This window comes from Microbispora hainanensis (genome assembly GCF_006874475.1).
In the GTDB taxonomy this organism is placed as follows: domain Bacteria; phylum Actinomycetota; class Actinomycetes; order Streptosporangiales; family Streptosporangiaceae; genus Microbispora; species Microbispora hainanensis.
The window spans coordinates 1-57,671 of sequence record NZ_VIRM01000026.1 but is presented as its reverse complement, the minus strand read 5'-3'; the positions used below and the strand labels follow the sequence as shown (position 1 = coordinate 57,671).

Here is a 57,671-nt window from a genome sequence, read left to right as displayed (position 1 = left end):
CTGATCCTCGTGGCGGCCGTGGCCGTCGTGCTGTTCGCGGTCTACGTCTCCTGGCGGGCGGGGCGGCTCGACCGTCTCCACATCCGCCTGGAGACCGCCCAGGCCGCGCTCGACGCCGCGCTGCTGCGCCGCGCCGCGGTCTGCCTGGAGCTCGCCGGCTCGCGCATCCTCGACCCCGCCACGTCGCTGGTGCTCGCCGCGGCCGCCCACGAGGCCCGTACGGCGGGGCCGGACGAGCGCGAGCACGCCGAGAGCGACCTGTCGAGGACGCTGCGGGCGGTGGTCGACCAGGAGCGGTTCCGGGAGAAGCTGGCCGAGCATCCCGCGGGGGCCGCGCTGCTGGAGGAACTGGACACGGCGGTGGCCAAGGTCGTCTACTCGCGCCGGTTCTACAACAACGCCGCCGCCGTCACCCGTACGGCGCAGCGGCGCTGGCTGGCGCGGTCGCTGCGCCTGGCCGGGCACACCGATCCGCCCCGCTTCTTCGACATCGATGACGAACCGCCCGAATCGCTCGCTACTGGATAGTCACTTTTTGTCGGGCATTTCGGTCTAATCCCGGTAAGCTCATGCCGATTCATTGCCATGCTGGTCAACGGGTCCGCGTGGGCCAGGTCCGTCGTGCCTGGTGGCGAGGGCTCTCCATCGGGAGGAGCGGATACGGTGCGGGCAGGGATCGGCTTCACGCTGGCCATGGCGGTCGTCCTGACCGGAGCCGCGTGCTCGGGGGACGACAAGCCCGTCGCCCAGTCCCAGGGGGCCAGCGTCGTGGAGTCCCCGACTCCGACGCCGCCTCCCGAGCATCCGTTCACGGGCCGCCCCATCGCCGCGCGCAAGCCGGTGCTCGCCGTGAAGATCGAGAACACCCACGCGGGCAAGCCGCAGATGGGCCTGCGCAGCGCCGACATCGTCTTCGTCGAGCAGGTCGAAGGCGGGCTCACCCGGCTCATGGCGATCTTCTCCTCGAAGCTGCCCGCCCAGGTGGGGCCGGTCCGCAGCGCCCGCATCTCCGACCTGCACATCCTCCCGATGTTCGGCAAGCCCGCCCTGGCCTACTCCGGCGTGCAGACGAAGATGATCCCCTTTGTCCAGAAGGCCTCGCTGTTCGACGTGTCCGACAGCCGGGTCCCCGCGGCGTACACCCGCGCGGCCGGCCGGGTCGCGCCGTACAACCTGGTCGGCAGTCCCAGGAAGCTGCTCGCCAAGGCGCCGCAGGCGACCAAGGCGCGCGACATCGGCTTCGTCTTCTCCGACGAGCCGCCGGCCGGGGGCACGCCGCAGAAGAGCGTCAGCGTCCGCTATCCCGCGGCCCGCTTCACGTTCACGTGGTCGGCGTCGCAGAAGCGCTGGCTGGTGACGCAGGACGGCGAGAAGGACATGGCGGCCGAGGGCGGCCAGCAGGGCGCCCCCACGATCGTCATCCAGTGGGTGAAGACCGACCGCTCGGAGTTCCACGACTTCACCGGCAGCTACACCCCGCTCGTGCACACGGTGGGAAAGGGCACCGGCGTGGTGCTCAGGGACGGCCAGGCCTACCGGATCAAGTGGTCGCGCTCCTCGGAGAAGAAGGGCACCACCTACACCATGGCCGACGGCACGCCCATGCCGTTCGCCCGCGGCCAGGTCTGGGTCGTGCTCGCCTCCCGCAAGCCAATTGCGCCGTGATGGACAAAAAGCCTGATCGACTCTGACATACGGGTGCGTGAGGTGCGGGATCGGCCACCGCCTACGATGGAGAGGATTCCGTAGGCCCGCCGTCGTGAGGTAGCACCGTGTCCAGCAGCACCCCCGAAGTCAACGAGACCACCGCCGTCGGCACCGCCCGCGTGAAGCGCGGCATGGCCGAGATGCTCAAGGGCGGTGTCATCATGGACGTCGTCACCCCGGAGCAGGCCAAGATCGCCGAGGACGCGGGAGCCGTCGCCGTCATGGCGCTGGAGCGCGTCCCCGCCGACATCCGCGCCCAGGGCGGCGTGTCCCGGATGAGCGACCCCGACATGATCGAGGGCATCATCAACGCCGTCTCCATCCCGGTGATGGCCAAGGCCAGGATCGGCCACTTCGTCGAGGCCCAGGTGCTCCAGGCGCTCGGGGTCGACTACATCGACGAGTCCGAGGTCCTCACCCCGGCCGACTACGCCAACCACATCGACAAGTGGCAGTTCACCGTGCCCTTCGTGTGCGGGGCCACCAACCTCGGCGAGGCGCTGCGCCGCATCACCGAGGGCGCCGCCATGATCCGCTCCAAGGGGGAGGCCGGCACCGGCGACGTCTCCAACGCCACCACCCACATGCGCAAGATCCGCGGCGAGATCAAGCGCCTCACCTCGCTGCCCGAGGACGAGCTGTACGTCGCCGCCAAGGAACTGCAGGCGCCGTACGAGCTGGTGGCCGAGATCGCCAAGACCGGCAAGCTGCCGGTGGTGCTGTTCACCGCGGGCGGCATCGCCACGCCGGCCGACGCCGCGATGATGATGCAGCTCGGCGCCGAGGGCGTGTTCGTCGGCTCGGGCATCTTCAAGTCCGGCGACCCCGCCAAGCGCGCCGCCGCCATCGTCAAGGCCACCACGTTCTACGACGACCCCGACGTGATCGCCAAGGTCTCGCGCGGCCTGGGCGAGGCGATGGTCGGCATCAACGTCGACGACATCCCCGTGCCGCACCGCCTCGCCGAGCGCGGCTGGTAGACCGCGGCTGGTAGACAACAGGGAAGTCAGGGCGCAGACGCCCGGCCGGGACGTCCCGGCCGGGCGTTCTTGCTGTCCGCGGAGCACGACGTCCGCGCCCAAGAGGAGCGGCCCGCCGTCATCGAACGCCGGGACGCCGCCCGCCTCGCCGGCTCCGGCCCGGCCCCCGTTATCGTGGGCTGCCATGACGACCGACGACGCGGCACGGCTCGCCGAGAACCTGTCACGTGAGCTGCGCCATATCGTGATGCTGCTGCGCCGTACGACGGCCGGGCAGCCGGTCACCTCCCAGCAATACTCCGTGCTCGGCTCCCTGGAGGACGGCGCGCGCCGGATGACCGAGCTGGCCGAGGAGCACGGCGTGCAGCTTCCGACGATGAGCGTGCAGGTCAGCCGCCTGGAGGAGGCCGGTCTCGTCGCGCGGGGCACCGACGCATCCGACGCGCGGGTGCGCACCGTCGAGCTGACCGACGAGGGCCGCGACCGCCTCCGGGCCGTACGGCGGGCCAGGATCGCCTACCTGTCCGGCCGGCTGGACGAGCTGACCGCCGAGGAGCGCACGGCCATCGCCCGGGCTCTCCCCGCCCTCGCGAAGCTGGGCCGTGCCTGACAGAACGTGCCGGAACGCGGCTGTCCGTCGTTTTGGGCCCGCAGACCGTGGCCATACGCTGAACAGGTCACCACAGGAAGGAAAACCGTGACGTCCGCACCCAAGATCGGCGTGCTCGCCCTGCAGGGCGACGTGCGCGAGCACATCCGCGCCCTGGAGGAGTCGGGCGCCACCGCCACGCCGGTGCGCAGGCAGGAGGAGCTCGCCGCGGTGGACGCGCTGGTCGTCCCGGGCGGGGAGTCGACCACGATGTGGAAGCTCGCCGTCACCTTCGAGCTGCTCGAACCGCTGCGGCTGCGGATCAAGGAGGGCATGCCCGCCTACGGCTCGTGCGCCGGGATGATCATGCTGGCCGACCGGATCGAGGGGGGCATCGAGGGTCAGGAGACGCTGGGCGGCATCGACATGGTGGTCCGCCGCAACGCCTTCGGCCGCCAGGTCGACTCGTTCGAGGCCGATCTCGACTTCGCCGGGCGGGGGACGATCAGGGCCGTGTTCATCCGCGCGCCCTGGGTCGAGTCCCTGGGGCCCGACGTGGAAGTGCTGGGCCGCACCGAAGCTGGGGATAGGATCGTCGCGGTCCGACAGGGACCGCTGCTCGCGACGTCCTTCCATCCGGAGCTGACAGGCGACGCGCGGGTGCACTCGTATTTTGTCGAAATGGTGAGGGAGCTCTAGGCGATGTCCGGCCACTCCAAATGGGCGACGACGAAGCACAAGAAGGCGGCGCTGGACTCCAAGCGCGGCAAGCTTTTCGCCAAGCTCATCAAGAACATCGAGGTCGCGGCCAGGACCGGCGGGCCCGACCCCGAAGGCAACCCCACGCTGTTCGACGCCATCACCAAGGCCAGGAAGAACTCGGTCCCGATCGACAACATCGAGCGGGCCCGCAAGCGCGGCGGCGGCCTCGAGGCCGGCGGCGCCGACTGGCAGACGATCATGTACGAGGGCTACGCCCCCGGCGGTGTCGCGGTCCTCATCGAGTGCCTCACCGACAACCGCAACCGTGCGGCGTCCGAGGTGCGCGTGGCGCTGACCCGCAACGGCGGCTCGCTCGCCGACCCCGGCTCGGTGTCGTACATGTTCAACCGCAAGGGCGTCGTGATCGTCCCCAAGGGGTCGCTGACCGAGGACGACGTGCTCATGGCCGTCCTCGACGCGGGTGCCGAGGAGGTCAACGACCTCGGTGAGAGCTTCGAGGTGGTCTCCGAGGCCTCCGACCTGATCCCCGTGCGCAAGGCGCTGCAGGACGCCGGCATCGACTACGAGTCGGCCGAGATGAGCTTCGTCCCCACGCTCAACGTCCCCCTCGACGAGGAGGGCGCCCGCAAGGTCTTCAAGCTCATCGACGCGCTCGAGGACAGCGACGACGTGCAGAACGTCTGGGCGAACTTCGACGTGAGCGACGAGGTCATGGAGAAGGTCGGCGCCTGACGCCGGAGGCGGGCACGGGCCCCCGGCCCCCGGCCGGCACGGGCCCCCGGCCCACGTTGGCGCAGGGCCTTCGGCCCGCCATGGACGCAGGGCCTTCGGCCCGCCATGGACGCAGGGCCCGGCCCGGAGCCGCCGCGTGGGCGGAAAACCGGTGGCAGAGGCCGCCGCGGCCCGCATAGCTTGGCCGGTTGTGGAAATCCGTCATCTCACCAGCGACGACCTGGACGCCGTCCTCGACAACCGCAGGCGCGCCTTCGGCCCGCTGTCCGGCGGCGGCGCGGAGACCTGGCGCAAGCTCGTCTCCCCGATGCTGCCCGAGGGCCGTTATCTGGGCGCCTTCGACGGCCCCCGGCTCGTCGGCACGGCCAGGATCAACCCGTACGTCCAGTGGTGGCACGGCCGCCCGCTGTCGATGGGCGGCGTGGCGGGCGTGACCGTGGCGCCGGAGGACCGCGGCAGGGGCGTGGGCCGGGCGCTCACGCACGCGGCCATCGAGCGCTGCGCCGAGCTCGGCCACGCGGTCTCCGCGCTCTACCCGGCCACCACGCCGGTCTACCGGAGCGCGGGCTACGAGCACGCCGGCGTGCTCCAGCGGATCACCGTGCCCGCCGAGGCGCTGCGTACGCTCGGCGGGCCCGGCGGCGCGGCCGGCCCGGGCGGCACGGTCAAGCTGCGCCGGATGGGCCCCGCCGACGCGGCCGAGGTCGTCGCCCTGATCGGCCGGGTGCACGCCGCCGCCCGCGCGAGCGGCCCGCTGAGCTTCGACGAGCGGACCTGGCGGCTGTGGCTGGAGGACGACGACGACTTCTGTTATCTGGCCGAGGACGGGTTCGTCGTCTATCGGTGGAGCGACGGGAACATCGAGGTCGACAACCTGCTCGCGGGGTCGGAGGCGACGGCCAGGGCCCTGTGGTCGATGGTCGGCAGCGCCTCGACCGTCGCGAAGTCGGTGAAGGCGTTCGTGGACCCGGCCGACCCGGTGCTCTGGATGCTGCGGGAGCGGTCGAAGGACGAGGTCAGCCAGACCCGGTGGATGTTCCGGCTGATCGATCTGCCCGCCGCGGTCGAGGGGCGCGGCTTCCCCGCCGGAGTCCGCGCCGAGATCCCCGTCGAGGTGACGGACGCCCTGCGCCCGGGCAACGCGGGCCCGTGGCTGCTGCGGGTGGACGGCGGCGCCGGGTCCGTGACGCGGCGGGACGCGACGGGCGGTGACAGGGCCGGCGGCGACGCGACGCGGCTCACGATCGGCGGGATGTCGGCCCTGTTCGCCGGCGTCCCCACGGCCACCCTCCGCCGCGCCGGCCTGCTGAGCGGCGGCTCTCCCGACACCGACGACGCGCTGGACGCCGCGTTCGGCTGCACCGCGTACATGATCGACTACTTCTGACGCCCCCGCGCGGCCGCTGATCGCGATAGAGTGACCGACCGAACAGATGTTCGGCGCAGCGGCGGCCGCGCCGCCGGGATCAGGGAGGCGTGCCGGTGCGGATGCCCCAACTGCGGGTGATGGGCGTGGACCCGGGGCTGACGCGGTGCGGTCTCGGCGCCGTGGAGGGCCGTCCGGGCGCGCCGCTGAGCCTGCTGTCCGTCGGGGTGGTCCGCACCCCGCCCGACGACGACATCGGGTCCCGGCTGGTCGTCATCGAGGCCGAGATCGAGCGCTGGCTCGACGAGATCAGGCCCGACGCGGTCGCCGTCGAGCGGGTCTTCGCCCAGCACAACGTCCGCACGGTGATGGGGACGGCCCAGGCGTCGGCCGTCGCGATCGTCTGTGCGGCGCGGCGGGGGCTGCCGGTCGCGCTGCACACGCCCAGCGAGGTCAAGGCCGCCATCACCGGCAACGGCAACGCCGACAAGAAGCAGGTCGGCACGATGGTCACCCGGCTGCTGCGGCTCGACGCCATGCCCAGGCCCGCGGACGCGGCCGACGCGCTCGCCCTGGCCATCTGCCACGTCTGGCGCGGCGGGGTGCAGCACCGCCTGGCCGACGCCCTGGCCAGGGCCCGTTCCGGCGGTGCCGGCACCACTGGCACTGGGGGCACTGGGGGCTCTGGTAGGACTGGGAGACCCGGCGAAGTCGCGGCCGGGCGTCAGGACCGGGGAGGGAGCACGCGGTGATCGCATCCGTTGCGGGGCAGGTGGCGGCGATCGGAGCCGACAGCGCCGTGGTCGAGGTGGGCGGCGTGGGGATGCTCGTCCACTGCACCCCGGGCACCCTGGCCGGGCTGCGGGTCGGCGAACCCGCCCGGCTGTCCACCTCGCTCGTCGTCCGCGAGGAGTCCCTCACGCTGTACGGCTTCGCCTCCGACGACGAGCGCACGGTCTTCGAGCTGCTCCAGACGGCCAGCGGGGTCGGGCCGCGCCTGGCCCTGGCCATGCTCGCGGTCCACGCGCCCAACGCGCTGCGGGTCGCGGTGGCGAGCGCCGACATCAAGGCCCTCACGATGGTGCCCGGCATCGGCCAGAAGGGCGCGCAGCGCATCGTGCTCGAACTCAAGGACAAGCTCGGCACCCCGGCGGCGGCCGTCGACGCCGCGATCAACGGCGCGGCGGCCGCGCCCGTCTGGCGCGACCAGGTCCACTCGGGACTGGTCGGGCTCGGCTACTCGTCCAGGGACGCCGACGAGGCGGTCGCGGCGGTCACCGCGGAGGCCGAGGCGGAGCTCGCGGCCGGCCGCGCCCCGCAGGTTGCCGCGCTGCTCAAGTCCGCCCTGCGCGCGCTGAGCGTGCGGTGACCTCGTGGCGGGCCGTGCCTCGCCCGCCGTACGGGGTGGAGGGCGGGCTGATGGGATCATGAAAGTTTCACCGGGAATCGGACGGGTCCCGGCAGGCCGAGCGGATGGTGTCGAGTGAGCTTCGAGCGGGATCTCGTGTCGCCGGAACCGGAGGGCGACGAGCGGGTGATCGAGGCCGCGCTGCGCCCCCGGCGCCTTGACGAGTTCATCGGGCAGGGCCGGGTACGCGAGCAGCTGTCGCTGGTGCTGGAGAGCGCCCTGCGCCGCAACCGCCCGCCCGACCACGTGCTCATGAGCGGTGGCCCGGGGCTCGGCAAGACGACGCTCGCCATGATCATCGCCTCCGAGCTCGGCGCGCCGCTGCGGATGACCTCGGGCCCGGCGCTGGAGCGCGCGGGCGACCTCGCCGCGATCCTGTCCACGCTGACCGAGGGCGAGGTTTTGTTCATCGACGAGATCCACCGGATGGCCCGCCCGGCGGAGGAGATGCTCTACCTCGCCATGGAGGACTTCCGGGTGGACATCGTCGTCGGCAAGGGCCCCGGCGCCACCTCGATCCCCCTCGACATCGCTCCGTTCACGCTGGTCGGGGCCACCACCAGGGCGGGGCTGCTGCCCGCGCCGCTGCGCGACAGGTTCGGCTTCACCGCCCACATGGACTTCTACGACGTGACCGAGCTGGAGCAGGTGCTGCGACGCTCCGCGAAGCTGCTGTCGGTCGAGCTGCCGGACGAGGGCGCCCACGAGATCGCCCGCCGTTCGCGCGGCACGCCCCGCATCGCCAACCGCCTGCTCCGCCGGGTGCGCGACTTCGCCGAGGTCCGCGCGGAGGGCGTGATCGACCGGGAGGTCGCGGCGGCGGCGCTCAACCTCTACGAGGTCGACGCCGAGGGGCTCGACCGGCTCGACCGCGCCGTGCTCGACGCGCTGCTGCGCAAGTTCGGCGGCGGCCCGGTGGGCCTGTCGACGCTCGCGGTGGCCGTGGGGGAGGAGCCGGAGACCGTGGAGGTCGTGGCCGAGCCCTTCCTGGTGCGGCAGGGGCTGCTGGCCCGCACCCCGAGGGGCCGCGTCGCCACCGCCGCCGCCTGGGCGCACCTCGGCATGACCCCGCCTCCTGACGCGGTCGGCTCGGTGGCGGTGCCCTCGCTCTTCGACGACGCCTGAATGACGGGCGCCAACGCGGTAAGCGGAAACCGGGGCAAAGAGGTAACAGACCGATTGCGAAGCCCATGAAACGGGAACTTTCCTGCCCGCCTGCCCGTGGGTTCGTTGCCGGGCTTCTGCGTGCTCGCATACACTGCGTGGCTTGACTGGCCGCACACGCGAGAAGTCGCGGTGGCCCGCGTGTGAAGCGCACAAGACCTCCGGCGTCAGGCCGGTTCATCACGTTACGAAAGGGTGGCCCCCGTGGGTAACAACCCGCTTGGGACGTTCCTGCCACTGATCTTGTTGGTAGTGGTGTTCTACTTCCTCCTGATCCGCCCCCAGCGCAAGCGGCAGCAGGAACAGGTCCAGATGCAGAACTCCCTCACCCCGGGCGCCCGGGTGATGACCACGACGGGGTTGTTCGCGACGGTGGTCGCGCTGCAGGACGACGACGTCGTGCTGGAGATTGCCCCCGGTGTCGAGACCCGCTGGGCCAAGGCGGCGATCGGCCGGGTGATCACCCCCGCTGACGAGGTGACGGAGACCGAGGAGACCGTGACCGAGGGCACCGACACGGGGAACGGCGACGACACGAGCACCAAGCAGTCCTGAGTAGGCTGATCACAACTTTTTCGACGAAAGAACTGACCTCCAGTGGCCCCACCGACCAGTAGCCAGAGCAAGCCGGGACGCACACTCCTGCTGCTCCTTGCGCTCATCATCGTCATGGGCGCGACGGTCGCCCTCCAGAAGGCGTTCGTCCCCAAGTTCGGCCTCGACCTCGCGGGCGGCACGACCGTGACGCTCTCGCCGGTCACGGCGGACGGGAAGGCGCCGTCGCAGGAGAGCCTCGACCGAGCCGTGACGATCATCCGGCAGCGCGTCAACGGCACCGGCATCTCCGACGCCCAGGTCGCGAAGTCGAACGACAACATCGTGATCCAGATCCCGGGCGCGGGCCGTGACGAGGCCCTCAAGCTGGTGTCGACCACCGCCGAACTGCGCATGCGGCAGGTGCTCGCGGTGGCCGCCGCCACGAACCAGCCGGCCGAGGTGCCCACGGCGGCCCCGACGCCCAGCGGCTCGGCCACGGCGACGCCCGCGACCACCGAGGGCACGTCGACGCCGGCCGGTGAGGGCGCCGCCTCCAACGGCAACGCGACGCCCGCCGGGCGCGCCCTGTCGAAGGCGCTGACCGCGCCGTCGCCGGACCCGACCGCCTCGGAGAGGGCCGGGAACCACCGCAAGGCGGGGGCGGGAGCCGCCCGCGCCAACCGGGCGAAGGCGTCGCCCTCGGCGACGGCTCCCAGCCCCACGCCGACGGCCGCGCCGCAGGACACGGGCGACCCACTGGCAGGTCAGGACACCAGCGGCATCGACCCGGCGCTGCTCACCGAGTTCCGCGACATCGACTGCACCGCGAAGAACCGCGGTCAGGGCGCCCCGGACGACCCGAACAAGCAGATCGTCGCCTGCAGCGACGACGGCACGGCCCGTTACATCCTGGACAAGGCCGCGGTGCAGGGCACCGAGATCAGCGGTGCGCAGGCGGGCACCGACCCCACCACCGGTGAGTGGATCGTCCAGGTCGACTTCAAGTCGAAGGGCGCCAGCCAGTTCGCCGACATCACCCGGCGCATCACGACCCTGCCGGCCCCGCGCAACCAGCTCGCCAACGTGCTGGACGGCGTCGTCATCGTCGCTCCGACGATTGAGGAGGCCATCCCCGGCGGCAGCGCCCGGATCTCCGGCAGCTTCACGCAGACGACCGCCACCGAGCTGGCCGACCAGCTCAAGTACGGCGCGCTGCCGCTGAAGTTCCAGCAGAGCTCGGTCGTCTCGGTCTCCTCGACCCTCGGCCAGGACCAGCTCAACGGCGGTCTCATCTCCGGCGCGCTCGGCCTGATCGTCGTCATGATCTACCTGCTGCTCTACTACCGGGGTCTGGGGCTCATCGGCATCGCCAGCCTGTGCGTGGCCACCGTGTTCACCTACCTGACGGTGGACGTGCTGAGCCACAACGCCGGCTTCCGGCTCTCGCTGCCGCACATCATCGGTCTGGTGGTCTCGATCGGCATCACGGCGGACTCGTTCATCGTCTACTTCGAACGGATCCGCGACGAGATCAAGGAGGGCCACCGCACGCTGCGCTCGGCCGTGGAGGTGGCCTGGCGGCGCGCCCGGCGCACCATCCTGGTCGCCGACGCCGTCATGTTCATCGCCGCGGTGGTGCTCTACTTCCTCGCGGTCGGCGACGTGGCCGGCTTCGCGTTCGCGATGGGCCTGACGACGCTCATCGACATCGTGGTGGTGTTCCTGTTCACCAAGCCGCTGATGTCCCTCATGGGGCGGTTGCGGTTCTTCTCCAAGGGCCACAAGCTGTCCGGACTCGACGCGGAGCGCATGGGCCGCACCAGCCCCGCCGAGCAGACCCTGCAGGAGGCGTGATGCCGGGAGTGATCAGCCGCCTCTACCGCGGCGACATCAACATCGACTTCGTCGGCAAGCGCAAGATCTGGTATGGCCTGTCGGTGTTCCTGCTGGCCGTCTCGATCCTCGGCCTGGCGCTGAACGGGCTCAACCTGGGCGTGGAGTTCCGCGGCGGCTCGGTGTTCGACTTCACGCGCACGCCCGGCTCCAGCATCGAGCAGGTCCGCGAGACCGTCTCGGACGCCGGGGTCCACCAGGTCATCGTGCAGGAGGCCGGTCCGAACTGGCGGGTCACCACCGAGAGCCTCAAGGGCGATGAGGTGACCAAGGTCCAGACCACGATCGCCAAGAAGTACGGGATCAAGGAAGACCAGGTCAGCTCCCAGGTCATCGGCGCGACCTGGGGTGGCGAGGTCTCGCAGAAGGCCTGGCTCGGCCTCGCGGTCTTCATGATCGCGATCATGCTGTACCTGTCGGTCGCCTTCGAGTGGCGGATGGCCCTCGCGGCGATCGTCGCCCTCGTCCACGACCTCGTGATCACCGCAGGCGTCTACGCCTGGTCGGGCTTCGAGGTCACCCCGGCGACGATGCTCGGCTTCCTCACGATCCTCGGTTACTCGTTGTACGACGCGGTCGTCGTCTTCGACATGATCAAGGAGGTCACCGGCAAGCTCGGCACGAGCGCGAAGATGACCTACACGCAGGCCGCCAACAACGCGCTCAGCCACACGCTGATCCGGTCGCTGAACACCTCGCTGGTGGCGATCCTGCCGGTGGCGGCGATCCTGTTCATCGGCACCACGCTGCTCGGCGCCGGCACGCTGAAGGACCTGTCGCTGGCCCTGTTCGTCGGCATGATCGTCGGCACCTACTCGTCCCTGTGCGTGGCCACGCCGATCCTGGTCACGCTGAAGGAGCGGGAGCCCAAGTGGCAGGCGCTGGCCCAGCGGGTGCACGCCAAGCAGGTCTCCGCGGCCAAGGCCGCCGCGAAGGAGCCCGTCTCGGCCGGCACGCAGCAGGCCGCCGCCACGGAGAAGCGCAAGAAGCGCTGACCCCGGCACGTCCGACGCAGGCGCCCCCGGAACCCGCCGGTACCGGGGGCGCCTGCGCGTTCCCCTGTCCCGTTAGGCTTGGGCGTCGTGACTGACTGGACGGCTCTCATCAGGGATGTCCCGGACTATCCCAAGCCCGGCATCCTCTTCAAGGACATCACGCCGCTGCTGGCGGACCACGCGGCCTTCACCCAGGTCGTGGACGAGCTCGGAGACGGCCTGACCTTCGACAAGGTGGTCGGCATCGAGGCGCGGGGCTTCATCCTGGCCGCGCCGGTGGCCTACCGCAGTGGCGCGGGGTTCGTCCCAGTACGTAAAAAGGGTAAATTGCCCGCCGATACCTACGCGGCGTCCTACGATCTGGAGTACGGCTCCGCGACGATCGAGGTGCACGCCGACGCCTTCGATCCCGGCGACCGGGTTCTGATCGTGGACGACGTCCTCGCCACGGGCGGCACGGCCGGGGCGGCCGTGGAGCTGGTCAGAAGGACGGGCGCGGAGGTCGTGGCCGCGTCCTTCCTGATGGAGCTGTCCTTCCTCTCCGGCCGCGACCGGCTCCCGGGCCTGGACGTCCGCACCCTGCTCACCGTCTGAGCCGCACGGGCAGGTCAGGGGGCACTCGGCCGAGAGTGCTGTGGCAGCACGGATACACTGTGGAATCTGGACTCGACGTGAGGAGTCTGTGTGCCCCGTGATGTGGTCGTGCCCGACAGCGCGCGGGTCGATCGCGGAGTGATCTCCCGCGACGCCCCCGAGCCCGTCGCAGACGTGCCCCCCGACGCGGCACGCGACCCCGCGGCGGTCCCGGAGGACAAGCCGGCGTCGCCGGCCACGCGACGGAGGCTCGCCCGTTTCGGGGGGCAGTGGGGTGCTATGAATCCGGTGTTGGAACCGCTCTTCAAGACGGTCCGTGCCACCCATCCCAAAGCAGACCTGCGGCTGATCGAGCGGGCGTACGACGTCGCCGCCTATCACCACCGCGATCAGAAGCGAAAGAGCGGCGACCCGTACATCACCCACCCGCTCGCGGTCGCGACGATCCTGGCGGAGCTGGGCACGGACGACGAGACGCTGTGCGCCGCCCTGCTGCACGACACCGTGGAGGACACCGCCTACAGCCTCGACGAGTTACGAGCCGACTTCGGCGACAACATCGCGTTGCTCGTCGACGGCGTGACCAAGCTCGACAAGGTGAAGTTCGGCGACGCGGCGCAGGCCGAGACCGTGCGCAAGATGGTCGTCGCGATGTCGCGCGACATCCGCGTGCTGGTCATCAAGCTGGCCGACCGGCTGCACAACATGCGCACCATGCGCTACATGCCGGAGCACAAGCGGCAGCAGAAGTCCCGCGAGACGCTGGAGATCTTCGCGCCGCTGGCCCACCGGCTCGGCATGAACACCATCAAGTGGGAGCTGGAGGACCTCGCGTTCGCCATGCTCTACCCGAAGCGATACGACGAGATCGCCCGGATGGTGTCGGAGCGCGCGCCGCGCCGCGACCTGTTCCTGCACGAGGTCATCGAGAAGGTCTCCGCCGACCTGCGCGAGGCGAAGATCAAGGCGACCGTGCGGGGCCGTCCCAAGCACTACTACTCGATCTACCAGAAGATGATCGCCAAGGGCGTGGCCTTCGACGACATCTACGACCTTGTGGGCATCCGCGTCCTGGTCGACACGGTCCGCGACTGCTATGCGGCGCTCGGAACGATCCACGCGCAGTGGAAGCCGGTGCCGGGGCGGTTCAAGGACTACATCGCCATGCCCAAGTTCAACATGTACCAGTCGCTGCACACGACGGTCATGGGACCCGAGGGCAAGGCCATCGAGCTCCAGATCCGCACGCGGGCCATGCACAACCGGGCCGAGTACGGCGTGGCCGCGCACTGGAAGTACAAGGAGGAGATGACCGGGGCCGGGGCCGGCAAGGTCAAGCAGGTCAACGACATGGCCTGGTTGCGCCAGCTGCTCGACTGGCAGAAGGAGACCTCCGACCCGGGGGAGTTCCTCGAGTCGCTGCGCTTCGACCTGTCGGTCTCGGAGGTGTTCGTCTTCACCCCGCGCGGCCAGGTGATCGCGCTGCCCGAGGGCGCCACCCCGGTCGACTTCGCGTACGCCGTGCACACCGAGGTCGGCCACCGATGTATCGGCGCGCGGGTCAACGGCAGGCTGGTGCCGCTGGAGTCCCGCCTAGGCAACGGCGACACCGTCGAGATCTTCACGTCGAAGTCGCCGGACGCGGGGCCGTCCAGAGACTGGCTGAAGTTCGTCAAGAGCGGCCGGGCCCGCAACAAGATCCGCCAGTGGTTCACCAAGGAGCGCCGCGAGACCGCCATCGAGGCGGGCAAGGAGGCGATCGGGCGGGCCATGCGCAAGCAGGGCCTGCCGCTGCAGCGGCTCATGTCCGGCGAGGCGCTGCTGGCCCTGGCCAGGGATCTGCGGTACGCCGACGTCTCGGCGTTGTACGCGGCCGTCGGCGAGGGGCACGTCACCGCCCAGTCGGTCGTGGACAAGCTCGTACAGGCCCTGGGAGGCGTCGAGGGGGCCGAGGAGGACATTGCCGAGGCCCAGGTCCCCACGCGGCTCAAGGGCCGTCTGAGGGCCAACTCGAACGCCGGCGTGATGGTCGCGGGCGACCCGGACGTGTGGGTCCGGCTGTCGCGCTGCTGCACCCCGGTGCCGGGCGACGAGATCGTCGGGTTCGTCACGCGGGGGCACGGCGTCTCCGTGCACCGCAGCAACTGCCCCAACGTGGAGCAGCTCAGCGCCCACCCCGACCGGCTGGTGGAGGTCGCCTGGTCGCCCGGGGACGACTCGGTCTTCCTCGTCGCGATCCAGGTGGAGGCGCTCGACCGGCCCCGCCTGCTGTCGGATGTCACGCGGACCCTGTCCGACCAGCACGTGAACATCCTGTCGGCGTCGGTCACGACCAGCCGCGACCGGGTGGCGATCAGCAAGTTCACCTTCGAGATGGGCGACCCCAAGCACCTCGGCCACGTGCTCAAGGCCGTGCGCAGCGTGGCCGGCGTCTACGACGTCTACCGCGTGAACAACTGACGCCTCGCCGGGGGCTCAAGGCCGTACGGCCCTCATACGGGGGGCGGACATGCGAATCCCGGCGTGACACGAGGTCACGCCGGGATTCGTTCGAACCGGTCCAGCGTTCGAAGCCGGTCAGGGGCCGGTCAGGGGCCGGTCAGGAGCCGGTCAAAGAGTGGTCAGGAGAACTCGGCGAGCGTCCGCTCCGCCTCCTGGAGCCAGGAGCGGCGGGCGGCCAGGGCCTCCTCCGCCTCCTTGACGTCCTTGTCGCGGCCGGCCGCCTGGGCCTTGGCCAGCCGCGTCTCCAGCTGGTCGATCGACCTGCGGAGCTGGTTGACCGTGTCCTGGGCGCGCGCCCTGGCCTCGGGGTTGGAGCGCTTCCACTCGTTCTCCTCGGCCCTGCGGACCGCGTCGTCGATCTTGCGCAGCCCGCCCTCCAGGCGGTCGCGCTGGTCGCGCGGCACCGGCCCCGCGGCCTCCCAGCGCTCCAGGATGCTCCGCAGCGCCGTGCGCGCGGCCCGCGCGTCGGTGACCGGCAACAGCTTCTCGGCCTCGGCCAGCAGGCCCTCCTTGACCTCCGCGTTGGCCGCGAAGGAGGCGTCCCGCTCCGCGAACACGGCCGAGCGGGCCTGGAAGAACTGGTCCTGGGCGGCCTTGAAGCGCGCCCACAGCTCGTCCTCGACCTCGCGGGAGGCGCGCCCGGCGGCCTTCCACTCGCGCATCAGCTCGCGGTACGCCGCCGCGGTGGCGTTCCAGTCCGTCGAGCCGGCCAGCGCCTCCGCCTCGCTCACGATGCGCTCCTTGGTGCCGCGCACCGCGTCGCGCTGCTGGTCGAGCGAGGAGAAGTACGCCTTGCGCCGCTTGGCGAAGGCCGTACGCGCCGTGGACAGCCTCTTCCACAGCGTCGCCTCGGTGGCCCGGTCGACCCGCTCGGCGGCCTTCCACTCCTCGACGAGCTGCCGCAGCCGCTCGCCGCCGGACTTCCAGTGCGTCGTCTCCTCGGCGATGCGCTCGGCCTCGGCGACGATGCGTTCCTTCACCTCGCGGGCGTGGGCCCGGGCCTGGTCACGTGCCGCCCGCAGTTCCTCGCGGCGCTTGCCGACCAGCTCGGTGAGCGCCGTCAGCCGGTCCTGCAGGGAGCCCAGATCGCCGACCGCGTGCGCCTCGGCCACCGACTCCCGCAGCTTGGCGATGCTCGCCTCGGCCTGGGCCGGCGCGAGGTCGGTGCCGCGCACCCGCTGCTCCAGGAGCTGCACCTGGCCCGCCAGCTCGTCGAACTTCCGGCGGTAGTAGGCCAGCGCCTCCTCCGGCTCACCGGCCTGCCAGGACCCGACGGCCCGTTCTCCCTCAGCCGTACGCACGTAGACGGTGCCGTCCTCGTCTACCCGGCCCCACGGGTCGGTGCTCACCGTGTCCTCCCGCACTTGAATCAGCCTCCAGGGCTCGATGTGCCCTTGGTTGTATTACGTCAGCTCTTGCTGGTGATTGTCACGTCTTTGATGACCACGGGCTGCTTCGGGGCACCAGTGCCGTCCCCGCCCGGACTGGCGATGACGCCCTTCTTGGCGACCTTGTCCACGATTTCGAGTCCTTTGGTCACCGTACCGAAAGGCGTGTAGTCGGGGCTCAGCCCGGTGTCCCCGAACACGATGAAGAACTGGCTTCCGTTCGTGTTCGGACCGCTGTTCGCCATCGCGAGCACGCCCCGCGTGTACTTCGCGCCCGCCAGGTTCTCGTTGGCGAAGCGGTAGCCGGGGCCGCCCTGGCCGTCGGTCGGGTTCTTGCCGTCCGCCTTGGCGAGCGGGTCGCCGCACTGCAGGATCGGGAAGTCCGTGCCCATCCGGTGGCACTTCGTGTCGTCGAAGTAGTCCTTGGACGCCAGGAACTTGAACGAGTTGACCGTGCAGGGCGCCTTCTCGCTGTCCAGCTTCGCGACGATGTCGCCGAGGTTGGTCTTGATGGTCATGGTCGCCGGGGCGGTGCTCACCTGCTCCGGCGGCATGCCGACGTTCTTGACCTGTCCGCTGCCCTCGTCGGGGACGTAGCCGCAGGTGCCCTTGGCCGGGTCGTACGGCTTGGGGTCGTTCGCGAGGGGCTTGCTGCTCGCCGACGCCGACGCGGCCGCCGTGGCATCGCTGTCGTCGCTGCCGAGCAGGGTCGTCGCCGCGACCACGCCGCCGATCACCACCACCACGGCCGCGGTGGTGCCTATGATCGCGGCGCGCCGCGACTTCTGCTCGCGTTCCACCCGGGCCCGCAGCTGCCGTTCGTAGTGTTCCCGGGCCAGCTGCTTCTGCCGGTCCTTGCCGGTGACCACTTCGACCTCCCGACTCGTCCTGTTTCCCATGGTCGTACGCCCGGACGCGGTCTCGCCGGTGCGTGCCCGCCACACCCGGAGGTGCTCCGGGAACGGCGGCCCGTTCTATAGCATCCGGCTCGACTGCTCCAAGAATGACTATTGAGGTGGGCGAATCGTATCGGCTGACGGGTATTGGTTCGCAGCCTGCCGACCCGCACCGGTACCCTTCGGTTACATTCGCTCGCGCAATCCTTGATTGATCCGTAGAGACGCAGAGGCCGCTTCCGTGCTCGTCGCCGGGTTTCCCGCAGGGTCGTTCCAGACCAACTGTTACATCGTCGCTCCCGCAGCAGGCGAGGAGTGCGTGGTCATCGACCCAGGTCAGGACGCCGTGGAGGACCTCGACGCGCTGCTGCGCGAGCACCGGCTGAAGCCGGTCGCGGTGCTGCTCACCCACGGTCACATCGATCACGTGTGGTCGGTGGCCCCGGTGTGCGGCGCCCGCGACGTGCCCGCGTGGATCCATCCCGAGGATCGCGATCTGCTGTCGGACCCGGCGAAGGCGTTCCCGCCGCAGGCGGGCCAGGTCTTCGGCGGCCTGAAACTTTCCGAGCCCGACGACGTGCGGGAGCTGGCCGACGGGGCCGTGCTGTCGCTGGCCGGGCTGGAGCTCACGGTCGAGCACAGGCCGGGCCATACCAGGGGGTCGGTGACGTTCCGGACGCCCGTCGAGGACACCCAGGTCCTGTTCGCGGGCGACCTGCTGTTCGCCGGCTCCATCGGACGTACCGACCTGCCCGGCGGCGACCACGCCGCCATGCTGCGCAGCCTCGCGAAGACGCTGACGCTGCCGGACGAGACCACGGTCCTGCCCGGCCACGGACCTCAGACGACCATCGGCCGCGAGCGCGCGACCAACCCCTTCCTCAGGGACGTCGCGCCGCCCGCAGGCCCGACCAGGGGATTGTGATGACCTTTCAGGCGCCCAAGGGCACCTTCGACTGGATGCCCCCGCGTTCGGAGTGGGCTCTCGCCGTACGGGACGCCCTGGCCGCACCGGCCCGCCGCGCGGGCTACGGCTACATCGAGACGCCGGCCTTCGAGGACACGGCGCTGTTCTCGCGCGGCGTCGGCGAGTCGACCGACATCGTGACCAAGGAGATGTACACGTTCACGAGCCGGGGCGGCCAGTCGCTGACGCTGCGCCCCGAGGGCACCGCGAGCGTGATGCGGGCCGTGCTCGAACACGGCCTGTACGGCGGGCCGCTGCCGATCAAGCTCTGGTATTCGGGCAGCTACTTCCGCTACGAGCGGGCCCAGGCGGGGCGCTACCGGCACTTCTCGCAGGTGGGGGCGGAGGCCCTGGGGGCCGAGGACCCGGCGCTCGACGCCGAGCTGATCGTGCTGGCGATGGACGGCTACGCCTCGCTGGGCCTGCGCGGCGTGCGGCTGCTGCTGAACTCGCTCGGCTGCAAGGAGTGCCGCCCGGCCTACCGCGCCGCGCTGCAGGACTTCCTGCGCGGCCTGGACCTCGACGAGGCGACCCGCAACCGGATCGAGATCAACCCGCTGCGCGTGCTCGACGACAAGCGTCCCGAGGTGCGCGCGCAGATGGAGAACGCGCCGCTGGTCACCGATCACCTGTGCGGGGCCTGCAAGGCCTACCACGAGGAGGTCAGGGGCCTGCTGACGGCGGCCGGCGTGACGTACGAGGACGACCCCCGGCTCGTGCGCGGCCTGGACTACTACACGCGCACGACCTTCGAGTTCCTGCACGACGGCCTGGGCGCCCAGTCGGCGGTCGGCGGGGGAGGACGCTACGACGGGCTGAGCGAGCAGATCGGCGGCCCGGCGCTGCCCAGCGTGGGCTGGGCCCTCGGGGTGGACCGCACGGTGCTCGCGATGGAGGCCGAGGGCCTGCTGGCCGAGCGGCCCCGCGGCGTCGAGGTGTTCGCCGTGCCGCTTGGCGAGGAGGCCAGGAGGCGCGTGTTCCCGCTCGTGAGCGAGCTGCGCAGGGCCGGCCTCGCCGTCGACATGGCCTTCGGCGGCCGTGGCGTCAAGGGCGCGATGAAGGCCGCCGACCGCAGCGGCGCGCGGTACGCGCTCATCCTCGGCGACCGAGATATCGAGGCGGGCGCCGTGCAAGTGAAGGACCTGACCACAGCCGACCAGACCGCGGTTCCGTTCGCGGAGGTCGTCCAGTTCTTGAAGGGGAAACTCTCGTGATCCGCACCCACGAGGCAGGCACGCTCCGCAAGGAGCACGCGGGCCAGAAGGTGACGCTGGCCGGATGGGTGGCGCGCCGGCGCGACCACGGCGGCGTGGTCTTCATCGACCTGCGCGACGCCTCCGGCTCGGCCCAGGTGGTCTTCCGCGAGGAGGACCACGCCCACGACCTGCGCGCGGAATACTGCGTCAAGGTCACAGGCGAGGTACGCCAGCGTCCGGCCGGCAACGAGAACCCCGATCTGCCCACGGGCGAGATCGAGGTCGTCGCCTCCGAGGTGGAGGTGCTGAGCGAGTCGGCGCCGCTGCCGTTCCCGATCGAGGGCAGCTCCGGCGTGTCGGAGGAGGCGCGGCTGAAGTACCGCTACCTCGACATCCGCCGCCAGAAGATCGCCGACGCGCTGCGGATCCGCTCCCAGGCGACCTACCTCGCCAACGAGGTCATGCGCGAGCGCGGGTTCGTCTACGTCGAGACCCCGAACCTGACCCGCTCGACGCCCGAGGGCGCCCGCGACTTCCTGGTGCCCGTGCGGCTCCAGCCGGGCAACTGGTACGCCCTGCCGCAGTCGCCGCAGTTGTTCAAGCAGCTCCTCATGGTCTCCGGCCTGGAGCGCTACTACCAGCTCGCCCGCTGCTTCCGTGACGAGGACCTGCGGGCCGACCGGCAGCCCGAGTTCACCCAGATCGACATCGAGATGTCGTTCGTCGACCAGGACGACGTCATCGAGCTGGGCGAGGCGCTCATCGGCCGGATCTGGAAGGAGACGATCGGCTACGAGCTGCCGACGCCGCTGCCCCGGATGACGTACGCCGAGGCGATGGCGCGGTATGGGTCTGACAAGCCGGACCTGCGCTTCGGCGTCGAGCTGACCGACCTCACGGACTACTTCTCGGGCACCTCGTTCCGCGTCTTCCAGGCGCCGTACGTGGGCGCGGTCGTGATGCCCGGCGGCGCCTCGCAGACCCGCAGGGAGCTCGACGCCTGGCAGGAGTGGGCCAAGTCCCGCGGCGCGCGCGGCCTGGCGTACGTGCTGGTGCAGGAGGACGGCACGCTGGGCGGCCCGGTGGCCAAGAACCTGTCGGAGGCCGAGCTGGGCGGCCTCGCCGAGGCGACCGGCGCCAAGCCCGGTGACGCGATCTTCTTCGCGGCCGGCGCGCCCGCGGCCTCGCGCGACCTGCTCGGCGCGGCCCGCCTCGAGATCGGCCGCCGCTGCGACCTGATCGACGAGTCGCAGTGGTCGTTCCTGTGGATCGTCGACGCCCCGATGTTCGAGCCTGTGCTTAACGAGACTGGCGGCGAGGGCGGCTGGACCCCGGTCCACCACCCGTTCACCTCTCCCAAGCCGGAGTGGGCCGACAACTTCCAGGACCACCCGGGCGAGGCCCTGGCGTACGCGTACGACATGGTCTGCAACGGCATGGAGATCGGCGGCGGCTCGATCCGTATCCACCGCGCCGAGATGCAGCAGCGCGTGTTCGACGTGCTCGGCATCTCCAAGGAGGAGGCCGAGAACAAGTTCGGCTGGCTGCTCGAGGCGTTCAAGTACGGCCCGCCGCCGCACGGAGGCATCGCCTACGGCTGGGACCGCATCTGCATGCTGCTGGCGGGCGGCGAGTCGATCCGGGACGTCATCGCGTTCCCGAAGACGGCGTCCGGCTATGACCCGCTGAGCGGCGCGCCCACCCCGATCACGCCGGACCAGCGCAAGGAGGCCGGCGTGGACGCCACGCCGAAGGCCGACAAGCCCGAGCCCGCGCAGTAGACGGCAGAAGCAGTAGACGCCAGAAGCTGTAGCCGGCGGAAACGGCAGGCGGCAGAACGCGAGACGGCCCCCGCGACATCGGTCGCGGGGGCCGTCTCGTGTCCGGGGCCGGTCAGACGATGGCCACGTCCTTGATCACGACCCTCTTCTTGGGGGCGTTGGAGCCCTCGCCCCGCACGTCGGCCGTGGGGTCGCCGTTGAACGGGATGATGCCGCCCTTGGCGATCTTGTCGATGATGTCCATGCCCTTGCTCACGACACCGATCATCGTGAAGGCCGCGCCCATGGCGGTCAGCTGGGTGTTCTCGTCCGTGAAGGAGATGAAGAACTGGCTGCCGTTGGAGTTGGCGTCCTCCGTGGCCTGCGCCAGCCCGACCGTGCCGCGGGCGAGCGGCATCCCGCCGAGGTTCTCGTCGTTGAACACGTATCCCGGGCCGCCCGCGCCGTCGTTCTTGTTCTTGCCGTCGCCCTTGGCCAGCGGGTCGCCGCACTGCAGCATGCCGAGGCCGACGGTCTCCACCGTCGCGAGGCGGTGGCAGACGGTGTTGTCGAAGAAGTTCTTCTTGGCCAGGAACGCGAAGGAGTTCACCGCGCACGGCACGTCCCTGGTGGCCAGGTCGATGACGATCCGGCCCTGGTTCGTGGTGATGACCATCTTCTTGGCCGCGATGACCGACCTGCTCAGCTTGCTGGGCGGGAAGCCCACGAACTTCGCCGGGGCGCCCGTGTCGTCCTTGCGATACTCGCAGGTGACCTGACGCAGGCTGGTGGGCTGCGCCGACGGCGTGGGCTGCGTCAGCTCGGTGTGCGTCACCTTGGGGCCCTCGGAGTCGGAGGCCGAGGGCGAGGCCGACGGAGTGGCCTCGGCTGTGCTGGCCGACCCGTCACTGCAGGCCACAAGGCTGCCCGCCAGCGCGAGGAGCCCCAGCCCGGCGCCGAGGGTGCTCCGCAGGCGGCGACGGGGGGTGGTCGCGCGCCCGGTCGTGCTCACGCGCGAAGCCGGTTGCTTCTGCCGATCAGTGTCGGTCACCGCTATGCCTTCCCTTTCCCCTTTTGTTACGACTGAGGCGCCACTCTATCCGTGATCCCGTTGGCTCCGTGTAAATCGGACGTCCCAGGGGTATCACGACGGTTTGCGCTCATCTTGCTCTCAGATCTGCCTGAGAACCTCCTGGCGAGCGAATCCGTACACCGGGGGACGGTTCGCAATCCGCGCCCCGGCCGCCGTCCCAGGAGGCGTTGCAACGATGTTCGACCAGGTCTTCGGACTCCCGGCCCATGCCCTCATCGTCCACGCGGCGGTGATCTTCGTGCCGCTGCTCGCGGCGCTGTCGATCGCGTACGCCGTGCTGCCCCGCCTGCGGCACAAGCTCGACTGGGCCCTGGTGGCGACCGCCGTGGTGGCCCTCGGTGCGGCGTTCGCGGCGAAGGAGAGCGGGGAGGCGCTGGAGCAGCGGCTGTTCCAGGGCCGCCCGTCTCCGGCGATCGATCTCCACAGCGGGTTCGCGGACACCCTCGTGCCGGTGACCGCGGTGCTGACCGTCGCGTCCCTGCTGATGGTGTGGCTCACCCGGGCCCGCCGCGCCCCCGAGGGCGGCGGCTCGCGGGCCGTCACCCTGGTCGTGTCGGCCGCCTCCGTGATCCTCGCCGTGATCGTCGGCTACTACGTCATACGGACCGGGCACACGGGTGCGACGGCCGTGTGGGGCGGCTGACGGTAGTGTCGGCGATGTGGAGAGCCTGTTCGATTCGGCCGCCGAGGAGGCGCATCGGGGCCAGGAGCCGCTGGCCGTGCGGATGCGGCCACGCTCGCTGGAGGAGGTGATCGGCCAGCGGCATCTGCTGGGACCCGGCACGCCGCTGCGCCGGCTGGTGGAGAGCGACGCGCCGATGTCGCTGTTCCTGTGGGGACCCCCGGGCACCGGCAAGACCACGCTGGCCTACGTCGTGGCGGGCGCGACCAAGCGGAGGTTCGTGGAGATCTCGGCCGTCTCCGCCGGGGTCAAGGACGTGCGGGCCGCCATCGACCAGGCCCGCCGCGAGCTCGGCATGACCGGCAGGCAGACCGTGCTGTTCGTGGACGAGGTCCACCGGTTCAACAAGGCGCAGCAGGACGCGCTGCTACCGGCGGTGGAGAACCGCTGGGTCACGTTCATCGGCGCGACCACCGAGAACCCGTTCTTCTCCGTCATCTCCCCGCTGCTGTCCCGCTCGCTGCTGCTCACCCTCGAACCGCTGGCCGAAGACGACATCCGGGGCGTCCTTGAGCGCGCGGTGACCGACCCGCGCGGCCTCGACGGGCGCGTCACGCTGCACCCCGACGCCCTCGACCAGCTCGTACGGCTGGCCGGCGGCGACGCCCGGCGCTCGCTGACCTACCTGGAGGCCGCCGCGATGCTGGCCGACGGGGTCGCCGCCGAGGTCACGGTGGAGGTCGTGGAGAAGGCCGTCGACAAGGCGGCCGTGCGCTACGACCGCCAGGGCGACCAGCACTACGACGTGGTCAGCGCGTTCATCAAGAGCATGCGGGGCTCGGACGCCGACGCGGCGCTGCACTACCTCGCCCGGATGGTGGAGGCGGGGGAGGACCCGCGGTTCATCGCCCGCCGGATCGTGATCTTCGCCAGCGAGGACGTGGGGATGGCCGATCCCACGTGCCTGCAGGTCGCGGTGGCCGCCGCCCACGCCGTGGAGTTCATCGGCCTGCCCGAGGGCAGGATCAACCTCGCCCAGGCCGTCATCCACTGCGCGCTGGCGCCCAAGTCGAACGCGGTGGTGAAGGCGATCGGCGCGGCCTCCGACGACGTGCGGCGCGGGATGGTGGGCCGCATCCCCGACCACCTGCGCGACGCCCACTATCCGGGCGCGAAGAAGCTCGGCCACGGCAAGGGCTACCAATACCCGCACGACTTCGAGCACGGCCTCGTCCGCCAGGACTACGCACCCGAGGAGTTGCGGGAGCGCCGCTACTACGAGCCGACCACGCACGGCGCGGAGGCGCGGTTCGCCGAACGCTGGGCGAAGATCAGGAGCTTCCTGCGCGGCGGCTGAGCCCCCGGCGCGCGGCCGGGCGTGTGCCGCGGAGCAGCCCTTCGGCGTGTGATGCGGAGCAGCCCTTCCGCGTGATGCGGAGCAGTCTTGCGTGTGTGATGCGGAGCAGCCTTACGTGTGTGGTGCGGAACGGCGGGCAGGTCGTTCGCGGTAAGGTCTTGCCATTCCAGCTCCGTTGATCTAGGGAGATCGGCACATGCTTACCGCGGGAGAGCTGGCGGGCCTCGTGGTCGCCATTTTCTGGGTGATCCTGGTCTGCTTCCTGGTCGTCGTGCTGGTCAGGCTGGCCAGACTGCTGACCGAGACCCGCAAGTCGGTGGCCGAGCTGAGCGACCGCATCGCCCCGCTCCTCGACGACATGAGCCAGACCGTCTCCGAGGCCAACCGGCGGCTGGCCGCCGCCGAGGAGATCACGGACAACATGCGTGACGTCAGCGGCAACATGGTCAAGATCACCGGGGTGGCGTCCACGCTGCTCGCCGGCCCTGTGCTCAAGATCTCCGCTTTCAGGGACGGCTTCCGTGTGGCGCTGGCCCGGCGCGCCTCCCGCAGGGTTCCGGCCCGGCGGGTCGCCCGCGGCGGTCCCCGCACCGGCCCCCGGACGGCGGACAGGATCGGCGAGCGGCACGCGGCCGAGCGAGCCGTGGAGCGCCGGGCCATCGGGAGGGGACGCTGATGATCCGGCGGCTCTTCTACATGTCCCTGGGCGCGTTCCTCACGGTCTGGACCATGCGTAAGCTTCAGTCGTTGCGGCCTGACCACGTGGCCAGGCGAACGGCCGACCGCGCGGTGACCCTCGCGGATCAGCTCAGGGACTTCGCCGGCGAGGTGCGCCGGGAGTCGGCGAGCAGGGAAACCGAGTTGCGCGCGGAGTTCGGGCTCGACACGGTTGATAGCAGCACCACAGGCAAGAACAAAATCTACGACGTAAAGGACGGCCGCTGAAATGGAGTCGGCAGAGATCGCGCGCCGCTTCCTGCGCTTCTTCGAGGAGCGCGGGCACACAGTCGTGCCCTCGGCCAGCCTGGTCGCCGAGGACCCGACACTGCTTCTCGTGAACGCGGGGATGGTCCCGTTCAAGCCCTACTTCCTGGCGCAGCAGACGCCGCCCTACCGGCGGGCGACCAGCGCCCAGAAGGTCATGCGCACCCTCGACATCGACGAGGTCGGCAAGACCACCCGCCACGCCAGCTTCTTCCAGATGCTCGGCAACTTCTCCTTCGGCGACTACTTCAAGGAGCAGGCGATCCCGTTCGCCTGGGAGCTGCTGACGCGGCCCGAGTCCGAGGGGGGCTTCGGCTTCCCCGAGGAGCGCCTGTGGGCGACCGTCTATCTGGACGACGACGAGGCCCAGGACATCTGGCACCGCAAGGTGGGCCTGCCGCTCGACCGCATCCAGCGCCGTGACCTCGCCGACAACTACTGGCACATGGGCGTGCCCGGGCCCGGCGGGCCGTGCTCGGAGATCTACTACGACCGCGGCCCCGAGTATGGCCGCGAGGGCGGGCCGATCGCCGACGAGAACCGCTACCTCGAGGTGTGGAACCTCGTCTTCATGCAGTTCCAGCTCAGCCAGGTGCGCAGCAAGATCGACTTTGACGTCGCGGGCGAGCTGCCGGCGAAGAACATCGACACCGGCATGGGCCTGGAGCGAATGGCGGCCATCCTCCAGGGCGTCGACAACATCTACGAGATCGACACCACGTACAAGATCCTCGACACGGCGGCCGAGCTGACCCGGTCGCGCTACGGGCGCGACAAGCGCGCCGACGTGTCGCTGCGGGTGATCGCCGACCACATGCGGGCGGGCGTCATGCTCGTCGGCGACGGCGTGCTGCCGTCCAACGAGGGCCGCGGCTACGTGCTGCGCCGCATGCTGCGCCGCGCGATCCGCAACCTCCGCCTGCTCGGCGCGGGCGAGGAGCGGCACATGCACGCGCTCACCGCCGTCACCATCGACGTGATGGGTGAGCAGTATCCCGAGCTCAAGGCCGACGCCGCCAACATCCACACGGTCATCGACGCCGAGGAGGCGTCGTTCCTCGGCACGCTCCGCACCGGTACGGCCATCTTCGACGTCGCGGTGGAGGAGACCAAGCGCAAGGGTGTCTCGACGCTCAGCGGCGACCAGGCGTTCCAGCTCCACGACACCTACGGCTTCCCGATCGATCTCACCCTGGAGATGGCGGCCGAGCAGGGCCTCCAGGTGGACGAGGAGGGCTTCCGCCGGCTCATGAAGGAGCAGCGGGACCGCGCCAAGGCCGACGCCGCGGCGAAGAAGACCGGCAACGCCGACATCTCGGTGTTCACCGGCATCCTGGAGAAGTCCGGGAAGGTCGACTTCCTCGGCTACGACCACACCACCGCCGAGGCCAACGTCATCGGCCTGCTCGTCGACGGCGCGTCGGTTCCGGCGGCGGGCGCGGGGACCACGCTGGAGGTCGTGCTCGACCGCACCCCGTTCTACGCGGAGGGCGGTGGCCAGCTCTCCGACCAGGGCCTGATCCGCACCGGCGGCGCGGAGATCGAGATCGTCGACGTCCAGTCGCCGGTGGCCGGCCTCATCGTGCACCGCGGCAAGGTGCGCACGGGCGAGGTGCGGGTCGGCGACCAGGCACAGGCCGACATCGACCTGGAGCGGCGCCGCGCGATCTCCCGCAGCCACACCGCGACCCACCTGGTCCACCGGGGCTTCCGCAACGCCCTGGGCGAGTCGGCGGCCCAGGCGGGCTCGGAGAACTCCCCGGGCCGCTTCCGCTTCGACTTCACCGCGGCCGGGGCGGTCTCCCCGTCCATGCTGCGCGACGTCGAAGACGAGGTGAACGCCGTCCTGATCAACGACCTCAAGGTCAACGCGTTCTACACCAGCCAGGCGCAGGCCCGCGCGATGGGCGCGCTCGCGCTGTTCGGCGAGAAGTACGGCGACGAGGTCCGCGTGGTCGAGGTCGGCGACTACTCCCGCGAGCTGTGCGGGGGCACGCACGTCGCCAGCTCCGGCCAGCTCGGTCTCGTGAAGGTGCTGGGCGAGTCGTCCATCGGCGCAGGCGTGCGCCGTGTGGAGGCGCTCGTCGGCCTCGACGCGTTCCGGTTCCTGGCCCGCGAGAGCGTGCTGGTCGCGCAGCTCAGCGAGCAGCTCAAGACCCGCCGCGAGGAGCTGCCCGAGCGCATCGAGGGCATCGTCACCCGCCTGCGCACGGCCGAGAAGGAGCTGGAGAAGCTGCGCTCGGCCCAGGTGCTCGCGGTCGCCGGCGAGCTCGCCGCGCAGGCCCGCGACGTGCACGGCGTCTCCGTGGTGACGCACCGCGCGCCTGATGGCACCACCCCCGACGACCTGCGTAAACTCGCCCTCGATGTGCGCGGCAGGTTCCCTGGCGACCGCGCCGCGGTCGTCGTCGTCTCCGGCGTCCCCTCCGACCGGCCGGTCGTCGTCGCCGCGGTCAATGAGGCGGGACGCGAGCGCGGCCTGAAGGCGGGCCGGCTCGTCGGCGTCGCCGCCAAGGCACTCGGGGGTGGCGGTGGCGGCAAGGACGACGTGGCCCAGGGCGGCGGCACGCGGCCGGAGGCGATCGGCGACGCGCTTCGCGCGGTCGAGGAGGCCATCTCCTCCACGGTGGCGTGAGCGGCCGATGAGGCACGGCGTCAGGATCGGAGTCGACGTCGGCTCCGTCCGCATCGGCGTGGCCCGCAGCGACCCGTCGGGTCTGCTGGCCACGCCGGTGGAGACCGTCCGGCGCGGCCGGGGCGACCTCGCGAGGATCGCCGAGATCACGGCCGAGCACGAGGCGATCGAGATCGTGGTCGGGCTGCCCACGTCGCTGTCGGGCAGGGAGAGCCACGCCGCCGGGGCGGCGCGCGAGTTCGCCGCGCGGCTGGCCCCGCGGGTGGCTCCGGTCCCGATCCGGCTGGTGGACGAGCGGCTCACCACCGTCAGCGCCCAGCAGGGTCTGCGTTCCAGCGGCGTGAAGGCCCGCAACCAGCGTGACGTGATCGACCAGGCGGCGGCCGTCGTGCTGCTGCAGGCTGCGCTCGACGGCGAGCGGGCCACCGGCAATCCCCCCGGCAGACCTCTCGAACCACCGCGGCCCGGCGCCGGGCCCGGTGAGGAAGCGAGCGGCGGGACCGCACGGTGAAGCGGACCGTGGCCGCCGTGGCCGGGGGGCTCGCCCTGGTCGCGGCGGCGGTGACGTACGGCGTGCACCAGGTGGTCGGGCAGTCCGACGAGGCCCCCGACTTCTCCGGCGACGGCACGGGGACGGTCACGATCGAGATCAGGCCGGGGGCGAGCGCCGCCGAGATCGGCAAGACGCTGGAGCGGGCCGGTGTGGTGGCCAGCGCCCAGTCGTTCGTCGAGCAGGTCATCATGCGGTCCAAGGAGAGCGGCCTGCACCCGGGTCGTTACACGATGCGGCGGCGCATGGCCGCCGCCGGCGCCCTCGACCTGCTGCTCGCGCCCGCGAGCAGAATCGTGCGCACGGTCACCGTGCCCGAGGGGCTGCGCACGAGCGAGGTGCTGCGCATCCTCGCGGAGCGCACCGGCATCCCGCTGAAGGACTTCACCACCGCCGTCGCCGAGCCCCGGAGCCTGCGTCTGCCCGCGTACGCCGAGGGGGAGACCGAGGGGTTCCTGTTCCCCGCGACGTACGAGATCGAGCCGGAGATGACCGCCGTCGACCTGCTCAGGAAGATGGTGGCCCGGTTCCGCGTCGCGGCCGAGAAGGTGCGGCTCAAGGAGCTGGCGCCGCGGGTGAAGCTCACGCCCAGACAGGCGGTGACGGTCGCCAGCATCGTGCAGGCCGAGGGGGGTGTCCCGGCCGACTACCCCAAGATCGCCAGAGTGGTGTACAACCGTCTCGCGCGGGGCGCGAAGCTGGAGATGGACAGCACCATCAACTACGCGCTGGACCGCCACACCCTCAAGGTCAGCATCGAGGACACGCGGGTCGACTCGCCCTACAACACCTACGCGCGTCCCGGGCTGCCGCCCGGGCCCATCGGCAACCCGGGGGAGAGCGCGCTCACCGCCGCCCTCCACCCCGCCGAGGGCACGTGGTACTGGTTCGTGACCACAGATCCTCGTCGTAAAATCACCAAATTCACTGACAAAGAGGTGGAGTTCCGGAAATATCGGGAGGAGCTGAACAGGTATCTCGGGACGAACTGATCGCCTCCCGGGGCATCCGCGCGGCTCCGCCTCGCGGGTTCCCTATTGCGCTCGGTGCGTCCGCACGGCCCCGCCACCCCCGGGCGGGGCTCCATATATCGGGAACGCCCCCCGCGGAACCCCCTGTCCCGAACCCCCTCGGTTTGGCACACTCGCTTGACGGGAGGCCTCTCGTACCGAGAGATTGGCCAGCGCACTATGAATGATCTGGACATGGACTTCCTGCTCGGCGCCGAGGACGACGACGGTCCTCCCCGGCGCCGGCCCCCTGGCAGCCGGACCCAGCAGCGGCGCAGCCGCAAACGCCGCAAGAAGCAGCGGCGCAAGGGCAGGGTCGCCACGCTTTTCGCCATTGTGATCATCGTCGGGGTCCTCGGGGGCCTCGGCTATTTCGGATTCACCTGGGCACGCAGCGTGATGATCCCCAAGGACTTCACCGGGGAGGGACGCGGCGAGGTCGTCGTCGAGATCGAGGAGGGCGCGAGCGCCACCGACGTCGCCCAGATGCTGGAGGACGAGGGCGTGGTGGCCAGCGCGCGGGCGTTCATCAACGCCATCGGCGCGGCAGGGAAGAGCTCCTCGCTCCAGCCGGGCCAGTATGAGATGCGCAAGGGTATGTCCTCAGAGTCGGCCCTGGCCCTGCTCGACCCCAAGAACCGGGTGCTCAACCGGCTGACCATCCGCGAGGGGCTGCGGCTCAGCAAGATCTACGAGGAGCTGTCCACCGCCACCGGCAGGCCCGTCGACGACTTCAAGAAGGCCGCCCGCGCCGACATCGGACTTCCCTCGTACGCCAAGGGCCGTCTTGAGGGCTTCGCGTTCCCCGCGACGTACGAGATCAGCAGCAAGCTCACCCCGCAGCAGATCCTCACCAAGATGGTCGACCGGTTCAACCAGACCGCGGACCGGGTCGACCTGGAGGGCCAGGCGAAGCAGCTGGGCTTCACCCCCAAGCAGATCATCACCATCGCCAGCATCGTGCAGGCGGAGTCCGGCAGCGCCGAGGACATGCCGAAGGTCGCCCGGGTCATCTACAACCGGCTGACCTCCAACCCCCAGATGAAGCTGGGCATGGACAGCACGGTCATGTACGGCCTGAACAAGTACGGCATCGCGGCCTCGCACGCCGACCTGGAGAGCACGTCGCGGTACAACACCTACAAGTACTTCGGCCTGCCGCCCGGCCCGATCAGCAACCCCGGCGACCACGCGATCGAGGCCGCGCTGCACCCGGCGGACGGCAACTGGCTCTACTTCGTGACGGTCGACCCCAAGCGGGGCATCACCAAGTTCACCGACAAGGAGTCGGAGTTCTGGAAGCTCCGCGACGAGTTCAACAGGAACAACAAATGACCGTGACCGGCCAGGGGACCGGGCAGGGGACCGGCCAGGGGATCGGCCGCCGCGCCGCCGTGCTGGGCTCCCCGATCGCGCACTCGCTCTCCCCGGTCCTGCACCGGGCGGCGTACGCGGCGATGGGCCTGCACGACTGGCGCTACGACGCGATCGAGTGCGCCGAGGACGGACTGGCGGGCCTTATCGGCGGGTTCGGCCCGGAGTGGGCCGGTCTGTCGCTCACGATGCCGCTCAAGCGCGTCGTGCTGCCGCTGCTCGACACCGTCTCCGACCTCGCGCTGGCGGTCGGGGGCGCCAACACGGTGGTGTTCCGCGACGGCGCGCGGCACGGCGAGAACACCGACGTCTACGGCATCGTCCAGGCGCTCGCGGAGGCGGGCGTGTCCGCGCCGGCCTCCGCGGTCGTCCTCGGCGGCGGCGCCACGGCGGCCTCGGCCGTCGCCGCCCTGCGGGAGACGGGCCTCGCGGAGGTCACGCTGGTCGTGCGCGATCCGGGCCGCGCGGAGGAGACCCTGCGGGTCGCCGAGCGGCTCGGCACGACCGTGACCGTGCGGTCCTTCGACGACCTCGATCCCGAGGCCGATCTGGTGGTCTCCACGCTGCCGTCCGGCGCCGCCGACGCGCTCGCCGAGCGGGTCGCGGCTGGCCTGCCCGAGAAGGCGGCGCTGTTCGACGTCGTCTACGCGCCCTGGCCGACGCCGCTGGCGACGGCGGTGGAGGCGCGGGGGCGCACCGTGATCGGCGGCCTCCCGATGCTGCTGCACCAGGCCGTGCGGCAGGTCGAGCTGATGACCGGCCGTTCGAACGTGCCGGTGGAGGCAATGCGCGCCGCCGGCGAGGCCGAGATCGCCCGCCGCGCGGCCTCCTGAGCAGCACCATGACCTCCTGAGCGGCACCATGACCTCCTGAGCGGCACCATGACCTCCTGAGCGGCACCATGAGCGGAGCCTGGGGCACCCCACGGGGGCCCCAGGAATACGTCGGGGAAGCTTCGGGTTTGTGGTAGCGTAGGAACTCGATCGGTCCGGCATGAGCTGGACGCGCAAGCGGAGGTCCTCCTCCCACCTGCTCCGCCGAAAGGCGGACGGGTCAAGGATCACACCGGAGTTTTCGGCAGGAGAGCTCAGTGACCCCGCATGCGTGACGTGCGGGGTTTTGTTTTTATACTCCGCACGGTCGAGACAAGCGGAAGTCTTTTGGAGGTCCCATCAGCACCGAGCCCCGCATCAACGACCGTATTCGCGTGCCCGAGGTGCGCCTCGTCGGCCCGAACGGCGAACAGGTCGGCATCGTCTCCATTGGCGACGCACTGAAGCTGGCGCAGGAGAGCGATCTCGACCTGGTGGAGGTCGCGGCCACGGCCCGCCCGCCCGTCTGCAAGCTCATGGACTACGGCAAGTTCAAGTACGAGTCGGCCATGAAGGCACGCGAGGCCCGCCGCAACCAGGCGCACACGATCATCAAGGAGATCAAGCTCCGGCCGAAGATCGACCCGCACGACTACGAGACCAAGAAGGGTCACGTCGTGCGCTTCCTGAAGGCGGGAGACAAGGTCAAGGTCACGATCATGTTCCGGGGCCGCGAGCAGTCCCGGCCAGAGCTGGGCTTCCGGCTCCTGCAGCGCCTCGCAGAGGATGTCACCGACCTGGGGTTCGTCGAGTCGCAGCCGAAGCAGGACGGTCGCAACATGATCATGGTGATCGGGCCGCACAAGAAGAAGGCCGAGGCGAAGGCCGAGAAGGCCGCCGCCAAGGCCCGCGGCACCGGCCAGCAGGACGCGGAGCCCGCCGAGGAGCAGGCCGCGCAGCCGCAGTGACGCCCGCCTGAACCACCAGGCGGGGCGCCGCAGACATTCACGGAAACCGAGACCGGGACGGTCTCGCGGAGTAAGCAGGCCGTCGGCCCGGGTTACCGGCCCGGGCCGTCGGCACGGACGAAAGAGGAGAGACGGCTGAGATGCCGAAGATGAAGACGCACAGCGGTGCGAAGAAGCGGTTCCGGCTCACCGGATCCGGCAAGGTTGTCCGCCGCCGCGCCAACCGGCAGCACCTGTTCGAGCACAAGCCGTCCACTCGCACGCGCCGTCTCGAGGGCGTCGTCGTCTTGTCCGACGCCGACACCAAGAAGATCAAGAAGCTGCTCGCGAAGTAACGACCCGGGGAGATAGAACAACATGGCACGCGTTAAGCGGGCGCTCAACGCCAAGAAGAAGCGCCGGGTCGTCCTCGAGCGGGCGAGCGGTTACCGGGGGCAGCGGTCGCGGCTCTACCGCAAGGCCAAGGAGCAGATGCTCCACTCGATGACCTATGCGTACCGGGACCGCAAGGACAAGAAGGGCACGTTCCGCCGGCTGTGGATCCAGCGGATCAACGCCGCGGCCCGCGCCAACGGCATCACGTACAACCGGTTCATCCAGGGTCTGCGCCTGGCCGGCATCGAGGTGGACCGCAAGATCCTCGCGGACCTCGCGGTGAACGACACGCAGACCTTCGCCACGCTGGTCGAGTCCGCCCGCAAGGCGCTCCCTTCCGACGTGAACGCGCCGGTCGCCTGAGACCTGCACCTGCGCACACACGAGGGCCCGTCGCCTGCGGCGGGCCCTCATCCACGTCGAGGGGGGACATGCGGGCATGGCGGAGCTCACCAACATCAAGTCGCCGCGCGTCAAGGCGGCCCGCAGGCTGACCAAGCGCGCGTTCCGCGACCGCGACCGGGCGTTCCTGGCGGAAGGGCCGCAGGCGGTCCGTGAGGCGCTCGCACTCAAGGACGTGACGGTCGAGCTGTTCACGACGGTCGAGGCGGAGACGCGGCACGCCGACATCGTGGCCGCCGCCGTCGCGGCGGGGGTCCCGGTCCACCGGGCGAGCGGCGAGGTCATGTCGGAGCTGACCCAGACGGTCACCCCGCAGGGCCTGCTCGCCGTGTGCCGGTTCGTGCACGTGCCGCTGCCTGAGGCGGTGCCGCGGGGAGCCCGGCTGGTGGCGATCCTCGCCCACGTGCGCGACCCCGGCAACGCGGGGACCGTCCTGCGCACCGCCGACGCCGCGGGCGCCGACTCGGTGGTGTTCACCGACGCGTCGGTCGACCCGTACAACGGCAAGTGCGTGCGGGCCAGCGCTGGGAGCCTTTTCCACCTGCCGGTCGTGACCGGAACTCCCGTGGCGGACGCCGTGCGGCACGCGAAGGAGGCGGGGCTGCGCGTGTTCGCGGCCGACGGCGCCGGCACCCGGACGCTCGACGAGGTCGCCCTGGACACACCCGCCGCCTGGCTGTTCGGCAACGAGGCGTGGGGACTGCCGCCCGAGCTCCTCGCGCTGGCCGACGAGGTGGTGCGCGTCCCGATTTACGGGCGGGCGGAAAGCCTGAATCTCGCCACCGCCGCCGCGGTCTGCCTGTACGCCTCCGCGCGCGCTCAACGGCAGACCTTACATTCCGTGGAAGATCCCACTACCCCGGCGCTCTGAGGCTGCTGCCGGGCCCGGGAAACCCGCTATTGTCGGCGAAGGAGTCGCGCAGGACGTCGGCGGCGCGCGCAGTTCCGGAGCTCGAGGAGGCGGTCTCGTGCGAGGTGACGACACCCCCGGCGGCGCCCTTGCAGGGGACGCCGGAGGGCGGGCGCACATCGACGTCGACGACCTTCCCGACGGCCTCGTCGCCACCGACGCCGACGGCGTGATCCTGATGGTCAACAGGGCCGCCGAGCGGCTGACCGGGGTGACCCGTGAGGCGGCGGTGGGCAGGCCCATCGGCGACGTGCTGCCGATGCGCGACCAGGACGGCCGCGACTGGTGGAAGTGGCTCGACCCGCACGGCGGGCTGTCCATCCGCAGCCGTCAGCCGGAACGGCCGCTGCACCTGCCCGGCCGCCAGGAGATGCTGGTCGCCGCGCGCTTCGTCCGCACGCCGCCGCGTGGCGGCCGGGTGGAGCGCGTCGTGATCACGCTGCGCGACGCCTCGGCGCGCGCCCGGATCGAGCGCAGCCGCGCCGACCTGGTCTCGACCGTGGCCCACGAGCTGCGCTCGCCGCTGACCAGCGTCAAGGGGTTCACCGCGACGCTGCTGGCCAAGTGGGACCGCTTCACCGACGCCCAGAAGCGCGTGATGCTGGAGACGGTCAACGCGGACGCCGACCGGGTGACGCGGCTGATCACCGAACTGCTCGACGTCTCGCGCATCGAGTCGGGCCGGCTGGAGATCCACCGCCAGGTCGTGGACGTGCCGGCCCGGGCCCGCAGGATCATCGCGGGCCGGGTGGCGGCGGGGGAGCCGGAGGACCGTTTCCAGCTGGACGTCCTCGGCGAACTGCCGGAGATGTGGCTCGATCAGGACAAGATTGACCAGATTCTCGCGAACCTGGTGGAAAACGCGGTGCGCCACGGACGCGGTACGGTGACCATAGTGGTGGAGCCGGTCGAATGGGGAGTGGCGGTGTCGGTGCGGGACCAGGGTGAGGGCGTGGCGCCCGAGCTGGTCGGCCGTGTCTTCCGCCAGTTCTGGCGGGGCAACGGCCGCCGCCGTGGGGGGACCGGCCTCGGTCTTTTCATCGTCAAGGGTCTCGTCGAGGCCCACGGCGGCACCATCAGCGTGCAGCGCGCGCCCGGCGGCGGCGCGGAGTTCCGATTTACCTTGCCCACCGGCACCCCTGAATTCGCCTGAGCCTTTCCACAGGCCGATCGCGCGGAGGACGGCCCGGTGGGCTGATCGGACTAGACTCGTTGCCGCTGAGCGCAGGGCGCTCGCAGGCCCCTGGATACGGAGCTCTCTCTTGTCGAACACCTATGACCCGGTCGAGGTGACGCCGCTGCACGCCGACGAGGTCGCGCGGGCACAGGCCGACGCGCTCGCCGCGATCGCCGCGGCGCGCGACCTCGACGATCTGAAGCAGGTTAGGCTCGCGCACGTGGGCGACCGCTCGCCCATCGCACTGGCGAACCGTGAGATCGGCGCACTGCCACCCGCCGCGCGCGCCGAGGCGGGCAAGCGGATCGGCGCCGCGCGCAAGGCGATCGGCGAGGCGCTCGCCGCCCGCCAGGCCGAGCTGGAGGCCGAGCGGGACGCGCGGGTCCTCATCGAGGAGACCGTCGATGTCACGCTGCCCTGGGACCGCGCGCCGCGCGGCGCCCGGCATCCGCTCACCACGCTGCAGGAGCGCATCGCCGACGCGTTCGTGGCGATGGGCTACGAGGTGGCGGAGGGCCCCGAGCTCGAAGGCGAGTGGTTCAACTTCGACGCGCTGAACATCGCCCCCGATCACCCGGCCAGGTCCGACCACGACACGTTCTTCGTGGAGAGCGTCGACTCCGGCAAGGTGCTGCGCACGCAGACGTCGCCGGTGCAGATCAGGGCGCTGTTGTCGCGCCCGCTGCCCGTCTATGTGGTGTCGCCGGGCAAGACCTTCCGCACCGACGAGCTGGACGCCACGCACACGCCGGTCTTCCACCAGGTCGAGGGCCTGGCGGTCGACAAGGGGCTGACGATGGCCCACCTGAAGGGCACGCTCGACCGGTTCGCCGAGGTGATGTTCGGCGCGGGCATCACCACCCGCTTCCGGCCGCACTACTTCCCCTTCACCGAGCCGTCGGCCGAGCTCGACCTGCGCTGCTTCGTCTGCCGCGGCTCCTCGGCGGTGCCGGGCAACCCGCCCTGCCGCACCTGCAAGTCGGAGGGCTGGATCGAGTGGGGCGGCTGCGGCATGGTCAACCCCCGCGTGCTGCTGGCCTGCGGCGTCGACCCCGCCGTCTATTCGGGATTCGCCTTCGGCATGGGCGTGGAGCGGACGCTGATGTTCCGCCACAACGCCGAGGACATGCGTGACATGGTCGAGGGCGACATCCGGTTCACCCTGCCGTTCGGGATGGAGGTCTGATGAAGGTCCCGCTTTCATGGCTGCGGGAGTACGTCGATCTCCCCGCGGTCACCGCCCAGGAGGTGGCCGACCGGCTCACCGCCGCCGGCCTCAAGCTGGAGGCCATCCACTCGCACGGCCACGAGATCAAGAACGTCGTGGTCGGCCGGGTCCTCGAGATCGAGGAGCTGACCGGGTTCAAGAAACCCATCCGGCACTGCAAGGTCGAGGTGGGGGAGGCGACGCCGCGCGAGATCGTCTGCGGCGCGACGAACTTCTCCGTGGGCGCCGTGGTCCCGGTCGCGCTGCCCGGCGCGGTGCTCCCCGGCGGCTTCGAGATCGGCTCCCGCAAGACCTACGGGCGCCTGTCCGACGGCATGATCTGCTCGGAGGCCGAGCTCGGCATCGCCGAGTCCTCCCCGGGCATCCTGCTGCTGCCGGAGGACACCCCGATCGGCGCCGACGTGGTCGAGCTGCTCGGCCTGCGTGACGACGTGCTCGAACTCGAGGTCGCCACCGACCGCGGCTATGCCCTGTCGATCCGCGGCGTCGCCCGTGAGGCGGCCATCGCGTTCGGCGTGCCGTTCCGCGACCCGGCCGCGACCGAGGCGGAGTCGGGCGGCGGCCAGTCGTGGCCCGCGGCGATCGAGGACCCCTCCGCCTGCGACCGCTTCGTGCTGCGCTCGGTCACCGGCTTCGACCCGGCCGCCGAGTCGCCGCTGTGGATGCGGGTGCGGCTGGCCCGCGCCGGCATGCGCTCGGTCTCGCTGGCCGTCGACATCACCAATTACGTGATGCTGGAGCTCGGCCAGCCCCTGCACGCCTTCGACCGGTCGCGCCTGTCCGGCCCGGTCGTCGTACGGCGGGCTCGCCCCGGGGAGACCCTGGAGACGCTCGACCACGTGGTGCGGACGCTCCACGAGGAGGACATCCTCATCACCGACGACTCGGGCCCGATCTCCATGGCCGGCACGATGGGCGGCCTGCACACGGAGATCTCCGACACCTCGACCGACATCGTCATCGAGGCGGCGCACTTCTCGGCCACCGGCATCGCCCGTGAGTCGCGGCGGCACAACCTGGTGAGCGAGGCGTCCAAGCGGTTCGAGCGCGGCGTCGACCGCGAGCTGCCCCTCGCCGCGTCGTGGCGTGCCGTCCAGCTCCTGGTCGAGCTGGGCGGGGCCGTCGCCGACCCCGGAGTGACTCACACCCAGGTGGACGTCTCGCCGGTGCGGATCACCATCCCGGCCGACCACCCCAGCCGTGTGGCGGGCGTGACGTACGACCGGGAGACCGTGATCCGCAGGCTGGAGCAGATCGGCTGCACGGTGACGGAGGGCGCCGCCCCCGCCGCCACGGCCGGCCACGGCGTCGCGGCCACCGGCGTGCTCGCCTCCGGCGACCTCGCCGGCCGGCTGGCCGTCCCCGGCGACGACCTGATCACGGTCACGCCGCCGACCTGGCGTCCCGACCTGACCGACCCGAACGACCTCGCCGAGGAGGTCATCCGGCTTGAGGGGTACGACCGCATCCCGTCGGTCCTGCCGCCGGCCCCGGCCGGGGGCGGGCTGACCGAGGCGCAGCGGCTGCGCCGCCGGGTGGGCCGCGCCCTGGCCCACGCGGGATACGTGGAGGTGCTCGCCTACCCGTTCATGGGGCCGCGCGACCTCGACAACCTGCTGCTGCCCGAGCAGGACCCCCGCAGGCGGGCGACCCGGCTGGTCAACCCGCTCAGCGAGGACGAGCCGTTCATGCGGACCACGCTGCTGCCGGGCCTGCTGAAGACCCTGGTGCGCAATGTGGGCCGTGGCCACAGCGACGTGGCGCTGTTCGAGTCCGGGCTGGTCTACCGGCCCGAGCCGCAGGCGCCCGCGACGGCCCCGGTCCTCCCGGTCGACCGCAGGCCCACGGAGGAGGAGCTGGCGGCGATCGAGACGGCGCTGCCGAGGCAGCCGCTGCGGGTGGCCGTGGTGCTGGCCGGAGAGTTCGAGCGCTCCGGCTGGTGGGGCGAGGGCCGGCAGGCGTCCTGGGCGGACGCCGTCGAGGCGGCCCGCACGGTCGCGCGGGCGGCGGGCGTGGAGCTCGGCGTCCGGGCCGACCAGCATGAGCCGTGGCATCCGGGGCGGTGCGCCGCGCTGACCGTCACCGATGCCGAGACCGGTGAGACGGTGCTGGCCGGCCACGCGGGCGAGCTGCATCCGCGGGTCGTCGAGGCCTACGGGCTGCCGCCGCGCACCTGCGCGATGGAGCTGGAGCTGTCCCTGCTGACCCCCACCGGGCCGGTGCAGACGCCCGCCGTGTCCGCCTACCCGGTGGCGACGCAGGACGTGGCGCTGACCGTCGCCGTCTCCACCCCGGTCGCCGAGGTCGAGGCCGCCCTCCGGGAGGGGGCGGGTGAGCTGCTCGAGTCGATCAGGCTGTTCGACGTCTACACGGGCCCGCAGGTGGGCGAGGGCAACAAGTCCCTGGCCTACACGCTGCGGTTCCGGGCGCCCGACCGCACGCTCACGGTCGAGGAGACCACGGCCGCGCGTGACGCCGCCGTCGCCCTCGCCGCCGAGCGCACCGGAGCCCAGCTCCGCGGCGCCTGAGTAATGATCACCTGGGCGTGATCGCCCGCGGCCGTCTCTCCCGGAGGAGTGGTGCGTCACCTGCTGGTGTTTCCCGAGCGGGACAGCGCGGAGGAGTCGGCCGAGACCGTCGCCGAGTTGTTCCCGGCACTCGGCGTTCCCGGCGTCGTCCGTGAGCTGCTCGCAGGCGAGGACGACGCCGAGGACGCCCAGTGGGTGGTCGTCGTGGACGACCCGGACGGCGCCCTCGGCCCGGCGGACCTGGCCCGGCTCGATGTCCTCGCCGACGAGGGCGAGGGCTGGCGCGAGCCGGGCTGACCGCCGTGCTATCTGCCGTACACCTCGAAGGAGTACAGCGAGTAGCCGTAGCCGGTGCCGCGCTTGACGCCCTGCATCCGCACATAACGCGCGCCGGTCGGGGCGAACGCGACGTTGTCCACGCCGCCGTCGCCCGTGGTCGTCTGCGCGACGGTGGTCCACGTGGAGCCGTCCGCCGAGGTCTGGATCCGGTAGGACGAGCCATAGGCCGTCTCCCAGCGCAGGATCACCCGTCCCACGGTCTTCGCCGAGCCGAGATCGACCTGGATGTACTGGTTGTCGCTCCACCCGCTGGCCCATCGGCTCGCCGGGTCCCCGTCGACGGCCTTGGCGGCGGTGTAGGAGTCCTGCGTGCTCGACGCGCTCGCCGTACGGCCCAGGGCGAGGTCGGTCACGTCGTCGCCGCGGTGCGCGGGGAACGAGACCACCTGCTGGTAGGTCGGCCGGTTCTGCCAGGAGATCAGCGAGTGCTTGACGCCGCCGAGCGGCGACTGCCGTACGGCGTCGGCACACCACTGGTCGCCCGCCGAGCAGGAGTCGTCACCCGGGTAGGTCGTCGCCGCCGGTTCGGCCAGCGCCGCCGCCAGGCTGTCCAGCAGGACCGTACGGCAGGCCGCCACGGTCGCCCCGCAATACCTCGCCGGCAGGGGAGCGGCCACCGGGTCGCCCAGCACGGCCCGGATGTCCTTGTCCACGTAGCCCCACCAGCCGTACTGGAACGACGACCCCTTGTGGGGCTGCGCCTCGTTGGCCGAGCCGGGCAGGGAGGAGACGTCGCCCTGCTGGTGCCCGGACGGCGACTCGTTGATCTGCAGGGCGTTGACCAGTGCCTGATAGAGCCCGTCGCCCAGCCCGGGGCGGAACTGGGCCCGCACCAGCTTCGGCCACCAGGCGTCGAAGATCCGGATGGCGTCGGCGTGGGCGTACTTCTTGCTGCCCGTGCTCGTCTCCTCCCGCTTGGCGCCCGCGGCGGCCCAGGCGGACAGCTTGGAGACGGCCGAGGCGAGGGCGGGGTCGGAGACGGACGTGCTGCCGACCACGCGCAGCAGCGCGGGCAGCACCTTCCATCCGCGCAGGTCGGTCGTCGCCGCCGACGCCATGATCTTCACGACCCCGGCGCGGTCGAGGGTGCCCGAGGACAGGGCCGCCTTGACCGGCGCGTCGAGCAGATCGGCCCGGTGCACCGCCCCGAAGCTGAAGTTGCCGTCGGCCGCGCCGAAGTCCTTGGCCTGCTTGTTGTTCCAGCTCACGAAGTAGTCCTGGTCGACCGCCTGCGGGTGCGCCGAGGGCGGGAGGTAGGACGCGGTGTTGGCCGCTGGATCGAAGCCGCTCCACTCGTGCGCGGCGTCGCCCGACATGGGCAGGTTCGGGTCGGACTCCGGTGACCGCACGGGGACGTTGCCGGACATGAAGTACGCCGCGTCGGTGGAGTTCACGTAGAACCAGTTGAACGCGAAGCCGATGGTGGAGGCCGAGCCGGCGAAGGCCGCCGCCGAGCCCATCTCCGCCGGGTCGTTGAACATCTGGAAGCCGATCGCCGAGTCCGCCTCGTGCTGGTAGGTCGAACGCAGCGTGGTGAACGCCGTCGGCACGCCGCCGACCGTGCCCCGCCAGGTGACCAGGCCATACGCGGTGCGCTTGACGACCAGGTCGTACGAACCGGCGGCGGTGGAGTCGGCCGTGTTGGGCTTCCAGGAGTTGGTCTTCTTCAGCGTCTCCATCGGCGTGCACACGCCGTGGTAGAGGTAGTGGTCGCTGGAGACCGCAGGCGTGCCGCCGTTCGGGTCGCACAGCGTCACGGCGTAGGTGTCGGTGATGTCCTCGGCGGCCGAGGTGGCGCTCCAGGCGTAGTCGGTGCCGCGTCCGAGCAGCACGTAGAGGTTGAGCCCGGCGAAGGCCGCGCCGCGTGCCCGGATGCCGGGCCCGGACAGCTCCTCCAGCATGAGCAGTTGCGGCGCGAAGTAGCCGGTCTGCGGGCCGAACACGGCGATCGGGTGGCCGCCGGTCGCCTTCGCGGCCGAGACCACGATCGCGTTGGACATCTCCGGCTTGGAACTGTCCACGGTGAGCCCGGTCAGCGCGCTCTTGACCTGCGTGGTGGCGGACCTCGCGGTGCCGGTCTCGTTGGCCGTGATGTCGACCGGCGTGGTCGTGCCCGCGTCGGGCAGCACCACTCCTGTCGCGTCGGCCGGCGCCGTTCCGAAGGGGAAGCTCTGGCCGCCGTGCAGGGTCAGCACGGTCTCCGGGTCGTTCTGCGCGCGGAACGCCGCCCACACCTGGTCGCCCTCGGCGGCGCCGTACTTCGCCCGCGCGGCCACGCGTACGAGGGCCGACTGCATCTCGGCGCCGCCGCCCCCGCCGAACAGGCCGCCGATCACGCCGGAGATCGCGATCAGGTCGGTCATCCGGAAGTCGTCCGGGCCGCCCTTGTTCGTGATCGCGTCGAGGTGGCCCGTGAGCACGTACTCACCCGGGCAGTCGCGGCCGGCCATGCAGTGGTCGATGTACGCGTTGATCCCGGCGACGTAGTTCTGCACGTCCGAATAGAGCTGGGCGCCCCGGGTCCCGGCCGTCTTCAGCCGGTCGAGCTGGGCCTGGAGGTCGGCCTCGGTGTAGGGGGAGTTGCGCCAGACGCTCTGCTCCAGCTCCCTGTTTCCGGCGGCGCCGCCGGCGAACGGCGTCAGCTCGCCCCGGCCGACGTGGCGCATGAGGTCCATCAGCCACAGCCGGTCCTGCGCTCCGGCGTATCCCGCGCCGAACATGGTGCCCTCGCGGGTGGTGCCGGTGATGTGCGGGACGCCGGTCGCCTTGTCGCGCACGATGGTGACGTCCGAGCGCGGCCTGACCGTGCTCTCGACCTGGTTCGCCGGCACGCCGAACGTGCTGTCGTTGAAGAACGCGGAGATCTGCTCGTCGGTCAGGCCGGTGTAGCCCGAGAGCAGGCCGGAGTATTTGCCGAGCTGGTCTTTGCTGTGGGCCGGATAGGTGCCGAAGGCCTGGTTGCCCAGGATGTCCACGAGGGTCGCGTTGCCGTTCTGGCCGGGCGGCAGGATGTCGGCGCACTGGCCGAGGCAGTAGTCGTCGGGCGGGTAGGAGGGGGCCGCGGCGGCCGGCGTCGCCGGGAGGCCGACGGCGACGAGGGCCAGCGCGGCGGCAGCGATGATCGCCCGTCGAAGGCGCGCGTGCATGGGGGAACTTCCCTTCGCGATGTCGGGGGGTGAAGGGACCGAGGGTGGTGCTGTTCACGCGCGTGAATATGAGCGGTGCTCAACTCTGGACGATACGCGCGGGTAACCAGAGGATCAATGGGGGAAATGCCCGCCGATGAGTCCGAGGCCGCCGGGGCCGCGGGGGTGCCGGCTCGCGAGGGGGAATGCCAGAAGTGGGCGATCCCCGCCTCGGCGTAGAGCTGCGGCTTGCGCTTGCGATCCCGCTCCTCCCAGGAGGGCTTTCCGCGACGGCGCCGGGGCCTGAAGGAGGCCTGGACAACGGGAAGGTGCGGCGCTCCTGGGAAGCGCCGCACCGTTCCGGGCGGTCAGCCCATGCGGCAGGAGACCGACGGCCAGGTTCATACGACAAAGGGGTAGCCGGGTCGTGGCCCGCGGTGCGCCGGGGGTGTTCCGCACCGCGAGCCACAGGTCCCAGCTATCTGTTCCAGGTCCACTTCTGGTTGTTACCGCCGTGGCAGGAGTAGAGCTGGATCTGGGTGCCGTTGCCGGTGCCCTGTCCGACCGCGTCCAGGCACAGCCCGGACTGGACGCCCTGGATGCTGCCGTCGGAGTTCACGCGCCACTTCTGGTTGTCGCCGCCCCAGCAGGAGTAGATCTGGACCTTGGCGCCGTTGCCGGTGCCGGCCGCATCCAGGCACTTGTTGCCGTACACCCGGATCTCACCGGCGGAGGTGGAGCTCCAGGTCTGGTTGGTCTGGCCGTTGCAGTCCCACAGCTGCACCTGCGTGCCGTCCGAGGTGCTCGCGTTCGGCACGTCCACGCAGCGGCCCGAGGCGACACCCTTGATCTGCCCACTGCCACCCCCGGAGGTGGGAGTCGCGCTGGGCGACTGCGGGTTGGTCGGGGATGGGGAGGCGGGTCCGCTGCCGTCGGGGGCGACGGCGCGTCCGGTGGTGGGGGAGATCATGCCGGCGCAGAGGTTGCGGCTGCGGAGGTTGGCGGCGATCTGGGGGATGGCTTGGACGGTTGTGGCGTATTGGTCGTGCATGAGGATGATTTGGCCGTTTTGGAGTCGGCCGGCGGCTTGGACGATTTGGGAGGTGCTGGCGCCGTTCCAGTCTTGGGAGTCGACGTCCCAGATGATTTCTCGGAGGCCGAGCTGCTGTTCGACGGATTTCAAGGTGGAGTTGGTCTCGCCGTAGGGCGGGCGGAAGAGTTTGGGGGCTTGGCCGGTGGCCTGCTGGATGGCCTGCTGGGTCCGCTGGAGTTCGGATTGGATCTGGGAGCTGCTCATCTGGGTGAGGTGGGGGTGGCTCCAGCTGTGGTTGCCGACCCACATGCCGGCGTCGACTTGGGCTCGTACGAGGGATTGGTTGTTTTGGGCGTTTTGGCCGATGTTGAAGAAGGTGGCGCGCAGGCCGTTGGCCTTCAGGGTGTTGAGCAGGTTGGTGGTGTTGCTGGGGTTGGGGCCGTCGTCGTAGGTCAGGCCGACGTATCCGGCGCTGCAGTCGGCGGCTTGGGCGGCGGTGGCGGAAAGGGTCACGGTCGCGAGCGCCGCGGTGACCACGCCCGCGAGCGCCGTGGCGAGCATTTTCCGTAACCCTGCACGTCGTGTGGGGGGTGCGGCGCTGTCGGCCATGTCTGCTCCTCCGATCGGGGGGAGGGCCGGACGGCGCGTGTTCGCCGGTAGGGATGCGCCGCCCGGCCCCGGGGTTCGCCGGGGCAACATTCTGGGAAGCGCCCTTGAAACATGTCAAAGATCTGCCGAAACGTTTCTAGTCGAGAGTCCGTGAAAGATGGCCTGTAATGCCGGAACACCGATGAAGTTTTCAGGCCGATGAGCACTTCGCCTGAGGACCGTACGGCTCCCAGGCGACCGGCCTTCCGGAGCCGCCCGGGAGTGGACGTCCCGGGCGGGCTCCGGAGCCCAGGAACACGTCAGGCGGGGACCTTGTCCAGGAAGCCGTACACGTTCCGGATCCGGCCGTCCTCGGCGAGGGCCACGACGTCGAATCCGATCACCACGGGCTCCGCCGCGCCTTCGGGGGCGAGGTGCCAGGTGAAGCGCGCGATGTGGTGGTGGCCGTCCACCGGGCCGCCCAGGGTGAACACGAACCCGGGGAACATCTCCTGCGCTCCGGCGATCACCGCGGCGATCCCCTCGTGCCCGGCGACGGCGGCCAGCGGGTCGGTGTAGCCGCCGTCCTCGGTCCACAGCTCGGCCACCGCCTTCGCCCTGGCCTCGGCGTCGCGCTCGTTCCAGGCGGCGATGTAACGCTCGGCCAGGGCGGTGTAGTCGGTCATTTCCACTCCTTCGGGGATGTCTTCGTGACGACACGTGAACGGTGTCACGCAGCCCCGAGGAGCGGCGATTACGCGGCAGGTAATGCTAGAGACCGAGGGTCTCCTTGCGCAGGTGGGTCTTGAGCACCTTGCCGCCGGGGTTGCGCGGCAGCTCGGCCTCCCTGAACCAGAACCGCACCGGCACCTTGAACGCCGCGATGCGGCCGCGCAGGAACTCCTGGAGCTCCTCGCCGGTGGCGTCCGCGCCCCGCTTGAGCCGTACGACCGCGCCGACCTGCTCGCCCAGCTCGTCGTCGGGGATGCCGATCACGGCCGTGTCGTCCACCGCGGGGTGTTCGAACAGGGCGGCCTCGACTTCGGCGCAGTAGACGTTCTCGCCGCCCCTGATGACCATGTCCTTGGCGCGGTCGACGATGTAGACGTAGCCGTCCTCGTCGATACGGGCCAGGTCGCCCGTGTGCAGCCAGCCGTCCACGAACGTCTCCGCCGTGGCGTCCGGGCGGTTCCAGTAACCCATGATCACGATCGGTCCGCGGATGCACAGCTCGCCGACCGCGCCGGGCGGCAGCTCGGCGCCGAGCGGGTCGCAGATCCTGACGTCCACGACGGCGAGCGGCAGCCCGATGCTGTCGGGCTTGGCCAGGTAGTCCCTGCCGCTGTTGTAGATCGCGAGCGCCGTCGTCTCGGTCATGCCGTACCCGTTGGCGGGCGTGCGGTTCGGCAGCGACTCGGTGATCCGCTCCAGCAGCTTGGGCGGGGCCGGGGCGCCGCCGTACGAGACGGAGCCGAGCGAGGAGATGTCGTGCTTGTCCAGGTCAGGATGCGACAGCAGCTGCCAGGCGTTGGTCGGCACGCCGCTCATCACGGTGACCTTCTCGCGCTCGATGAGCTCCAGGGCCCGCTTGGGGTCCCACTTGTACATGAGCACCAGCCCGCCGCCGCTGAACATCGTGGTCATCAGTACGGCGAAGCACCCGGTGACATGGAAGAGGGGCACGGTCAGCAGGGTGATCCTGCGCTTTTCCGCCGCCGCGGCCACGTCCCTGCCGGCCATCGCCACCGTGCGCATCATCGCGTACGCGACGGTCATCGGCGCCTGGCCGAGGTTGCGGTGGCTGCCGAGGGCGCCCTTGGACCTGCCGGTCGTGCCGGAGGTGTAGAAGATCGTGGCGGGGTCGTCGGGGCCGAGCTCGACCTGCGGCAGCGTCACGTCGGCGCGGACCTCGCCGAGGACCTCGGTCCAGTTGGCCCCTTCACCACGGGTGACGATCATCGGCAGGCCGCTGCCGGCCATCCGCGCGGCGCGCTCGCCGTCGGCGATCACGACCTTCGCGCCCGAGTCGCTCAGGCCGTATTCCAGCTCCTGCTCGGTCCACCAGGCGTTGAGCGGTACGGCCACCGCCCCCGCGGCGAGCACGGCGGAGAAGGAGACGATCCATTCGGGATAGTTGCGCATGGCCACGGCGACGCGGTCGCCCTTGCGCACGCCATAGTCGTGCACCAGGCGGTGGGCGAGCGTCGCGGCCAGCCGGAAATGCTCCTCATAGGTGAGGTGCTCGTCCTCGTAGACGACGAACACCTTGTCCCCATGAAACCGAGTGATCTCCAGCAGGGCCCGGAAGGTCGCAGGGGCGTGCTTCCACGCCCGGATCTTGTGACCGCCGACCTCGACCTTTTCCATCTCGAAGAGCTGCCCGGGCGCCGTGAGCTGGGCCTGGACCTGTTCGTTCGTGATCGTCATGCTGGCGCACTCCCGGACTCGTTCGTTAACCGGATGTTTCACGATACCGACCGGTAGGTACGTCGGCTAGATGTCCATCCTTCGGAACGCGGCTTGCATGCTCATGCTTTGCGATGCATACTCTCTACACCAGCAAGAACATGAGGTCTGCTGCATGATCATGCAGGGGATCGCTGAAGACAGGTCCCTGAGGGCAGTGATCACTGGGGACAGGGATCATTGAAGACAGGGCTCAGTGAAGAACAGGGCTCAGTGAAGAACAGGGGGCGCGGATGAGGGCGGCCATCGCCGGAGCCAGCGGCTACGCGGGAGGAGAGCTGCTCCGTCTGCTGCTCGGACATCCCGCTGTCGAGATCGGCGCCCTGACCGCCGCGTCCAGCGCGGGCAGCAAGCTCGGCGCCCACCAGCCCCACCTGCCGTCGCTGGCCGACCGGGTGATCGAACAGACCACCCCCGACGTGCTCGCCGGTCACGACGTCGTCTTCCTCGCCCTCCCGCACGGCCAGTCGGCCGCCGTCGCCGCCGAGCTCGGCGACGGCACGCTCGTCGTCGACTGCGGCGCCGACTTCCGGCTGACCAGCGCGCACGAGTGGACGGCATTCTACGGTGGCGTCCACGCCGGCACCTGGCCCTACGGCCTGCCCGAGCTGCCCGGTCAGCGCGAGGTCCTGCGCGGCGCCCGGCGTATCGCCGTCCCCGGCTGCTATCCGACTGCCGCGACGCTCGCGTTGTTCCCCGCCTTCGCGGCCGGGCTGGCCGAGCCCGACGTCGTGGTCGTCGCCGCGAGCGGCACCTCCGGAGCCGGCCGGGCGCCCAAGGCCCACCTGCTCGGCAGCGAGGTCATGGGCTCGGTCAGCGCGTACGGCGTGGGCGGGGTGCACCGGCACACCCCCGAGATGGAGCAGAACCTGTCGGCGGTCGCCGGACGGCCGGTCCGGGTGTCGTTCACGCCGACCCTCGCGCCGATGAGCCGCGGCATCCTCGCCACCTGCACGGCTCCCGCCGTCGCGGGTGTCACCCGCGCCGCGCTCCGGGAGGCGTACGAGACGGCGGTGAAGGACGAGCCGTTCCTCCACCTGCTGCCCGAGGGGACATGGCCGGCGACCGCGATGACGGTCGGGGCCAACACCGCGGCCCTGCAGGTCACCCTCGACGAGCGGGCCGGACGGATTGTGGCCGTCGTCGCCGTCGACAACCTCACCAAGGGGACCGCCGGCGGCGCGATCCAGAGCGCCAACCTCGCTCTCGGCCTTCCGGAAGAAGTCGGCCTTCCCACCAATGGAGTCGCCCCGTGATGAAGATCGTCCCCTGTGAGGAGCGCGCATGAGTGTGACTGCACCCCTGGGTTTCCGCGCCGCAGGAGTCGCCGCGGGGATCAAGAGCGGCGGCGCCCGCGACCTGGCCCTGGTCGTCAACGACGGCCCCTCGCGTGCCGCGGCCGGTGTCTTCACCAGCAACCGCTTCAAGGCCGCGCCGGTCCTCTGGTCGGCTCAGGTGCTCGCAGGCGGCCGGGTGAAGGCCGTCGTCCTCAACTCCGGCGGTGCCAACGCCTGCACCGGCCCGCTGGGCTTCCAGGACACCCACGCCACCGCCGAGAAGGTGGCGGAGGTCCTGGACGACTCCGCGGCCGAGATCGCGGTCTGCTCCACCGGCCTGATCGGCGAGCGGCTGCCGATGGACGCGCTGCTCGGCGGCGTGGGGACCGCGGCCGCCCAGCTCAGCCGCGACGGCGGCCTGGCGGCGGCCGACGCGATCCGCACCACCGACACCGTCAGCAAGATCTCCTTCCGCCGTGGCGAGACCGGCTACATGGTGGGCGGCATGGCCAAGGGCGCCGGGATGCTCGCGCCCGCGCTCGCCACGATGCTGTGCGTGATCACCACCGACGCCGGCCTCACGTCCGAGGAACTCGACACGGTGCTGCGCAGGGCGACGTCCGTGACGTTCGACAGGCTCGACACCGACGGCTGCATGTCGACCAACGACACCGTGCTGCTGCTCGCGAGCGGAGCGTCGGGTGTGCGCCCCGACCTCGCCGAGTTCGAGAAGGTCGTCACCGCCGTCTGCGCGGACCTGTCCCGGCAGCTTCTGGTCGACGCCGAGGGCGCCACGAAGGCGATCGCCATCGAGGTCGTCGGCGCGGCGTCGGAGGAGGACGCGGTGGCGGTGGGCCGGGCGGTCGCCCGCTCGAACCTGCTCAAGTGCGCCATCCACGGTGAGGACCCCAACTGGGGCCGCGTGGTCAGCGCGGTCGGCACCACGGACGCCGTGTTCGACGCCGATCGGGTCAACGTGGCGGTCAACGGCATCTGGATCTGCCGCGGCGGCGCGGCGGGAGACGACCGCGACAAGGTCGACCTGCGGCCCCGCGACGTCACCATCACCATCGACCTGTCCGCCGGCCCGCACACCGCGACCGTGCACACCACCGACCTCACGGCGGCGTACGTCCACGAGAACTCGGCGTACTCGTCATGAGCGTCAGGCGGAACGGCGCCCTGGACAAGGCGCACACCCTGATCGAGGCGCTGCCCTGGCTCGCGCGCTTCCACGGCGCGACCGTCGTCATCAAGTACGGCGGCAACGCCATGACGGAGGAGCACCTGCGGGCCAAGTTCGCGGCCGACGTGGTGTTCCTGCGCTACGCGGGCCTGCGGCCGGTGATCGTGCACGGCGGCGGCCCGCAGATCCAGTCACACCTCGATCTGCTCGGAATCGACAGCCACTTCGTGTCCGGGCTGCGGGTGACCACACCCGAGGCGATGCAGGTTGTCCGTATGGTGCTGGTCGGCCAGGTCAACCGCGACGTGGTCGGGCTGATCAACGGGCACGGACCGTTCGCGGTCGGCATGTCCGGCGAGGACGCCCACCTGTTCACGGCCGAGCGCAAGCACGTCGTGGTCGACGGCGTCAACGTGGACATCGGCCAGGTCGGGGAGATCGTCCGGGTCGAGGCGGGCGCCGTCCGGGCGCTTCTCGACGACGGCCGCATCCCGGTGGTGTCGTCCGTGGCCCGTGGCGAGGACGGCGGGATCTACAACGTCAACGCCGACACCGCCGCCGCGGCCCTCGCCGTGGCGCTCCAGGCGTCGAAGCTCATCGTGCTCACCGACGTCGAAGGGCTGTACGCCGACTGGCCCAACAGCGAAGAGGTCGTCAGCCGGATCGGGGCGTCCGAGCTCGCCGCGCTGCTGCCCTCACTGTCCAGCGGCATGGTGCCGAAGATGGAGGCATGCCTGTCCGCCGTGCGCGGCGGCGTCCCCCAGGCCCACGTGCTCGACGGGCGGGTGCCGCACGCGCTGCTGCTGGAGGTCTTCACCGACGAGGGCATCGGGACGATGGTCGAGCCCGACGACGCCGTTCCGGCGGCGCGAGGCGAGACCGGAGCGACGGCGGACGGCGCCGCTAACGGGGAGGTTGCCAGGTGACCACCAACGACGAACTGCGCGCACGCTTCGAAGCGGCGTTCATGCGCAACTACGGGGTGCCGCCGGTCGCCATCGCCCGCGGCGAGGGCTGCTCGGTCTGGGATGTGGACGGCCGCCGCTACCTCGATCTCATCGGCGGCATCGCGGTGACCTCGCTGGGCCACAACCACCCGGCCCTGGCCGAGGCGGTGTCCCGCCAGGTGGCCACTCTCGCGCACACCTCGAACCTCTACCTGCACGAGCCCGAGGTGCTGCTCGCCGAGAAGCTGCTCGGCCTGCTCGGAGAGCCCGCGCGGATCTTCCTCTCCAACTCCGGCACCGAGGCCAACGAGGCCGCGGTCAAGATCGCCATCAAGTACGGCAAGACGCACGGCCGCGGCTACGTCGTGGCGACGGAGAACGGCTTCCACGGCCGCACGCTCGGCGCGCTGTCGCTGACGGGCAAGCCCTCGATCCGCGACCAGTTCGGGCCGTTCCCGCTCGACGTCCGGTTCGTCCCGTTCGGGGATGCGGACGCGCTCAAGAGCGCGGTGACCGAGGACTGTGCCGCGGTCTTCCTGGAGCCCGCTCAGGGTGAGGCGGGCGTCATACCGGCGCCCGACGGCTACTTCCGCACCGCCAGGGAGATCTGCTCCTCGGCGGGGGCCCTGTTCGTCGCCGACGAGATCCAGTCGGCCATCGGCCGCACCGGGCACTGGTTCGCCCACCAGGCGGAGGGGGTCGTCCCCGACGTCCTGACGCTGGCCAAGGGCCTCGGCGGAGGACTGCCCATCGGCGCCTGCATCGGCTTCGGCGAGGCCGGCGAGGTCTTCGCGAAGGGCGACCACGGTTCGACCTTCGGCGGCAACCCGGTCTCGTGCGCGGCGGCGCTCGCCGTGCTGGACACGATCGAGCGCGACGGACTGCTCGGCAATGTCGCGAAGGTGGGCGCACTGCTGTCCGAGGGCATCGCCTCCGTGCGGCATCCGCTGCTGAAGGGGGTCAGGGGGCGCGGGCTCTGGCTGGCGGCCGTGCTCACCGCGCCGAAGTCGGCGCAGGTGCAGGCGGCGGCGCAGGAGTCCGGGTTCCTGGTCAACGCCCTTCAGCCCGACGCGGTGCGGCTCGCGCCGCCGCTTGTCATCACCGAGTCCGACGTTCAGACCTTCCTCGACGCGCTGCCCGGGATCCTGGAGGCCGCAGATGCCTGACAACGACCTTGTGAACCCCGCCGTCCCGGCCCCGCACGGTTCCGCGGCGCGGGTGGGACAGGGCGCGGACCCGGCGCAAATCAGACAGGGCGCGGACCCGGCGCGAATCAGACAGGGCGCGGACCCGGCGCGAGTGAGACACTTCCTGCGGGACGACGATCTGTCGCCGGAGGAGCAGGCCCACGTGCTCGACCTCGCCGAGGCGATGAAGAAGGACCGGTTCGGCTACCGGCCCTTCGAGGGCCCTCGCACGGTCGCCGTGCTGTTCGACAAACCGTCCACCCGCACCCGGTTCTCGTTCGCGGTCGGCGTCGCGGAGCTGGGCGGCCAACCTCTGATCATGGACCTCGGCACCTCGCAGATGGGGCGCGGGGAGCCGATCGAGGACACCGCGCGGGTGCTGTGCCGGCAGGTCGCGGCGATCGTGTGGCGGACGGCCGGCCAGGAGCGCATCGAGACGATGGCGGCTTACTCGTCGGTGCCGGTGGTGAACGCACTCACCGACGAGTTCCACCCTTGCCAGATCCTCGCCGACCTCCAGACGATCCGGGAGCACAAGGGCTCGCCGCAGGGCCTCACGCTCGCCTACCTCGGCGACGGCGCCAACAACATGGCCCACTCCTACCTGTTGGGCGGGGCCACGGCCGGCATGCACGTCCGCATCGGGGCCCCGGTGGGCTACCTGCCCGACGCCCTGGTCGTGGCGCGGGCCGCCGAGATCGCGGCGACCACCGGCGGATCGGTCACGGTGGTGAGCGACCCGGAGGCCGCGGTGGCCGGCGCGCATGTCGTCGCGACCGACACCTGGGTGTCCATGGGTCAGGACGGCAAGGACGAGCGGATCGCGGCTTTCGCCTCCTACCAGGTGAGCGCCGCCCTGCTCGGCCTGGCGGATCCGGACGCGATCGTGCTTCACTGTCTCCCGGCATACCGGGGATTGGAAATCGCCGCGGACGTCATCGACGGGCCGCAGAGCGTGGTGTGGGATCAGGCGGAAAACCGGCTGCACGCCCAGAAGGCACTGCTGCACTGGCTGACGACGCGGGGTGCGGAGGGATCGTGACCATCCCGCTGACGAAGGCGGCCCGTCACGCGCGCATCGTGGAACTGCTGACCAGGCACAAGGTCCGCTCGCAACCCGAGCTGGCCAAGCTGCTGGCCGAGCAGGGAGTGGAGGTCACCCAGGCCACGCTCTCCCGCGATCTCGACGAGCTGGGCGCGCTGAAGTTGCGGGCCGACGACGGCACGCTGGTCTACGCCCTACCAGGCGAGGGCGGGGGACGGATACCGCTCTATCGGACTGGCGCCGTGAACGGCATGCCGGAGAACCCCGACGCGCGGCTGCGGAGGATCGCGGAGGAGCTCCTGGTGTCGGCCGAGGCGTCGGCCAACCTCGTGATACTGCGCACGCCGCCGGGAGCGGCACAGTTCCTCGCCTCGGCGATCGACCACGCGGGGTGGGAGTCCATCCTCGGCACGGTGGCCGGCGACGACACGATCCTCGTCATCAGCCGTGACCCGGCCGGAGGGAACGCCCTGGCGGAGTCCCTGCTCAGCCTGGCCACCCGCCGCACGCCCGACGTGAGCAGGCCCAAGATCGCCGTGGAGGTCCGCGATCACGGCAGCGAGAAGCGGGAACCATGACGGGCCGGGCCCATTCGCCGGCGGGCTTCGCGTGCGGAGGGCCATTCCCCATGCAATGGCAAGACCGGTGTGGAATCCGCCCGAGAAGGGCCCGCCGATCGACGTCAGCGGGAGATCGCCGAACCCGATGGATCACCACGAGATCGCGGCCGCGCGGGGCGCCCGCCAGGCCTGATTCACCCGGCATACGCCCCGGTTCCAATGCAGGGACCGGGGCGTACGTCGGCTAAGGTCGCGGATTAGTCCCGCAGAAGGATCCGCGTGAAGGATTTGCGTCGGAGATTCGGCAGACAATCCCGGAGAAGACGCAAAGACCCACATACGACGGCCCCGGGCGGGAACGGCGCGCGGTCATCTTTTCTGCAGGGACTCGAATATCGGAGGGAGAAGACGGTGGCGGACAACAAGCCGATGCGGCTCTGGGGTGGCAGGTTCGAGGGGGGACCCGCGGACGCCCTCACGCGCCTGTCGGTGAGCGTGCAGTTCGACTGGCGGCTCGCGCCGTACGATCTGCTGGCCTCGCGCGCGCACGCGCGCGTGCTGCACCGCGCCGGGCTGCTCACCCAGGAGGAGCTCGACCGCATGCTGGGCGCGCTCGACGACCTCGACCAGGCGTGCCGCAAGGGAGAGTTCCGCCCCACCGTGGCCGACGAGGACGTGCACACGGCGCTGGAGCGCGGCCTGCTCGAACGGCTCGGCTCGCTGGGCGGCAAGCTTCGCGCCGGCCGCAGCCGCAACGACCAGATCGCCACCGACCTGCGCCTCTACCTGCGCGACCACGTCCGCGTGATCGTCTCCCGGCTCGTCGAGCTGGAGACGGCGCTGATCAGCCAGGCCGAGGAGAACACCGACGTCGCCGCCCCCGGCATGACGCACCTGCAGCACGCCCAGCCCGTGTCGTTCGGCCACCAGCTCCTGGCCCACGTCCACGCGCTCACCCGCGACGTGGACCGCCTCCGCGACTGGGACAGGCGTGCGGCGATCTCGCCGCTCGGCTCGGGCGCGCTGGCCGGGTCCTCTCTGCCGCTCGACCCGGCCGCCGTCGCCGCCGAACTCGGGTTCGACGCCCCCGCGCCGAACTCGATGGACGCGGTCGCCGACCGCGACTTCGCGGCCGAGTTCCTGTTCTGCGCGGCACTGATCGGCGTGCACATCTCCCGGCTCGGCGAGGAGATCGTCCTGTGGGCCTCGCAGGAGTTCCGGTGGATCGAGGTGGACGACGCCTACTCCACCGGCTCGTCGATCATGCCGCAGAAGAAGAACCCCGACGTGGCCGAGCTGGCCAGGGGCAAGAGCGGCCGGCTGATCGGTTCGCTGATGTCGCTGCTGACGACCCTCAAGGGCCTGCCGCTCACCTACAACCGCGACCTGCAGGAGGACAAGGAGCCGGTGTTCGACGCGGTCGACACGCTGCTCCTGGTGCTCCCCGCCGTATCGGGCATGGTGTCCACGATGCGCGTCAACAAGGCCAAGCTGGAGGCCAGCGCGCCCGACGGCTTCGCCCTGGCCACCGACCTGGCCGAGCTGCTGGTCCGCCGCGGGGTGCCGTTCCGTGAGGCGCACGAGGCCGTCGGCCACCTGGTGGTGTGGTGCCAGGTGAACGACAAGGACCTCGGCGAGCTCACCGACGACGAGCTGGCCAAGGTCTCGCCGCACTTCGCCGTCGACGCCTCCGGCGCGACTGTCCGTGACGTGCTGAACGTGCACGGCGCGCTGGCCGCCCGCAGCGCCTTCGGCGGCACCGCGCCCGACCGGGTCCGCGACCAGATCGCGAACCTCCGCGATGTCGTCGACGGTCAGGCGGCATGGGCGAACGAGAGCTGATCGAAGACGTCGCGGGCGCTCCGCTCGACCGCGACTTCTTCGACCGCCCATCGGACGTGGTCGCGCCCGACCTGCTCGGCCGCGTGATCGTGCACGGGTCGGTGGCCGTGCGGCTGAGCGAGGTCGAGGCGTACGGCGGACCGGGGCAGGACCCGGCCGCCCACACCTACCGGGGCCGCACGCCACGCAACGCGGTCATGTTCGGGCCGCCGGGGCACCTCTACGTCTACTTCACGTACGGCATGCACTATTGCGCCAATCTCGTGTGCATGCCCGAGGGCACCGGCTCGGCCGTCCTGTTACGCGCCGGCGAGGTGATCGCGGGCGTGCACAGCGCGCGCATCCGGCGCATGCCGCACGCCGACGGCCCGGACCTTGAGGGGTTGGTGCGGCGCGTGCCCGACCGCGACCTCGCGCGCGGACCGGCCCGGCTCACGGTGGCGCTCGGCCTGGTCCGGGAGCACAACGGAACTGACTGCTGCTCCGGCGGTCCGATCCGGGTGCACGAGGGCCGGCCGGTGCCGTCCGGCCAGGTCAGGACGGGTCCTCGCACCGGCGTGTCGGCGGGCGCCGAGACGCCCTGGAGGTTCTGGATCGACGGCGACCCCACCGTCTCGCCCTACCGTGCCCACGTTCCCCGGCGCCGCGGCCGTGCCACGAGCTGACGCGCGGGTAAGAAGTGGCGATAAAGTTCCGTGATCAGGCAGGCTTGTACGGAAGCCCCGTACATCCACCATCGATAAGCGAAAGCCACGACCGTGACCGCAACTTCAGGCAACCTCGTGCCGACGTCGGAGATGGCTGACATCCTCGACGAGCTCGAGTGGCGCGACGTGATCGCGCAGACGACCGACATCGACGCGCTGCGCAAGGCGCTGGCCGACGGTCCGATCACCGTGTATGCGGGCTTCGACCCGACCGCACCCTCGCTGCACGTGGGCAACCTGGCCACGCTGCTGATCCTCACCCGCTTTCAGCGGGCGGGGCACCGGCCCATCGGCCTGGTCGGAGGCGCCACCGGTTTGATCGGCGACCCAAGTGGCCGCAGCACCGAGCGGGCACTGAACTCAAGCGACATCGTCGCGGAATGGGTGTCACGAATCCGGGTGCAGGTCGAGAAGTTCCTGTCCTTCGAGGAAGGACCGACAGCGGCCTCGCTGGTGAGCAACCTCGACTGGACAGCGAACCTGTCGGCGATCGACTTCCTGCGGGACGTCGGCAAGCACTTCCCCGTCAACCGCATGCTGGCGAGGGAGTCGGTCTCCGCCCGGCTCGCCGGCGAGGGGCTCAGCTACACCGAGTTCAGCTACCAGATCCTGCAGGCCAACGACTACCTCGAGCTGTACCGGCGGCACGGATGCACGTTGCAGATCGGCGGCAGCGACCAGTGGGGCAACATCACGGCCGGAGTCGACCTGATCCGCCGGGTCGAGGGCGCTCATGTCCACGCGTTGACCGGCAAGCTGATCACCAAGGCCGACGGCACGAAGTTCGGCAAGACGGCCGGCGGTGCCGTCTGGCTCGATCCCGCGCTTACCTCGCCGTACGCGTTCTACCAATACTGGTTGAACGCCGACGACCGGGACGTGGTGCGGTTCCTCAAGGTCTTCACCTTCCGTACACGGGAGGAGATCGACGAGCTGGAGAAGGCCGTGGCCGAGCGGCCGGCCGCTCGTGAGGCGCAGCGCGCCCTGGCCGAGGACCTGACCACTCTGGTCCACGGCGCCGACGAGCTCGCCCGGGTGATCGCTGCCTCACGAGCGCTGTTCGGGCAGGGCTCGCTGGCCGAACTCGACGCCCGCACGCTGGAGTCCGCCCTCGCCGAGGTGCCGAAGGCGGTCGTGCCGGCCCTGGGAGCGCCGTACGTCGAGCTGCTCGCGCAGAGCGGTCTGGTGGAGTCGAAGTCGGCGGCGCGCCGGGCCGTGAAGGAGGGCGGCGCGTACCTGAACAACACGAAGATCACCGACGAGGAGTACGTGCCCTCGGAGGACGACCTGCTGCACGGCCGATTCCTCGTCCTGCGCAGGGGCAAGAAGACGGTCGGCGGCATCGAGGTCGCCTGATCTACCGCAGTGAGCAGCCGCTTCGGTCCGAGACCGGGGCGGCTGTTTCATGCCCAAGAGTCGTTGTGGTGAAGGTAACAGTCGTATGACCTGGAGGGCGGTCGGCGCCGGAAGTTCCCGTCTGACCTAGGGTTTCGGCCATCTCGGCGTGATTTGACGGCAGACTCGGTGTTGCCTAATGTTTTCTTCGCCCCCGGGGGGTGCGGGACGCCGAAAGGCGGCCGGACCCGGCGGGCAAGCCACTCCGACAGCCACCCAGGTGAGGCGCTCGCGTCAAGTCCGGGTCGTTCGTGGCGCGGTCAGGCCGAAAGGTTTGACACGAAGCGGGCGAGGGTTTAGTATGGAGTGGTTGCCCCGAGAGGGGCGGTCACTCTAACAAGAGCATCGACCGAGATCGTGTGGCCCTCCAGGTCTGCGATACGGCGATTGTCGTAGGGTCGGCCGAACGGAAGTCATCGCCCTGGATCTCGGGACTCCATCGTGGGTTTCGGGTGATGGTGGTCGCGTCCGTTTCTTGAGAACTCAACAGTGTGCTAAAAGCCAGTGCATGAATCATGCATGACCCCGTCATAGCGGCATCCTTGGTGGTGC

Annotated in this window: 51 protein-coding genes (1 of these 51 running past the window's edge); 44 read left to right on the top strand and 7 right to left on the bottom strand. The window is 70.7% G+C overall.

Annotated elements, in window-relative coordinates:
- From FLX08_RS21280 to FLX08_RS21210, 15 genes are all read left to right on the top strand, one after another.
- On the top strand, positions 1-528 hold the 3' portion of the coding sequence (locus FLX08_RS21280) for a hypothetical protein (protein ID WP_142620637.1). Its footprint begins 12 nt before the window's first position; only the last 528 of its 540 coding nucleotides appear in the window; its start codon lies beyond the left edge, outside the window; it ends in the stop codon at positions 526-528.
- Positions 529-663: 135 nt separating this feature from the next.
- Positions 664-1,665, top strand: coding sequence for a DUF3048 domain-containing protein (locus FLX08_RS21275; RefSeq protein ID WP_142620636.1), 1,002 nt, complete (start codon positions 664-666; stop codon positions 1,663-1,665).
- Between the two features lie 107 nt (positions 1,666-1,772).
- Positions 1,773-2,687, top strand: a complete 915-nt coding sequence (gene pdxS / locus FLX08_RS21270) for a pyridoxal 5'-phosphate synthase lyase subunit PdxS (RefSeq protein WP_142620635.1) — start codon at positions 1,773-1,775, stop codon at positions 2,685-2,687.
- A gap of 184 nt (positions 2,688-2,871) precedes the next feature.
- Positions 2,872-3,297 carry a MarR family winged helix-turn-helix transcriptional regulator gene (locus tag FLX08_RS21265; protein ID WP_142620634.1) on the top strand — a complete coding sequence of 142 codons (426 nt, stop codon included), beginning with the start codon at positions 2,872-2,874 and terminating at the stop codon, positions 3,295-3,297.
- A gap of 87 nt (positions 3,298-3,384) precedes the next feature.
- Positions 3,385-3,975 carry a pyridoxal 5'-phosphate synthase glutaminase subunit PdxT gene (gene pdxT / locus FLX08_RS21260; RefSeq protein WP_142620633.1) on the top strand — a complete coding sequence of 197 codons (591 nt, stop codon included), beginning with the start codon at positions 3,385-3,387 and terminating at the stop codon, positions 3,973-3,975.
- A gap of 3 nt (positions 3,976-3,978) precedes the next feature.
- Positions 3,979-4,731: a YebC/PmpR family DNA-binding transcriptional regulator gene (locus tag FLX08_RS21255; RefSeq protein WP_142620632.1), complete on the top strand. Its 753-nt coding sequence runs from the start codon at positions 3,979-3,981 to the stop codon at positions 4,729-4,731.
- A gap of 190 nt (positions 4,732-4,921) precedes the next feature.
- Positions 4,922-6,118, top strand: coding sequence for a GNAT family N-acetyltransferase (locus tag FLX08_RS21250; protein ID WP_142620631.1), 1,197 nt, complete (start codon positions 4,922-4,924; stop codon positions 6,116-6,118).
- 110 nt (positions 6,119-6,228) lie between these two features.
- Positions 6,229-6,849: a crossover junction endodeoxyribonuclease RuvC gene (gene ruvC, locus FLX08_RS21245; protein WP_142620690.1), complete on the top strand. Its 621-nt coding sequence runs from the start codon at positions 6,229-6,231 to the stop codon at positions 6,847-6,849.
- Positions 6,846-7,466 carry a Holliday junction branch migration protein RuvA gene (gene ruvA / locus FLX08_RS21240; RefSeq protein WP_142620630.1) on the top strand — a complete coding sequence of 207 codons (621 nt, stop codon included), beginning with the start codon at positions 6,846-6,848 and terminating at the stop codon, positions 7,464-7,466. The genes ruvC and ruvA overlap by 4 nt, the downstream gene beginning before the upstream one ends.
- A gap of 114 nt (positions 7,467-7,580) precedes the next feature.
- Positions 7,581-8,630: a Holliday junction branch migration DNA helicase RuvB gene (gene ruvB / locus FLX08_RS21235; protein ID WP_142620629.1), complete on the top strand. Its 1,050-nt coding sequence runs from the start codon at positions 7,581-7,583 to the stop codon at positions 8,628-8,630.
- Between the two features lie 243 nt (positions 8,631-8,873).
- Complete coding sequence (gene yajC, locus FLX08_RS21230; protein ID WP_142620628.1) at positions 8,874-9,224, top strand: preprotein translocase subunit YajC; 351 nt, start codon at positions 8,874-8,876, stop codon at positions 9,222-9,224.
- 42 nt (positions 9,225-9,266) lie between these two features.
- Entirely contained in the window at positions 9,267-11,060 is a 1,794-nt protein-coding gene (gene secD, locus FLX08_RS21225; RefSeq protein WP_341874340.1) for a protein translocase subunit SecD, read from the top strand.
- Positions 11,060-12,094: a protein translocase subunit SecF gene (gene secF, locus FLX08_RS21220; RefSeq protein ID WP_142620627.1), complete on the top strand. Its 1,035-nt coding sequence runs from the start codon at positions 11,060-11,062 to the stop codon at positions 12,092-12,094. Before secD ends, secF begins: the two co-directional genes overlap by 1 nt.
- Positions 12,095-12,181: 87 nt before the next feature.
- Positions 12,182-12,688: an adenine phosphoribosyltransferase gene (locus FLX08_RS21215; RefSeq protein WP_142620626.1), complete on the top strand. Its 507-nt coding sequence runs from the start codon at positions 12,182-12,184 to the stop codon at positions 12,686-12,688.
- A gap of 279 nt (positions 12,689-12,967) precedes the next feature.
- A complete protein-coding gene (locus tag FLX08_RS21210; protein WP_142620688.1) occupies positions 12,968-15,148 on the top strand; it encodes a RelA/SpoT family protein in 2,181 nt (726 codons plus the stop codon).
- Positions 15,149-15,309: 161 nt separating this feature from the next.
- Here FLX08_RS21210 and FLX08_RS21205 read toward each other — a convergent pair whose 3' ends face one another.
- Both FLX08_RS21205 and FLX08_RS21200 read right to left on the bottom strand, forming a co-directional pair.
- Positions 15,310-16,539 carry a DUF349 domain-containing protein gene (locus FLX08_RS21205; protein ID WP_142620625.1) on the bottom strand — a complete coding sequence of 410 codons (1,230 nt, stop codon included), beginning with the start codon at positions 16,537-16,539 and terminating at the stop codon, positions 15,310-15,312.
- Between the two features lie 59 nt (positions 16,540-16,598).
- A complete protein-coding gene (locus FLX08_RS21200) occupies positions 16,599-17,447 on the bottom strand; it encodes a peptidylprolyl isomerase (protein ID WP_142620624.1) in 849 nt (282 codons plus the stop codon).
- Between the two features lie 268 nt (positions 17,448-17,715).
- Here FLX08_RS21200 and FLX08_RS21195 point away from each other — a divergent pair, with 268 nt between their 5' ends.
- Genes FLX08_RS21195 through aspS form a run of 3 tightly spaced genes read left to right on the top strand, consistent with a single transcriptional unit; the run spans position 17,716 to position 21,418 of the window.
- Entirely contained in the window at positions 17,716-18,399 is a 684-nt protein-coding gene (locus FLX08_RS21195) for an MBL fold metallo-hydrolase (protein ID WP_142620687.1), read from the top strand.
- Entirely contained in the window at positions 18,399-19,655 is a 1,257-nt protein-coding gene (gene hisS / locus FLX08_RS21190; RefSeq protein WP_142620623.1) for a histidine--tRNA ligase, read from the top strand. The genes FLX08_RS21195 and hisS overlap by 1 nt, the downstream gene beginning before the upstream one ends.
- Positions 19,652-21,418, top strand: coding sequence for an aspartate--tRNA ligase (gene aspS, locus FLX08_RS21185; RefSeq protein ID WP_142620622.1), 1,767 nt, complete (start codon positions 19,652-19,654; stop codon positions 21,416-21,418). The genes hisS and aspS overlap by 4 nt, the downstream gene beginning before the upstream one ends.
- Before the next feature lie 112 nt (positions 21,419-21,530).
- On the opposite strand, the gene FLX08_RS21180 is transcribed toward aspS, so the two are convergent.
- Positions 21,531-22,409, bottom strand: coding sequence for a peptidylprolyl isomerase (locus FLX08_RS21180; RefSeq protein ID WP_244312790.1), 879 nt, complete (start codon positions 22,407-22,409; stop codon positions 21,531-21,533).
- Positions 22,410-22,665: 256 nt separating this feature from the next.
- Here FLX08_RS21180 and FLX08_RS21175 point away from each other — a divergent pair, with 256 nt between their 5' ends.
- From FLX08_RS21175 to FLX08_RS21095, 17 genes are all read left to right on the top strand, one after another.
- Entirely contained in the window at positions 22,666-23,133 is a 468-nt protein-coding gene (locus FLX08_RS21175) for a DUF2231 domain-containing protein (protein WP_142620620.1), read from the top strand.
- A gap of 16 nt (positions 23,134-23,149) precedes the next feature.
- A complete protein-coding gene (locus FLX08_RS21170) occupies positions 23,150-24,469 on the top strand; it encodes a replication-associated recombination protein A (protein ID WP_142620619.1) in 1,320 nt (439 codons plus the stop codon).
- Between the two features lie 196 nt (positions 24,470-24,665).
- Positions 24,666-25,145 carry a DUF948 domain-containing protein gene (locus FLX08_RS21165; protein WP_142620618.1) on the top strand — a complete coding sequence of 160 codons (480 nt, stop codon included), beginning with the start codon at positions 24,666-24,668 and terminating at the stop codon, positions 25,143-25,145.
- Positions 25,145-25,414 (top strand): hypothetical protein, encoded by a 270-nt coding sequence (locus FLX08_RS21160; RefSeq protein ID WP_142620617.1) that lies wholly within the window; start codon positions 25,145-25,147, stop codon positions 25,412-25,414. Before FLX08_RS21165 ends, FLX08_RS21160 begins: the two co-directional genes overlap by 1 nt.
- 1 nt (position 25,415) lies before the next feature.
- A complete protein-coding gene (gene alaS / locus FLX08_RS21155; protein ID WP_142620616.1) occupies positions 25,416-28,088 on the top strand; it encodes an alanine--tRNA ligase in 2,673 nt (890 codons plus the stop codon).
- A 7-nt stretch (positions 28,089-28,095) separates the two neighbouring features.
- Positions 28,096-28,599, top strand: coding sequence for a Holliday junction resolvase RuvX (gene ruvX / locus FLX08_RS21150; protein ID WP_142620615.1), 504 nt, complete (start codon positions 28,096-28,098; stop codon positions 28,597-28,599).
- On the top strand, positions 28,596-29,630 hold the full coding sequence (mltG, locus tag FLX08_RS21145) for an endolytic transglycosylase MltG (protein ID WP_167530507.1): 1,035 nt from the start codon (positions 28,596-28,598) through the stop codon (positions 29,628-29,630). The genes ruvX and mltG (FLX08_RS21145) overlap by 4 nt, the downstream gene beginning before the upstream one ends.
- A 213-nt stretch (positions 29,631-29,843) precedes the next feature.
- Complete coding sequence (mltG, locus tag FLX08_RS21140) at positions 29,844-30,983, top strand: endolytic transglycosylase MltG (protein ID WP_244312789.1); 1,140 nt, start codon at positions 29,844-29,846, stop codon at positions 30,981-30,983.
- Positions 30,980-31,855, top strand: a complete 876-nt coding sequence (locus FLX08_RS21135) for a shikimate dehydrogenase (protein WP_142620613.1) — start codon at positions 30,980-30,982, stop codon at positions 31,853-31,855. The genes mltG (FLX08_RS21140) and FLX08_RS21135 overlap by 4 nt, the downstream gene beginning before the upstream one ends.
- A gap of 338 nt (positions 31,856-32,193) precedes the next feature.
- Positions 32,194-32,802 carry a translation initiation factor IF-3 gene (gene infC, locus FLX08_RS21130; RefSeq protein ID WP_142620612.1) on the top strand — a complete coding sequence of 203 codons (609 nt, stop codon included), beginning with the start codon at positions 32,194-32,196 and terminating at the stop codon, positions 32,800-32,802.
- Positions 32,803-32,942: 140 nt separating this feature from the next.
- Complete coding sequence (rpmI, locus tag FLX08_RS21125; RefSeq protein WP_142620611.1) at positions 32,943-33,137, top strand: 50S ribosomal protein L35; 195 nt, start codon at positions 32,943-32,945, stop codon at positions 33,135-33,137.
- A 22-nt stretch (positions 33,138-33,159) separates the two neighbouring features.
- Positions 33,160-33,540 carry a 50S ribosomal protein L20 gene (rplT, locus tag FLX08_RS21120; protein WP_139575007.1) on the top strand — a complete coding sequence of 127 codons (381 nt, stop codon included), beginning with the start codon at positions 33,160-33,162 and terminating at the stop codon, positions 33,538-33,540.
- Positions 33,541-33,616: 76 nt separating this feature from the next.
- Positions 33,617-34,450: a TrmH family RNA methyltransferase gene (locus FLX08_RS21115; RefSeq protein ID WP_142620610.1), complete on the top strand. Its 834-nt coding sequence runs from the start codon at positions 33,617-33,619 to the stop codon at positions 34,448-34,450.
- A gap of 97 nt (positions 34,451-34,547) precedes the next feature.
- The gene (locus FLX08_RS21110; protein WP_142620609.1) at positions 34,548-35,642 is read left to right on the top strand and encodes a sensor histidine kinase; all 1,095 of its coding nucleotides are present in this window, start codon (positions 34,548-34,550) and stop codon (positions 35,640-35,642) included.
- A 109-nt stretch (positions 35,643-35,751) separates the two neighbouring features.
- Entirely contained in the window at positions 35,752-36,852 is a 1,101-nt protein-coding gene (gene pheS / locus FLX08_RS21105; RefSeq protein ID WP_142620608.1) for a phenylalanine--tRNA ligase subunit alpha, read from the top strand.
- On the top strand, positions 36,852-39,422 hold the full coding sequence (locus FLX08_RS21100; protein ID WP_142620607.1) for a phenylalanine--tRNA ligase subunit beta: 2,571 nt from the start codon (positions 36,852-36,854) through the stop codon (positions 39,420-39,422). The genes pheS and FLX08_RS21100 overlap by 1 nt, the downstream gene beginning before the upstream one ends.
- Before the next feature lie 51 nt (positions 39,423-39,473).
- Positions 39,474-39,719, top strand: coding sequence for a hypothetical protein (locus tag FLX08_RS21095; protein ID WP_142620606.1), 246 nt, complete (start codon positions 39,474-39,476; stop codon positions 39,717-39,719).
- A gap of 8 nt (positions 39,720-39,727) precedes the next feature.
- Here the strand turns inward: FLX08_RS21095 and FLX08_RS21090 are convergent, their stop codons facing one another.
- From FLX08_RS21090 to FLX08_RS21070, 4 genes are all read right to left on the bottom strand, one after another.
- The gene (locus tag FLX08_RS21090) at positions 39,728-42,907 is read right to left on the bottom strand and encodes a penicillin acylase family protein (RefSeq protein ID WP_142620605.1); all 3,180 of its coding nucleotides are present in this window, start codon (positions 42,905-42,907) and stop codon (positions 39,728-39,730) included.
- 457 nt (positions 42,908-43,364) lie between these two features.
- A complete protein-coding gene (locus FLX08_RS21080) occupies positions 43,365-44,480 on the bottom strand; it encodes a polysaccharide deacetylase family protein (RefSeq protein ID WP_142620604.1) in 1,116 nt (371 codons plus the stop codon).
- Positions 44,481-44,827: 347 nt separating this feature from the next.
- On the bottom strand, positions 44,828-45,193 hold the full coding sequence (locus tag FLX08_RS21075) for a nuclear transport factor 2 family protein (RefSeq protein ID WP_142620603.1): 366 nt from the start codon (positions 45,191-45,193) through the stop codon (positions 44,828-44,830).
- A gap of 85 nt (positions 45,194-45,278) precedes the next feature.
- A complete protein-coding gene (locus FLX08_RS21070; protein ID WP_142620602.1) occupies positions 45,279-46,934 on the bottom strand; it encodes a class I adenylate-forming enzyme family protein in 1,656 nt (551 codons plus the stop codon).
- Positions 46,935-47,206: 272 nt separating this feature from the next.
- Here FLX08_RS21070 and argC point away from each other — a divergent pair, with 272 nt between their 5' ends.
- From argC to tyrS, 9 genes are all read left to right on the top strand, one after another.
- Complete coding sequence (argC, locus tag FLX08_RS21065) at positions 47,207-48,229, top strand: N-acetyl-gamma-glutamyl-phosphate reductase (protein ID WP_142620601.1); 1,023 nt, start codon at positions 47,207-47,209, stop codon at positions 48,227-48,229.
- A gap of 28 nt (positions 48,230-48,257) precedes the next feature.
- Positions 48,258-49,412 carry a bifunctional glutamate N-acetyltransferase/amino-acid acetyltransferase ArgJ gene (gene argJ / locus FLX08_RS21060; RefSeq protein WP_142620600.1) on the top strand — a complete coding sequence of 385 codons (1,155 nt, stop codon included), beginning with the start codon at positions 48,258-48,260 and terminating at the stop codon, positions 49,410-49,412.
- The gene (gene argB / locus FLX08_RS21055; RefSeq protein ID WP_142620599.1) at positions 49,409-50,362 is read left to right on the top strand and encodes an acetylglutamate kinase; all 954 of its coding nucleotides are present in this window, start codon (positions 49,409-49,411) and stop codon (positions 50,360-50,362) included. The genes argJ and argB overlap by 4 nt, the downstream gene beginning before the upstream one ends.
- A gap of 41 nt (positions 50,363-50,403) precedes the next feature.
- Entirely contained in the window at positions 50,404-51,549 is a 1,146-nt protein-coding gene (locus FLX08_RS21050; protein WP_244312795.1) for an acetylornithine transaminase, read from the top strand.
- 133 nt (positions 51,550-51,682) lie between these two features.
- Complete coding sequence (gene argF / locus FLX08_RS21045; RefSeq protein ID WP_244312787.1) at positions 51,683-52,612, top strand: ornithine carbamoyltransferase; 930 nt, start codon at positions 51,683-51,685, stop codon at positions 52,610-52,612.
- Entirely contained in the window at positions 52,609-53,193 is a 585-nt protein-coding gene (locus tag FLX08_RS21040) for an arginine repressor (protein ID WP_244312786.1), read from the top strand. The genes argF and FLX08_RS21040 overlap by 4 nt, the downstream gene beginning before the upstream one ends.
- 411 nt (positions 53,194-53,604) lie before the next feature.
- Entirely contained in the window at positions 53,605-55,017 is a 1,413-nt protein-coding gene (argH, locus tag FLX08_RS21035; RefSeq protein ID WP_142620685.1) for an argininosuccinate lyase, read from the top strand.
- Entirely contained in the window at positions 54,999-55,682 is a 684-nt protein-coding gene (locus tag FLX08_RS21030; protein WP_142620596.1) for a DNA-3-methyladenine glycosylase, read from the top strand. The genes argH and FLX08_RS21030 overlap by 19 nt, the downstream gene beginning before the upstream one ends.
- Positions 55,683-55,814: 132 nt before the next feature.
- On the top strand, positions 55,815-57,080 hold the full coding sequence (gene tyrS / locus FLX08_RS21025) for a tyrosine--tRNA ligase (RefSeq protein ID WP_142620684.1): 1,266 nt from the start codon (positions 55,815-55,817) through the stop codon (positions 57,078-57,080).
- The last annotated feature ends 591 nt before the right edge of the window (positions 57,081-57,671 follow it).

Excerpts from the sequence above, each read along its gene's own strand:
- FLX08_RS21265 (WP_142620634.1), top strand. The coding sequence starts at position 2,872 with ATGACGACCGACGACGCGGCACGGCTCGCCGAGAACCTGTCACGTGAG.
- FLX08_RS21255 (WP_142620632.1), top strand. The coding sequence starts at position 3,979 with ATGTCCGGCCACTCCAAATGGGCGACGACGAAGCACAAGAAGGCGGCG.
- secF (WP_142620627.1), top strand. The coding sequence starts at position 11,060 with ATGCCGGGAGTGATCAGCCGCCTCTACCGCGGCGACATCAACATCGAC.
- FLX08_RS21210 (WP_142620688.1), top strand. The coding sequence starts at position 12,968 with ATGAATCCGGTGTTGGAACCGCTCTTCAAGACGGTCCGTGCCACCCAT.
- hisS (WP_142620623.1), top strand. The coding sequence starts at position 18,399 with ATGACCTTTCAGGCGCCCAAGGGCACCTTCGACTGGATGCCCCCGCGT.
- FLX08_RS21175 (WP_142620620.1), top strand. The coding sequence starts at position 22,666 with ATGTTCGACCAGGTCTTCGGACTCCCGGCCCATGCCCTCATCGTCCAC.
- FLX08_RS21165 (WP_142620618.1), top strand. The coding sequence starts at position 24,666 with ATGCTTACCGCGGGAGAGCTGGCGGGCCTCGTGGTCGCCATTTTCTGG.
- FLX08_RS21160 (WP_142620617.1), top strand. The coding sequence starts at position 25,145 with ATGATCCGGCGGCTCTTCTACATGTCCCTGGGCGCGTTCCTCACGGTC.
- alaS (WP_142620616.1), top strand. The coding sequence starts at position 25,416 with ATGGAGTCGGCAGAGATCGCGCGCCGCTTCCTGCGCTTCTTCGAGGAG.
- ruvX (WP_142620615.1), top strand. The coding sequence starts at position 28,096 with ATGAGGCACGGCGTCAGGATCGGAGTCGACGTCGGCTCCGTCCGCATC.
- mltG (WP_244312789.1), top strand. The coding sequence starts at position 29,844 with ATGGACTTCCTGCTCGGCGCCGAGGACGACGACGGTCCTCCCCGGCGC.
- FLX08_RS21135 (WP_142620613.1), top strand. The coding sequence starts at position 30,980 with ATGACCGTGACCGGCCAGGGGACCGGGCAGGGGACCGGCCAGGGGATC.
- rpmI (WP_142620611.1), top strand. The coding sequence starts at position 32,943 with ATGCCGAAGATGAAGACGCACAGCGGTGCGAAGAAGCGGTTCCGGCTC.
- rplT (WP_139575007.1), top strand. The coding sequence starts at position 33,160 with ATGGCACGCGTTAAGCGGGCGCTCAACGCCAAGAAGAAGCGCCGGGTC.
- FLX08_RS21115 (WP_142620610.1), top strand. The coding sequence starts at position 33,617 with ATGGCGGAGCTCACCAACATCAAGTCGCCGCGCGTCAAGGCGGCCCGC.
- FLX08_RS21100 (WP_142620607.1), top strand. The coding sequence starts at position 36,852 with ATGAAGGTCCCGCTTTCATGGCTGCGGGAGTACGTCGATCTCCCCGCG.
- FLX08_RS21090 (WP_142620605.1), bottom strand. The coding sequence starts at position 42,907 with ATGCACGCGCGCCTTCGACGGGCGATCATCGCTGCCGCCGCGCTGGCC.
- FLX08_RS21080 (WP_142620604.1), bottom strand. The coding sequence starts at position 44,480 with ATGCTCGCCACGGCGCTCGCGGGCGTGGTCACCGCGGCGCTCGCGACC.
- FLX08_RS21075 (WP_142620603.1), bottom strand. The coding sequence starts at position 45,193 with ATGACCGACTACACCGCCCTGGCCGAGCGTTACATCGCCGCCTGGAAC.
- FLX08_RS21070 (WP_142620602.1), bottom strand. The coding sequence starts at position 46,934 with ATGACGATCACGAACGAACAGGTCCAGGCCCAGCTCACGGCGCCCGGG.
- argC (WP_142620601.1), top strand. The coding sequence starts at position 47,207 with ATGAGGGCGGCCATCGCCGGAGCCAGCGGCTACGCGGGAGGAGAGCTG.
- argJ (WP_142620600.1), top strand. The coding sequence starts at position 48,258 with ATGAGTGTGACTGCACCCCTGGGTTTCCGCGCCGCAGGAGTCGCCGCG.
- argB (WP_142620599.1), top strand. The coding sequence starts at position 49,409 with ATGAGCGTCAGGCGGAACGGCGCCCTGGACAAGGCGCACACCCTGATC.
- FLX08_RS21050 (WP_244312795.1), top strand. The coding sequence starts at position 50,404 with ATGCGCAACTACGGGGTGCCGCCGGTCGCCATCGCCCGCGGCGAGGGC.
- argH (WP_142620685.1), top strand. The coding sequence starts at position 53,605 with ATGCGGCTCTGGGGTGGCAGGTTCGAGGGGGGACCCGCGGACGCCCTC.
- FLX08_RS21030 (WP_142620596.1), top strand. The coding sequence starts at position 54,999 with ATGGGCGAACGAGAGCTGATCGAAGACGTCGCGGGCGCTCCGCTCGAC.
- tyrS (WP_142620684.1), top strand. The coding sequence starts at position 55,815 with ATGGCTGACATCCTCGACGAGCTCGAGTGGCGCGACGTGATCGCGCAG.